Annotated in this window: 55 protein-coding genes, 1 tRNA gene and 1 riboswitch (2 of these 57 running past the window's edge); of the genes, 22 read left to right on the forward strand and 34 right to left on the reverse strand. The window is 34.4% G+C overall.

Translation table 11 applies throughout. The annotated features are described in order from the left end of the window. The 3 genes from CLV90_RS15590 to CLV90_RS15600 all read right to left on the reverse strand — a co-directional run. Window positions 1-161 carry the 5' end (the start) of an ATP-binding protein gene (locus tag CLV90_RS15590; protein WP_133688444.1) on the reverse strand. It extends 733 nt beyond the left edge of the window, so the window shows 161 of its 894 coding nt (coding positions 1-161); its start codon is at window positions 159-161; its stop codon lies off the left edge, out of view. A gap of 245 nt (window positions 162-406) precedes the next feature. Beyond that, window positions 407-480: transfer RNA gene (locus CLV90_RS15595), tRNA-Asn, on the reverse strand. Between the two features lie 94 nt (window positions 481-574). Then, a complete protein-coding gene (locus tag CLV90_RS15600; protein WP_133688445.1) occupies window positions 575-1,642 on the reverse strand; it encodes an exodeoxyribonuclease VII large subunit in 1,068 nt (355 codons plus the stop codon). Window positions 1,643-1,771: 129 nt separating this feature from the next. Here CLV90_RS15600 and CLV90_RS15605 point away from each other — a divergent pair, with 129 nt between their 5' ends. Beyond that, entirely contained in the window at window positions 1,772-2,050 is a 279-nt protein-coding gene (locus tag CLV90_RS15605; protein WP_133688446.1) for a hypothetical protein, read from the forward strand. Between the two features lie 62 nt (window positions 2,051-2,112). On the opposite strand, the gene CLV90_RS15610 is transcribed toward CLV90_RS15605, so the two are convergent. Then, window positions 2,113-2,499 carry a hypothetical protein gene (locus tag CLV90_RS15610; RefSeq protein WP_133688447.1) on the reverse strand — a complete coding sequence of 129 codons (387 nt, stop codon included), beginning with the start codon at window positions 2,497-2,499 and terminating at the stop codon, window positions 2,113-2,115. Window positions 2,500-3,126: 627 nt separating this feature from the next. Then, window positions 3,127-3,229, forward strand: a riboswitch (SAM-I-IV-variant riboswitch). On the opposite strand from CLV90_RS15610, the gene CLV90_RS15615 reads away from it, so the two are divergent. Together CLV90_RS15615 and CLV90_RS15620 are read left to right on the forward strand one after the other, a co-directional pair. Further along, window positions 3,222-4,415, forward strand: coding sequence for a BT4734/BF3469 family protein (locus CLV90_RS15615; RefSeq protein WP_133688448.1), 1,194 nt, complete (start codon window positions 3,222-3,224; stop codon window positions 4,413-4,415). (Overlaps the previous riboswitch by 8 nt.) Window positions 4,416-4,548: 133 nt before the next feature. Beyond that, entirely contained in the window at window positions 4,549-4,851 is a 303-nt protein-coding gene (locus tag CLV90_RS15620) for a hypothetical protein (RefSeq protein WP_133688449.1), read from the forward strand. 179 nt (window positions 4,852-5,030) lie between these two features. On the opposite strand, the gene CLV90_RS15625 is transcribed toward CLV90_RS15620, so the two are convergent. Both CLV90_RS15625 and CLV90_RS15630 read right to left on the reverse strand, forming a co-directional pair. Further along, window positions 5,031-5,312, reverse strand: a complete 282-nt coding sequence (locus CLV90_RS15625) for a hypothetical protein (protein WP_133688450.1) — start codon at window positions 5,310-5,312, stop codon at window positions 5,031-5,033. A 1-nt stretch (window position 5,313) separates the two neighbouring features. After that, window positions 5,314-5,538, reverse strand: coding sequence for a hypothetical protein (locus CLV90_RS15630; RefSeq protein WP_133688451.1), 225 nt, complete (start codon window positions 5,536-5,538; stop codon window positions 5,314-5,316). Window positions 5,539-5,812: 274 nt separating this feature from the next. Here CLV90_RS15630 and CLV90_RS15635 point away from each other — a divergent pair, with 274 nt between their 5' ends. Beyond that, a complete protein-coding gene (locus tag CLV90_RS15635) occupies window positions 5,813-6,604 on the forward strand; it encodes a short-chain dehydrogenase (RefSeq protein WP_133688452.1) in 792 nt (263 codons plus the stop codon). Between the two features lie 227 nt (window positions 6,605-6,831). On the opposite strand, the gene CLV90_RS15640 is transcribed toward CLV90_RS15635, so the two are convergent. Then, window positions 6,832-7,425 carry a recombinase family protein gene (locus tag CLV90_RS15640; protein ID WP_133688453.1) on the reverse strand — a complete coding sequence of 198 codons (594 nt, stop codon included), beginning with the start codon at window positions 7,423-7,425 and terminating at the stop codon, window positions 6,832-6,834. A 35-nt stretch (window positions 7,426-7,460) separates the two neighbouring features. Further along, complete coding sequence (locus tag CLV90_RS15645; protein ID WP_133688454.1) at window positions 7,461-7,985, reverse strand: antirestriction protein ArdA; 525 nt, start codon at window positions 7,983-7,985, stop codon at window positions 7,461-7,463. 369 nt (window positions 7,986-8,354) lie between these two features. Here CLV90_RS15645 and CLV90_RS15650 point away from each other — a divergent pair, with 369 nt between their 5' ends. The 3 genes from CLV90_RS15650 to CLV90_RS15660 all read left to right on the forward strand — a co-directional run bounded on the left by CLV90_RS15650 (window position 8,355) and on the right by CLV90_RS15660 (window position 11,868). Beyond that, window positions 8,355-9,641: a DUF4238 domain-containing protein gene (locus CLV90_RS15650; RefSeq protein WP_133688455.1), complete on the forward strand. Its 1,287-nt coding sequence runs from the start codon at window positions 8,355-8,357 to the stop codon at window positions 9,639-9,641. Window positions 9,642-10,591: 950 nt separating this feature from the next. Beyond that, window positions 10,592-11,128, forward strand: coding sequence for a hypothetical protein (locus tag CLV90_RS15655; protein WP_133688456.1), 537 nt, complete (start codon window positions 10,592-10,594; stop codon window positions 11,126-11,128). 17 nt (window positions 11,129-11,145) lie between these two features. After that, window positions 11,146-11,868 carry a hypothetical protein gene (locus CLV90_RS15660; RefSeq protein ID WP_133688457.1) on the forward strand — a complete coding sequence of 241 codons (723 nt, stop codon included), beginning with the start codon at window positions 11,146-11,148 and terminating at the stop codon, window positions 11,866-11,868. 426 nt (window positions 11,869-12,294) lie between these two features. Here CLV90_RS15660 and CLV90_RS15670 read toward each other — a convergent pair whose 3' ends face one another. Together CLV90_RS15670 and CLV90_RS15675 are read right to left on the reverse strand one after the other, a co-directional pair. Continuing rightward, window positions 12,295-14,007: a recombinase family protein gene (locus CLV90_RS15670; protein WP_133688458.1), complete on the reverse strand. Its 1,713-nt coding sequence runs from the start codon at window positions 14,005-14,007 to the stop codon at window positions 12,295-12,297. 36 nt (window positions 14,008-14,043) lie between these two features. Then, on the reverse strand, window positions 14,044-14,607 hold the full coding sequence (locus CLV90_RS15675; RefSeq protein ID WP_133688459.1) for a carboxypeptidase-like regulatory domain-containing protein: 564 nt from the start codon (window positions 14,605-14,607) through the stop codon (window positions 14,044-14,046). Between the two features lie 107 nt (window positions 14,608-14,714). On the opposite strand from CLV90_RS15675, the gene CLV90_RS15680 reads away from it, so the two are divergent. Beyond that, entirely contained in the window at window positions 14,715-15,755 is a 1,041-nt protein-coding gene (locus CLV90_RS15680) for an endonuclease/exonuclease/phosphatase family protein (protein ID WP_133688460.1), read from the forward strand. Window positions 15,756-15,812: 57 nt separating this feature from the next. Here the strand turns inward: CLV90_RS15680 and CLV90_RS15685 are convergent, their stop codons facing one another. From CLV90_RS15685 to uvrC, 8 genes are all read right to left on the reverse strand, one after another. Beyond that, window positions 15,813-16,253 (reverse strand): hypothetical protein, encoded by a 441-nt coding sequence (locus tag CLV90_RS15685; RefSeq protein WP_133688461.1) that lies wholly within the window; start codon window positions 16,251-16,253, stop codon window positions 15,813-15,815. Window positions 16,254-16,345: 92 nt separating this feature from the next. After that, window positions 16,346-19,027 (reverse strand): TonB-dependent receptor, encoded by a 2,682-nt coding sequence (locus tag CLV90_RS15690; RefSeq protein ID WP_133688462.1) that lies wholly within the window; start codon window positions 19,025-19,027, stop codon window positions 16,346-16,348. A gap of 172 nt (window positions 19,028-19,199) precedes the next feature. After that, on the reverse strand, window positions 19,200-20,837 hold the full coding sequence (gene pgi, locus CLV90_RS15695; protein ID WP_133688463.1) for a glucose-6-phosphate isomerase: 1,638 nt from the start codon (window positions 20,835-20,837) through the stop codon (window positions 19,200-19,202). 4 nt (window positions 20,838-20,841) lie between these two features. Then, window positions 20,842-22,119: a M23 family metallopeptidase gene (locus CLV90_RS15700; protein WP_133688464.1), complete on the reverse strand. Its 1,278-nt coding sequence runs from the start codon at window positions 22,117-22,119 to the stop codon at window positions 20,842-20,844. Further along, window positions 22,119-23,090, reverse strand: a complete 972-nt coding sequence (locus tag CLV90_RS15705; RefSeq protein ID WP_133688465.1) for a tryptophan 2,3-dioxygenase family protein — start codon at window positions 23,088-23,090, stop codon at window positions 22,119-22,121. The genes CLV90_RS15700 and CLV90_RS15705 overlap by 1 nt, the downstream gene beginning before the upstream one ends. Before the next feature lie 8 nt (window positions 23,091-23,098). After that, on the reverse strand, window positions 23,099-23,878 hold the full coding sequence (locus CLV90_RS15710) for a DUF3108 domain-containing protein (RefSeq protein WP_133688466.1): 780 nt from the start codon (window positions 23,876-23,878) through the stop codon (window positions 23,099-23,101). 360 nt (window positions 23,879-24,238) lie between these two features. After that, window positions 24,239-26,530, reverse strand: coding sequence for a patatin-like phospholipase family protein (locus CLV90_RS15715; RefSeq protein ID WP_133688467.1), 2,292 nt, complete (start codon window positions 26,528-26,530; stop codon window positions 24,239-24,241). Continuing rightward, on the reverse strand, window positions 26,508-28,301 hold the full coding sequence (uvrC, locus tag CLV90_RS15720; protein ID WP_133688468.1) for an excinuclease ABC subunit UvrC: 1,794 nt from the start codon (window positions 28,299-28,301) through the stop codon (window positions 26,508-26,510). Before uvrC ends, CLV90_RS15715 begins: the two co-directional genes overlap by 23 nt. Window positions 28,302-28,791: 490 nt before the next feature. Here uvrC and CLV90_RS15725 point away from each other — a divergent pair, with 490 nt between their 5' ends. Next, a complete protein-coding gene (locus CLV90_RS15725; protein ID WP_133688469.1) occupies window positions 28,792-29,361 on the forward strand; it encodes a 5-formyltetrahydrofolate cyclo-ligase in 570 nt (189 codons plus the stop codon). Here the strand turns inward: CLV90_RS15725 and CLV90_RS15730 are convergent. Genes CLV90_RS15730 through ileS form a run of 4 tightly spaced genes read right to left on the reverse strand, consistent with a single transcriptional unit; the run spans window position 29,340 to window position 34,490 of the window. Continuing rightward, the gene (locus tag CLV90_RS15730; RefSeq protein WP_133688470.1) at window positions 29,340-30,011 is read right to left on the reverse strand and encodes a lipoprotein signal peptidase; all 672 of its coding nucleotides are present in this window, start codon (window positions 30,009-30,011) and stop codon (window positions 29,340-29,342) included. The genes CLV90_RS15725 and CLV90_RS15730 overlap by 22 nt on opposite strands. 33 nt (window positions 30,012-30,044) lie before the next feature. Then, entirely contained in the window at window positions 30,045-30,665 is a 621-nt protein-coding gene (locus tag CLV90_RS15735) for a hypothetical protein (RefSeq protein WP_133688471.1), read from the reverse strand. A gap of 39 nt (window positions 30,666-30,704) precedes the next feature. Then, a complete protein-coding gene (locus tag CLV90_RS15740) occupies window positions 30,705-31,088 on the reverse strand; it encodes a TraR/DksA family transcriptional regulator (RefSeq protein WP_133688472.1) in 384 nt (127 codons plus the stop codon). 3 nt (window positions 31,089-31,091) lie between these two features. Then, on the reverse strand, window positions 31,092-34,490 hold the full coding sequence (ileS, locus tag CLV90_RS15745) for an isoleucine--tRNA ligase (RefSeq protein WP_133688473.1): 3,399 nt from the start codon (window positions 34,488-34,490) through the stop codon (window positions 31,092-31,094). 189 nt (window positions 34,491-34,679) lie between these two features. Between ileS and CLV90_RS15750 the strand changes: the two genes are divergently transcribed. Next, window positions 34,680-35,084 carry a hypothetical protein gene (locus CLV90_RS15750; protein WP_133688474.1) on the forward strand — a complete coding sequence of 135 codons (405 nt, stop codon included), beginning with the start codon at window positions 34,680-34,682 and terminating at the stop codon, window positions 35,082-35,084. Between the two features lie 55 nt (window positions 35,085-35,139). Here CLV90_RS15750 and CLV90_RS15755 read toward each other — a convergent pair whose 3' ends face one another. The 4 genes from CLV90_RS15755 to CLV90_RS15770 form a co-directional block, all read right to left on the reverse strand. Next, a complete protein-coding gene (locus CLV90_RS15755) occupies window positions 35,140-37,551 on the reverse strand; it encodes a TonB-dependent receptor plug domain-containing protein (protein ID WP_243835487.1) in 2,412 nt (803 codons plus the stop codon). Beyond that, window positions 37,544-38,272, reverse strand: coding sequence for a DNA repair protein RecO (recO, locus tag CLV90_RS15760; protein ID WP_133688476.1), 729 nt, complete (start codon window positions 38,270-38,272; stop codon window positions 37,544-37,546). The genes CLV90_RS15755 and recO overlap by 8 nt, the downstream gene beginning before the upstream one ends. A gap of 120 nt (window positions 38,273-38,392) precedes the next feature. After that, the gene (gene gdhA / locus CLV90_RS15765; RefSeq protein WP_133688477.1) at window positions 38,393-39,736 is read right to left on the reverse strand and encodes an NADP-specific glutamate dehydrogenase; all 1,344 of its coding nucleotides are present in this window, start codon (window positions 39,734-39,736) and stop codon (window positions 38,393-38,395) included. Window positions 39,737-39,896: 160 nt separating this feature from the next. After that, window positions 39,897-41,051, reverse strand: a complete 1,155-nt coding sequence (locus CLV90_RS15770; RefSeq protein ID WP_133688478.1) for a cystathionine gamma-synthase — start codon at window positions 41,049-41,051, stop codon at window positions 39,897-39,899. 83 nt (window positions 41,052-41,134) lie between these two features. Between CLV90_RS15770 and CLV90_RS15775 the strand changes: the two genes are divergently transcribed. Further along, a complete protein-coding gene (locus CLV90_RS15775; protein WP_166638604.1) occupies window positions 41,135-41,878 on the forward strand; it encodes a DUF3298 and DUF4163 domain-containing protein in 744 nt (247 codons plus the stop codon). Here CLV90_RS15775 and CLV90_RS15780 read toward each other — a convergent pair. Next, entirely contained in the window at window positions 41,875-42,336 is a 462-nt protein-coding gene (locus CLV90_RS15780; protein WP_133688480.1) for a DinB family protein, read from the reverse strand. The two genes, CLV90_RS15775 and CLV90_RS15780, sit on opposite strands and share 4 nt — an antisense overlap. A 136-nt stretch (window positions 42,337-42,472) precedes the next feature. On the opposite strand from CLV90_RS15780, the gene CLV90_RS15785 reads away from it, so the two are divergent. Both CLV90_RS15785 and CLV90_RS15790 read left to right on the forward strand, forming a co-directional pair. Next, window positions 42,473-42,826, forward strand: a complete 354-nt coding sequence (locus CLV90_RS15785; RefSeq protein WP_133688481.1) for an arsenate reductase family protein — start codon at window positions 42,473-42,475, stop codon at window positions 42,824-42,826. Continuing rightward, window positions 42,823-43,725, forward strand: coding sequence for a DMT family transporter (locus tag CLV90_RS15790; RefSeq protein WP_133688482.1), 903 nt, complete (start codon window positions 42,823-42,825; stop codon window positions 43,723-43,725). The genes CLV90_RS15785 and CLV90_RS15790 overlap by 4 nt, the downstream gene beginning before the upstream one ends. Here CLV90_RS15790 and CLV90_RS15795 read toward each other — a convergent pair. After that, a complete protein-coding gene (locus tag CLV90_RS15795; protein ID WP_133688483.1) occupies window positions 43,722-44,339 on the reverse strand; it encodes a GntR family transcriptional regulator in 618 nt (205 codons plus the stop codon). The genes CLV90_RS15790 and CLV90_RS15795 overlap by 4 nt on opposite strands. A 90-nt stretch (window positions 44,340-44,429) precedes the next feature. After that, window positions 44,430-44,903, reverse strand: a complete 474-nt coding sequence (locus tag CLV90_RS15800) for an acyl-CoA thioesterase (protein ID WP_133688484.1) — start codon at window positions 44,901-44,903, stop codon at window positions 44,430-44,432. A 121-nt stretch (window positions 44,904-45,024) separates the two neighbouring features. Between CLV90_RS15800 and CLV90_RS15805 the strand changes: the two genes are divergently transcribed. The 5 genes from CLV90_RS15805 (at window position 45,025) to trxA (ending at window position 48,793) form a co-directional block, all read left to right on the forward strand. Next, window positions 45,025-45,999 carry an NAD(P)H-dependent flavin oxidoreductase gene (locus CLV90_RS15805; RefSeq protein ID WP_133688485.1) on the forward strand — a complete coding sequence of 325 codons (975 nt, stop codon included), beginning with the start codon at window positions 45,025-45,027 and terminating at the stop codon, window positions 45,997-45,999. A 24-nt stretch (window positions 46,000-46,023) separates the two neighbouring features. Beyond that, window positions 46,024-46,986, forward strand: a complete 963-nt coding sequence (locus CLV90_RS15810; protein WP_133688486.1) for a YheT family hydrolase — start codon at window positions 46,024-46,026, stop codon at window positions 46,984-46,986. Window positions 46,987-47,143: 157 nt separating this feature from the next. Then, window positions 47,144-47,623: a c-type cytochrome gene (locus CLV90_RS15815; protein ID WP_133688487.1), complete on the forward strand. Its 480-nt coding sequence runs from the start codon at window positions 47,144-47,146 to the stop codon at window positions 47,621-47,623. 138 nt (window positions 47,624-47,761) lie between these two features. Further along, entirely contained in the window at window positions 47,762-48,451 is a 690-nt protein-coding gene (locus CLV90_RS15820; RefSeq protein ID WP_133688488.1) for a DsbA family oxidoreductase, read from the forward strand. 45 nt (window positions 48,452-48,496) lie between these two features. Continuing rightward, complete coding sequence (gene trxA / locus CLV90_RS15825) at window positions 48,497-48,793, forward strand: thioredoxin (RefSeq protein ID WP_133688489.1); 297 nt, start codon at window positions 48,497-48,499, stop codon at window positions 48,791-48,793. On the opposite strand, the gene CLV90_RS15830 is transcribed toward trxA, so the two are convergent. Beyond that, on the reverse strand, window positions 48,790-49,830 hold the full coding sequence (locus CLV90_RS15830) for a lactonase family protein (protein ID WP_243835488.1): 1,041 nt from the start codon (window positions 49,828-49,830) through the stop codon (window positions 48,790-48,792). The two genes, trxA and CLV90_RS15830, sit on opposite strands and share 4 nt — an antisense overlap. Before the next feature lie 217 nt (window positions 49,831-50,047). Here CLV90_RS15830 and CLV90_RS15835 point away from each other — a divergent pair, with 217 nt between their 5' ends. Then, complete coding sequence (locus CLV90_RS15835; RefSeq protein WP_133688491.1) at window positions 50,048-50,332, forward strand: hypothetical protein; 285 nt, start codon at window positions 50,048-50,050, stop codon at window positions 50,330-50,332. 22 nt (window positions 50,333-50,354) lie between these two features. Here CLV90_RS15835 and CLV90_RS15840 read toward each other — a convergent pair whose 3' ends face one another. Together CLV90_RS15840 and CLV90_RS15845 are read right to left on the reverse strand one after the other, a co-directional pair. Further along, window positions 50,355-51,986 (reverse strand): SulP family inorganic anion transporter, encoded by a 1,632-nt coding sequence (locus tag CLV90_RS15840; protein ID WP_243835489.1) that lies wholly within the window; start codon window positions 51,984-51,986, stop codon window positions 50,355-50,357. A gap of 82 nt (window positions 51,987-52,068) precedes the next feature. Then, the gene (locus CLV90_RS15845; protein WP_407943386.1) at window positions 52,069-53,046 is read right to left on the reverse strand and encodes a phytanoyl-CoA dioxygenase family protein; all 978 of its coding nucleotides are present in this window, start codon (window positions 53,044-53,046) and stop codon (window positions 52,069-52,071) included. A 144-nt stretch (window positions 53,047-53,190) separates the two neighbouring features. On the opposite strand from CLV90_RS15845, the gene CLV90_RS15850 reads away from it, so the two are divergent. Together CLV90_RS15850 and CLV90_RS15855 are read left to right on the forward strand one after the other, a co-directional pair. Further along, on the forward strand, window positions 53,191-54,039 hold the full coding sequence (locus CLV90_RS15850) for a helix-turn-helix domain-containing protein (protein ID WP_133688492.1): 849 nt from the start codon (window positions 53,191-53,193) through the stop codon (window positions 54,037-54,039). 125 nt (window positions 54,040-54,164) lie between these two features. Continuing rightward, complete coding sequence (locus CLV90_RS15855; protein ID WP_133688493.1) at window positions 54,165-54,692, forward strand: DUF421 domain-containing protein; 528 nt, start codon at window positions 54,165-54,167, stop codon at window positions 54,690-54,692. A 53-nt stretch (window positions 54,693-54,745) separates the two neighbouring features. Here the strand turns inward: CLV90_RS15855 and CLV90_RS15860 are convergent, their stop codons facing one another. Then, window positions 54,746-55,660 (reverse strand): nicotinic acid mononucleotide adenyltransferase, encoded by a 915-nt coding sequence (locus CLV90_RS15860; RefSeq protein ID WP_133688494.1) that lies wholly within the window; start codon window positions 55,658-55,660, stop codon window positions 54,746-54,748. Window positions 55,661-55,770: 110 nt separating this feature from the next. Here CLV90_RS15860 and CLV90_RS15865 point away from each other — a divergent pair, with 110 nt between their 5' ends. Then, the gene (locus tag CLV90_RS15865) at window positions 55,771-56,772 is read left to right on the forward strand and encodes an NAD(P)H-dependent glycerol-3-phosphate dehydrogenase (protein ID WP_133688495.1); all 1,002 of its coding nucleotides are present in this window, start codon (window positions 55,771-55,773) and stop codon (window positions 56,770-56,772) included. Here the strand turns inward: CLV90_RS15865 and CLV90_RS15870 are convergent. Beyond that, window positions 56,769-57,671, reverse strand: partial view of a glycerol-3-phosphate dehydrogenase/oxidase gene (locus CLV90_RS15870; RefSeq protein WP_133688496.1) — the 3' portion only. Its footprint extends 765 nt past the window's final position; only the last 903 of its 1,668 coding nucleotides appear in the window; its start codon lies off the right edge, out of view; its stop codon occupies window positions 56,769-56,771. The genes CLV90_RS15865 and CLV90_RS15870 overlap by 4 nt on opposite strands.

A 57,671-nucleotide genomic window follows, 5' to 3' on the forward strand; every position in this document is an offset into this window, starting at 1 on the left:
GCGAGAAGAACAATTTGATATGTATCAAGAAAAGTAATCTTCTTAAAATCAATAATAATCTTTTCATAACTACTGAAATCGTAGTTTAAAACCTTATTGGCAAAATCAAACCATTTAACTTTTGTATTGTTTACAGGTACATTAATCCTTAACGTTTTCATCCAAACTCTAATAAAGTTTATAATTCATTTCCAAATACATAAATAATATAAACAACTAAGTATTCATTAAGTCATTTAACTATTCTTAAGGGGGGAAAGTTCACAATGATAAACTAACTAAAACTTGTATCCAAAAAACCAACCTGAACTTGAATCACTTTGTCATATAATGGATAAAATCTTGGATAAAAAACAATCTTAAAAACAAAAAACCCAGTAAGTATAGTCTTACTGAGCTTTATCTGCTCCCCCTCTTGGACTCGAACCAAGGACCCTCTGATTAACAGTCAGATGCTCTAACCAACTGAGCTAAGGAGGAATACAAAAAATAAATTATCTATTCTAAAAGCTTTAAAGCTATAAGGTATCCGAATTGTATGCCTTATATATTAATTTTTATGATTTTTAATATTCTACACGAAGATAATTAAGAGACAAACAATTAGTAGAAAAAGAAGAGCCAAAGAAGCATAGAGGTATTGCTTCTCTCTATTCTTAAATATCTGCTCCACTTTATCCTTATCCTTTTGCCCCCTCAGAATCTCTTCCTTAATGGAATTCTCAGCTTTTAGAAGTCTTTCATCCCTATCTTTGGATACTAAAGCTAAGTCCTTCTCTAGAACTGTTATCCTTTCGTTTAGAGTTGTACGGTCCTTTATTTGATTTCTATATCTATCCACTATGTTCTGTAGAAATGAGCCGAATGCTGTTGGAGTACCAAATCCTTTGTCCGCACATTTTTCAAGCAGTGTTACATCTTCCTGGTGCCCAATAGCAGTTACAAATGGCATGGCGCATTCCAATGAAGCTTTACATAAAGCTACGTCATTGAAGATCTCCAGCCCACTTCCGCCACCTCTCATTACGATAAGCATATCGGATTCTACTTTTGATAAGAGTTGTATCTTTTTACCTATCTCTTGACTGTTAGATAGGTTAACCTGGTGCTCGTTTATAGTGTAAAATTCCGAATCAATCAGCTGACCCCTATAATCTTCTCCTACTATAGATGTAGTACCCGTAATTATGTTTATAACAGGCTTCTGATCGCTCAAAATCTTATCTAACAGTAGTTGGTCCAAAAATGGAATTGGGCGTTTAAATCGCTCCTGGACAACACTAAATTCAGCCTTGGTTATAAATGTAAATTCATCTTTTCTACCCTTTAGCTTTGTAGCCTTAAACTGCAGCTTGATAGTGCCATCATTGAAGTTGTTCGTAGTTTTATTGAGATGACCTTCAAAAACATAGTATTGTTTAGAGACTAAATCCTCCCTTAACTTTGCAGGTACGACCAGAGTAAATTTACTAAGCTTATTCTCATCATGTAGAATATCATAATAGACACCACCGTACTTCTTATTGGTTCCTGGCGAGTAGAAACCTTCTAATTTTATGATTCTCTCCTCTATCGGAGATGTAAATGTATTCTTGCAAATTTCTGTTAATGAATCGACAGTAAAATTTAGGTGGTCCTGCATTGATTTAATTTAAATACCTTGATAAAACGCCATTAAATTATGATTATTTCTTAAGCCAGCAAGAACTAGTATTAAGACCATAGAATATTTTTAATCATCCGACGTTTTTAAAAAACAAAAAAATCAGTAATGAAAAAATTATATTTCCTTATATTACTATTGATAAGTCTTGATGGTAATTCTCAACATAAAAATAATGATAGCATACCCGCCAAGAAGTATGTACAAGAATTAACTGAGCTTACATTTAATTTAGATGGAAAGATTTATCCCGTATATAGAAGTAGAAGGAAAAATAAAGTCTATAAAAATGGTAAAGAAATTCTTAATCATGTAAGCTACTATATTATGAGAGTAGATGATGTTACTGGCGAAGAGTATATGCAGCTGTTAGAAATGGAGGATTAAAATAAATGCCTATTTACAATTAAATAAACCAATACGTGACGAGACAGTAAAAAGAGATTAATTCATTTCTTAAACCATCCTGAACTAGCATTGCAATTGAAAATATCCTTTACCTCACCATCTTTTTGGTTAATCAGGTAAGCGAATCTAATTTTCCCATCAGCTCCAAAGAATTCATGGGTTCTGCAGCCGACCTGGCAAGCACCGCAACTCCCGTAACCAACGATCGTTTTATCCAGACCTATTTTCTTTGCGTGATCGAATTGGGCCTTTAAAAAGCTTAAAAATTCATATTTGTCCTTATTCTCGAAATACTGATCTTCATCTATCAAGCTTTCGAATATCGAAGCATCTAGCTTCGTACATGATTCGATAAACTTATCCGTAATTAACGTAGCGTTGGAACCTTTCGAATTATGTTCTCTTACCTTCAATTTTATTAGTTCCATTCCATTAAATATTAGTTAATAACAGCTGCAATATTGAAGTTTTAAAGCTATAATCAAAGCAGAGTATAAAATATTAGATCATATGCTGTTAAATTAGATTAACAGATATTTAATGGTGGACCAAAATATGATTTTGTCTCTCATACACTTTCTCAAGCTTACCTTTAAAGCGTATTTTTAAAGCTTTAAATCACTCTTAAACAAGGTGTTGAAATGACCCCATGCGCGCGTATTGTAAAATTGTAATAAAACCAATAATCTAGAGTCATTGGCACAAATTGGTATGCAATCCTAATACGATAATACTCTGCAAACCCCTAAAAATATTTTAAGTAATCATTAATTAGATTGTGAAGTTTAAGTTTCTGATTTAAAAGACCAATGAAGATTATAATAACTCCATATAAATGTTAAAATTGATGTGAAGAAAATGTTAAAAACATAGACTTAATTTAACTAGTTTAGGACTGAATAATCTAATTTACTCTAGTTCAATAATTTATATTTTTTTACTAATTTAGTTAAATTAACGACTGTTAATCAATTAGTTACATTTATTTTCTAATCCTATCTTTGCTGTGCGACGCCAAATAAATAGGCCTAGCAAACTAAAACCAAAAATCTGTAAACCTGTATCTACAGAGTCACTCAAAGTGAGTGTACCAACCTAGCGATAAACACGCAAAAGGTGGTCCAACGATACGCCTAATAAGGAAAATAAAATGTTTAATCGCTACAAATGTATTACCAGTTCCAATAATGTACTAGGGTCCTTAACACCCGATCAATTTCTCTCTAAAATTAAAAGCGGTGATGAGCACCTGGAAAAAATTCTTAAAGCTCGTCAAGTGTATCGGACCGATAGCTCGGAATACAATAACATAAAGGTTACCCAGCTGCCCTGTTATACGTTAAACTTCACTTTTGAAGGAGTAAGAAACAACTGTTCCATAATTGCTAGTACAGGTCATATCTATATAGATTTAGATAATCAAAGGGAGATAGACTTACAACACCCATTAATCTATGCTTCATGGATGTCCTTATCAGATAATGGAAGAGGTATCCTGGTGAAAGTTGATAATGTCAATCCAGAGAACTTTAAGGATGTCTATTCAGATATCTCCAAGCAATTAGGCATTAAAGCTGATAAGAGAGCTTGTAAGCCCACCCAACCTAATGTATTATCCTACGACCCACAAGTATATACCAATCAAAACTCACTCACATACAAAGCTATTGATAAAGAAGAAATACCCCATTACAATACTATTAATAAAGAGATAGATACTATAGGGACTGTAGTGGGTACTAATTTTGGAAATATACGATTTGATAACCTCGATGAGTTAATCGAAAATATAGAATTTAACGGTGATGTACTCTACGATTACAGAACTAAAGTGAAGTATGCCTCAGTGTTTATAAAAACTAGCAGGATAAATAGAGGTGAACGTAATGACACAATATGTGGTTATGCATATCAATTAAGAGCTTTGAACCTTGGAATAAAATATCAAGATTTATATAACGTACTAAAGGATATTAACTCCAAATATTGCCATCCCCCGCTACCATTGTATAAAATCCATAGCATAACAAAAGGAGTTATGAATGTGGTAGATATCAAACCTAAATTAAATAAAGAAAGAAGGTTTGTTTATAATCCCGACTATGATTTAACCCCAACTGAAAAGCGACAATTAAATATAAAGGTGTTAAGTAAAGACAGAGAAAAAGATTCAAAACGGAAAATTGAAAAAACTATAGATGATTGGGATTTTGAGAAGGAAGGGAAGATCACCCAAAAAGGTTTAGCGAAGATTAGCGGAAAGAATATAAAGACAATCCAGAAATATTATCATTTGTTCAAGTCACATATTCAAATATTGAATCTAGAGTTTAAGAATGGCTAAACTAATTGACCAATAGAAGTAAAATGTTAGTAAATATAAATCACGATAAATATTTATAACCTGAATCGTTACTAACTTTACTGAGGACCTTCTTTAAGCTTAAATTATGACCCACAACAACCTCAATGTCTCAATGATGCTCATGCATGCCATACACGGTAACGGCAAGTTAATAATAAGAGCAAATGGGAACATAGCGGAAGTAAGTTCTGGGGTATATACCGTGAACGGTCAGGAGAGAATCAGAAAGTCCAGTAACACCTACAAGAACCAGAATAGGATACATAAGCTTATGATCGGTCTAATGCATAAGTACGGCTCGTTCGAGTACGAGGGCAAACAATATCTATTGAAGGGAATGGACCATTGGCAAAGTGATGGAACTTATAAGCTAGTAGCTAATGAAGAGTTAAAGCGGTCAATTAAGTGGGGCTAAACACCAAAACTCAATTTAAGCCGATCTAATGAATGATCTAATTGTGCAAATATAGATTTACTGCCGCAGCAGTGATCATCCATCTTACGTAGCCTAAAACACCTGCAACTACCCAAAACTACTTCTGACTTGATATAACATGACTACATAAGCTTATGTAATCCTAATAGAGGAAAATACTAATCTTCTGCCAGACCTTCTTCAATAGCGGTAAATCCTCCATTCTCTAAAAAGGTAGCTGTCAATTCTGTTCGGTCAAAAAATATATCGCCATTAAAAGAATGAATGTTTAATATATAAGGTTCATACCTATAGATTTCCAATCCAAGGTTTAAAAAATCATCAACATATAAGGTAGGCTTACCCAACGCTATATAAAAACGAATATGTTCACAATTTCTATTCCTAAGAAGAAACCTTAAAACCTTATCCTTTAATTTTGCTCTTTCCAGTCTATCCATTTTAAAGCTTATTAATATTAATATTGCCTGCGTACCTATCCAATGTCTCACCAGTTTTAAAGTGCCCCTTAGCAATGATCTTATTAGTCTTGATATCTATTTCAACTTCGACAAAGAAATCATACAGAGCGTATAGGGAGAACTTTTCTTTAGGACCAATGTGATGAGTCAAGAAAGTACCGTTCTGCCAAAGGTCGTTCCACTGCTCTTCCTCTGTTAACATCATATATTCGTATAGACCCATCCTATAAAAATACGGTTTAATGCAAGAACGTAATTATTAATTTTGGAGATGAAGACAAACTAAAAATTTGGCAGACCATACTGTAAATGTTTAGTATCCAGCTAATATTTTACCAATGCCCAAACTTACTATATATACTAGGATTGATTGACTCAGCTTAAATAAAAAATCTCTTATCTTAGTTCCATATAAAAAAGAAATAAACGTACCTAGGTACAATTAGCCAATTGTTGCCAGTAATTTTGAAACTTACCATATGGAATTAACACTAACAGATTTTTTTTTCAATATTCCTATTTACTCACCTATCATAATAAATGAGGATAGTAAACTGACGTTCAAACAAATTATTGACAAAACTGTATCTGTTGACTTTCACGGATATAATCCATTTGCAAAAATAGAATCTACATTTAGAGTAGTTACCGATTTGGTTCCTAATTCTTCTAGTTCTTTTGACTTAAGTGGAGGTTTTGGAACAGTACAAATAATGTGTAAACGTACTGATATGATTTTTTGGTATTATATTTTATGGGATCCACAAACTAAAGAGATAACTAAAGTTGGACAATATCCATCAGTTGCCGACTTTCATATTTCTGAGGTCAAACAATACAATAAATTACTCTCAAATGAAAAAATGAGAGAATTCACTAAAGCAATTGGTCTTGCTGCTAATGGTGTTGGAATAGGTTCTTTTGTATACTTGAGACGAATTTTTGAAAACTTGATTCAAGAGGCTTATGAGATTGCTTTGTCAGAGTCGAAAATTGACAGTAGTATATTTCAATCTGCTAGAATGGATGATAAAATCAAGCTATTAAAAGAATACCTGCCTAACTTTTTGGTTGAAAACAAATCAATGTATTCAATCTTAAGTTTGGGAATTCACGAATTAGATGAAAAAACTTGTCTTGCAAATTTTGATACCTTACGAGTAGGAATTGAGATAATTTTAGATGAGAAATTAGATGAGTATCGAAAGAAAGAAAAAATAGAGAACGCAAAAAAAAAGCTAGCTAGTCTAAAAAATACTGTGAAAAAATAACTACTGGCAACAAAGAACTGAGGTAAAAAACAAACAAATTCTTCTTTAATCTGAGACAATATTATTCTAGGCTCATAGATACAAAAGTCTATTCTTATACCCCCCCTGAACCGTCCCTCAACAACCCTGGGGGCGATAATCTAATTTTCACCTACCCCCCCCCTTTAAAATCTGGGGAGGAAAATATCAAGAACGGATTAGAATAAAAGATATCAAAAAAAGAAGGTTTATATAGAAACCTTTTGAAGGCAATCTTTTACTTTCTGGACCGTTCCCAAGGATACATCACAAAGCTTAGCTGTATTTCTTAAGCTTTGCCCTTCCTTAAGACGCCTAATGACATTTGGATACTTTGCCAGGACTTCTTCTTTGGATTCTACAGAACCTCTAACACGTCCCTTGTAAAGCCCCTTTGCCTTAGCTATCTCTATACCTTCCCGTTGACGTTCAAGCATGGTATTACGTTCCATCTCCGCTATGTTTGCCAGGACCGAAATGATAAGCTTAAATGCTGGGTTCGGTTTGCCATCAACAAGAGATTCTATCCCAAGGTTTTCTACCTTAAGCTTTATACCGTTATCATCGAAGTGCTGCAATGTCGTTAGTATATCTATTAGGTTTCTCCCCAGGCGATCTATTGCATGTACTGTAATGTATTTTACTTCCTTATCATTAAGTAGCTTAATACCTTCTGGGCGTTCCTTGAAGGGCACAGAGCCACTAATAATATCAATGAAAAGCTTTTCATCTGGATGCTGTTTTATAAGCTGTCGTTCAAGCTTCTGATCTGGTGTACTTATTCTTATATATCTTGCTTTCATAGGAGATGGTAAAGCCCTCCGTAGAGGGCGTAGCTTTATAGGTTTCTGAAATAGTGGTTGTTACTGGCTGAATAATCATACATGATATCCCTGGCGGTCCTTTCCCAATCAATATGGATGCAACCAGGAAGATTCTTTGGTAAATCACCACAGCCTTCTAGAAGCTCCTGTACAAAGTCTTCATCACTGGAGTACTCACCAGAATAAGCTTCTTCCACTTTAGCGATAATATCTTCTATAGCTTCATCATTATAACCATAGCCAACCAGGTAAGCTTCCAAAACTTCCTCATCGTAATTAGAATCCTCAATAGCTTGAAGTATCTCAAATATGTCGTTTGAAATATACCCCTCAGAGATTAGGTCCAAAGACTTAATCAAATCTGATACCTCATAGTCCTGGAACATAAATTCTGGGTCCTCTTCATCTTTGTGAAGCTCCCTAATGTCTTTGTAGAATTCCTCCAGGTCGGAGTAGTTAGATAGATTGATCCATTTTCCAAATAGACTTCCTTCGTTGTACTTTTGGTAAGTACCAACATAAACACTTAAATTCGTCATGTCAAGATTTTTAATTTGCGTTAAACGTTTTGATTTTTAAGCCTTGTGGAGTTCCATTCCGCAGGGCTTTTTTATTGTCTCAATTAAAGATCCGACAATTAGTAATGTGATCCTAATTTAGGGTGGGTGTATTTAGTACATTTCGATCAACTACAAAATGCAACGATCAACTACTTAAAAGTGTATCACGATAAGGGCTTGGTCTATTTTTGGTAAATGTCTGCAAACGGATATTTCACGAAAAACATTAGACCTCTGTTTCTAAACGGAAGGTATTTAAGAGGATTCGTTAATTCAGCTTATCTAAATAATCTTTTATCTTAGTTCCATATATAATAAATATATATTCTTACGTTGGCAACAAGTTAAATGGACTATAATCTATACCAAAGGAAGGACACCAATATTTCTCAAGCAGAAGTAGAATGGATAGATAAAAATCTTGAAGCTATTTCTCAAAAAGAAAACGTCTTATTCATATTCCAAGGCGAAGACGAAGCTCTCGTAATAACAAACAAAAGTATTTACTTTCCTATTAGAAAAGAATTACAAAACCTTCGATACAATCAGATAAATAAAATAAAACTTGGAGGAGATTATGATATTGAACTAACAAATCATAAACTCAAATCAATAACAATAAAATTCGTTACCCCAATAGACAAAGTCAAAATGAATTTAGCTTTAAATCTAATAAAGAAAAATAACGCACAAAAAATCACAACGACTGTTGAAGATATCCAAAAATTATTTGATGATTTTACGGTTATCAAACATCCTCCAAATCAAAACCAACATAAACTTCCACAGGTTTACTTAAAAGAATTTGGGTATTTATATAAGGAACAATGGATGGTATCCATAATAAAAAAAGGTGAAAAATTCACAAGGCAAAAAAGCATTGGAAGTTTTACCGCAGAAACCAATGTATTTGATATTGTAAGTGAAGATGATAGATTTCCTAGAATGTTTGAATCTATAAATTGTGATTTAGAAAACCTATATCACGAGATGTTGAAGGATTTAGACGATAATGATAAAGTCATAGATAAATGTTGGGAAATCATAGTTCAATTCACCCCAAATATGATGGTCAGGTCTGATTATTGGAGAAACTTTGTTAGAAAAATTTTAGAAAGTGAACATAAGAGTACATTTCTAGAAATCACTATTAGCGTATTATCTAAGTCATATGAAGATTTACAAAAATTAAAAGAAAAAAGCTTTTATAAGCACATTAGTGAAGGTAAAATAACAAATAGTAAACTCAATAAAGTATTGATACTTTTTCTTAATTATATTTTATATCATTTAAATAGACTTGAACTTATAATTCTTGAAGCACCTGCTAATAAAGAGTTTTTTACTTCCGACACACCAGTTAATTTTATACCAAATCAAATAGAAGGAAAATATGGATTATTTAATAAGGATACAGAAGTCTATTTCCCGTTATCTCCAAAATACTTAGCATATTTTCGTTTTAAAGGTTCCGAAAATTCAAATATAATTTTGAATAAATTGAAAAACCGAGGTATTTATAAAATTATTGATGTTATGTCAGAAGAAGAATATAATAATTTAATTCGAAATGAAATTATTGAAACTTCTAATGAATTAATAATTGCACCTATAGAATTGAAATTCAAACTTTAAATGAATAAAACCAGTTGCCAAAACAACCTATAAACAAAACGGGCTTAGGCTTTAAACGCTAAGGTTTGCTCCAGTACTGTTCATAGTCAGACCATTGTACACAAGCTCTAAAAAAGCCAACCACACAGTCAAGTACATTTCATTTTGCTCGTGCCTCACACATTAAAAAAAGCTTTCACGCCAACCCTAACAAGTTTGCGGAAGAAAAGCCAGTGTACAATCGATTATTCGGCCGTAAGCGGTAAAGCCCACGGTGCGCCTCTCACACCACCGTACATACGGATCTCATATACGGCGGTTCGTAAATCTTCAAACCAAAGCTCTTTTCACTCTTGTCACTATCTTCTAATTTAGGCATAGGCTACCACTAGTGCTCCAATGCAAATTTTGAAGAGAATTACGCTCAGTCCTTCCTTACTTGTGAGACCTCTAGGCGTGCTACCCTAGCTCATTTCTTTTAAGTCTATGACTTCTGCTGACTTCCCCATTTAGCTACTCGTAACTTTGGAGACCTTCCCTGCTTAGAAATCTTCTTTCCCTCAATAAACGCCGTATCTACACACTTGACTTTTTGTAATTTTAGAACGTTACAAAAATGTGCTTGCTTACCCAAATAAATATGCTTTTGTATACGGTTCCTGTTCGTCGGCATCGAATTTTGTAGTTTCTCTTTCTTCTGATATAACCTCACGGTTACCACCATTACGACATACTAATGCTTCCAGACGTTACTCCTGCTCATAAGGGACTAAATCCTCTTAATAAATCCTTATATTGTTAAAGTTATAGATGACCAGACTGGATACAAAAAATGTATAAACATAATTGAGGTTTAGTCTGTTATAAAAGTAAGTAAATATAAAAAAGGTCTTCGTGTAACCGAAAAGCTAGTGCATTTTAATCCGCTACTATTCCCATACGAGACCGTTTTGTGGTATTTGAGTTAAATTATGGAAAAAATCAATTTAATTTTAGAGCAGATAGATTGGATAAATGTCTTAGCTGGATTTTTTATAGCATTATCACCAGTGTTCTTTCGTTATTTAGTGAAAGTAATAAAACTATATATAACTAATCCTGCTTTAAATGGACATTTTTTTTTCTATCATTCAAGTGTACTTGACGTAAAATCAATTAGAGAAAAAGAAATAATTTTCACCAAATCTATAAGAGGTATAATTAAGGTAAAAATGCCTAGAGATTCAACAACTGGACTTTCTTATAGTGGTCGAATCTTGAAAAGTTCAGGAGCACTAGCTTATATTCAACTAACGGAAAATAGTAAAAAAATCGAAAAAATATATCTAGTACTAAATATACCACTACAATCTGATTTTAAAATTACTTCAGGCGTATTTTCTACAATCAATGTTAAACATATTCCTGTATGTGGTGAATTTATTTTAAATAGGGATAAACTACATCCGAATAAAGCAAGAAGGTACTTCAGTAATAATTCAACATTAATTGCAAATAAGGTATTATAATAACTAAATTATATAACATGAATAGACAAAATGAAATTAAAGTAAAACATCGAATTCAATTACTAATAAATGGCCACAGTGCTGAATTATCTGGTGAAAGTATTGGTTGCTTTGGAGTTGGAGATATCAAAGCAAAAGTAAGTGCTTTAAACTCAGTTCCAGAAGGCTTTGACCTTGGTTTATTAGTGTATGTCCTATTAACTGGACAGCCGTCCATGAGTTATTGTTTAAAAGGAGCATTTAATCCATTTCATAAATCTTATGGAACATATGAAGCTTGTAGAACTTTAGATTTAGGCGAGTTTGGAAATCTCAAAACTGATTATAAAATTTCAAAATCAGGAAAAAATTTATTTGCTAATTTTAAAATAACGGGAACTACTTCTATACCTTCGAAACTCATTGGTGTAGCACCGTCGTATGAATCTTGGATGCCTATAATTGGTTCCAATGAAATACTTGGACATTTCACGATGATTTGGAATACCAAAAATGGACAATACATTAAAGGAGAAGCTGATACTCGATATCTACTTCCTCATGCTCATGAACTAGATTCAGTTCAACATAGAGAAATAAAAATTGATTTTCAATCAGATAATCAAACCCTTATTCAAAACGAAAGAATTGTTCTTTTTAAAAATGGATTTGTGAACTTAAAGGAATCTGAAATTATTGAAAGTTATGAAAAAACACCACATAATAACTTAACCGTTGCACAAGCTCATGAGCGCCCATAGAACGGATTGATATGAGTCCTTTTACGGGGCTTTTTACTTGTCGGCTCAGAATATGTTAGTTAACTTTTGATGGCCCATTAAAACGAGTCCAGTAATTCTTCCATGATAATAAGCTTTGTACTAAAAGCTTTGTGGATTCGTTATTTACAAATGAATAGTGTAATCGGACATAGCTTATCCAAATATTCCAGAGTATTGGGCATTTTGCTTCTATTACTCTTGTTCTCATCACATACACCATCAGAAGTATCCAGTGTTTATATCTGTAAGGGAAAGTATAGCAAGAAATACCATTATAGTAAGTCCTGCAGGGGTTTATCCAACTGCTCCACCCAAGTTTACCAGTTAGAGCTAAATGAAGCTAAAAGAGTCGGTAGGACGTTATGCGGATGGGAGGATTAGATAATTTATAAAATCAGTAATTGATTAATTATTATTTAAAAATCCGAATGGTTTTTTTATTAAATCAATATCAAAAGTTTCTACATCTGAAAACTTGCTAAATTCAGTTTTCATCCTATGATATATTTTCAATGGTTGTTTCCCAAAGTCCTTTAAAATATATTCCTTTTTTGTTTCTAAATCTAGTGCACCATAGTATCTGGATTCCACAATTATTTCCATCGGGTCCAAAGGAATATTAAACTCCACTTTAATTTTAAGAGGTATTTCTGGATAATTCACTGTTATCTTTTTAATATACTTTTTGACCATTGAAACCTTTTCTTCAAAACTTACGAATTTGATAATGGATTGTTTATTCTCATTAAATATCCTTTCATTAACAAGGTCCTTCATACTCTTATCAAAATACTCCTTTTTATATGGGTCAGACAAATCCACATACCGTTCGAACAAATTAAATTTAAAGTCATCTTTAAGCTCAAGAAGTACCCTATTGCTATTTTCAACCTTTTCTAATTCAAGAGCAATTTCCTTTAGGATTTCATCAGTCTTATAAGCATCTTTATCTATTCTTTTTTTCTCCTGGTTATACAATTCCATATCTCCCCCAGTAACAAATAATTGATAGTTTCGCCTGGTTTCCTTCGTAAACTGCTCTTGCCTGTTTAAATGGTATGTCTGTTTCGTTTTAAGTGCATTTTTTTGATTTTCGTTTCCCCCTGCTTCATATGTTTTTTTGGCTAGTTCATAAAGCTCTTGTCCAAGTAATATTTCCTCAAAAACAAGCTTATCTATTGCCCAAGCTCTAACGGCCTTGCTTCCGCATTTTGGCACCCCTCTATTAACTTCGCTTAAACATCTATAATACGAATGCCTATGCCTTTGTGAAACAGTATACCTTGATCCACATTTAGCGCAAAATAAAACTTCATTAAGAATAAACTTTTTCGATTTACTACCTGGTTTTTTATATCTCTTCCCTATATCATCAATCAACTTATCATGGATATCCTTATCAATAATGGCTGGTACTTTTAATTCTAATTCATTGTGCTTTGCTCTACCAGAATAGGTCTTGTTATAAATCATATAACGTATGGTGGCTGGAGTCCAGATTATTTCATACCGTGTAGCTATACCTAATTCATTAAGATGATTAGCTATTCGTATATAGCCATATCCTTGTTGATATAATTCAAATATTAGTAATACCGTTTTAGCTTTTTCTTCGTGAATTTTCCATTTCCCATTTTCATCTTTGGTATAACCGAAAGGTGCGATACCATGTGGGATACCCTCTATTGCATTACGTCTTAGTACAGTTTTGATTTTCTTCGCTGTTAACCTAGCAAAGTGTGCATCCATTCCTGCTTTAATAGTATAGAATAAATAAGTGTTTTCATCTTTAAAATCTGTTTCTACTCCATTATCGTACAATAAAGTACCAGTATTCTTGAGAAGGTCTGCAAATGTATGCCACGCTATTTCATTTCGAGCTAATCGTGAACTATCCCATATATAAACCCCATTTATCTTTTTGCTACGAATATCTTTAAGTAATTCGGAAAATTTGGGTCTATCTTCCTCGGATTTTTGTCCACTAATTATTCCCTCATCATAAAATTTATATTCCATTTGGTTCTCAACGGCAAACTCTTGCCCAAGCAATCGTTGTTCTTTGATACTTTTTTCTTTTGCCCTTTCCCTGCTCTTTCTGATGTATATTGCTAACATAAAATAAGTGTGAAATATAAAGTTACATAATTCATGCTAATAACTCCAATTATTCCACTGTGGTCTGCCGTCATACATTTTATTCATCGGCAATCCGTTTAGGTGCACTTCACCATATTGAGAATCATAACCTCTTACCCTAAAAAATGCCTGACCAAAATCAAAAGCCGCCCTATTTAGAAAAATATCTCTCGTTGATTGTAGTAAAGCGAGTGCATTAGAATTTATCTCATCATCCAACAACTCATCATCGGAAATATTAATGAGATTTATAGATTTTTCTACAGTCACATCTCTTTCCAGAAAAATGACACCTAAGTCAATAGTATTGTCATCAAGAAATACGGGAATTCTTTTTATATCGTAATCAGGAGTAGAAATTTGAAGTATAAATTCTCCTTTATTTGAAGTAATTAATTTGAATTCTCCTAATTCATTAGTAGTTATCGGTGTAGATTCTCCTTCTAAGACTACTTGTGCATTGGTAATTACCTCACTTTTAACCCTTTCTTTTATTATCCCAGAAATGGTCGTTGCATTTTGAGCATTTATGAAACATATTTTAAAAAATAGTACTAAAAATAGGGTATGCTTAATCATTCTATATCTTAAGGCTTTACTAATGGGCCAATAAGATACTATTTAAGAAATAATTAACGTGAAATTTCCGTATACTCGCTTATAATTAAGACAAAATACCCTCGATAATGCGATTACTACTTCTTATTTGCTTCTTTTCCCCATTACTCATATGTGCCCAAAAATCTGATACTTACCAAATTAGAACCGTTGCTTTTTATAATCTTGAGAACCTATTTGATACTAAAAACGATACATTAATTTTTGATGATGATAGAACTCCCGAAGGAAAAGACAAATGGACAGAAGAACGCTACCTGAACAAACTGGAAAATATGTCAAAGGTCATTTCTGAAATTGGATCTACCGATAATAAAACAGCACCAGATATTGTAGGAGTTTGCGAAGTAGAAAACTTAGGTGTACTTGAAGATTTAGTACATCATAAGAACTTAGCGAAGTTCAATTACGGAATTGTACATTTCGAATCTCCTGATGAACGTGGCATTGACGTTGCGCTACTTTATAAGAAAAGCGCCTTTGTACCTGTTAATTTCAATAGTCATAGATTACTACTTTTTAACCTTGATGGAAAACGAGATTATACCAGAGATCAACTCATAGTAGAGGGCTTATTAGATAACGAAAAGATATACTTTGTGGTCAACCATTGGCCTTCTAGAAGTGGTGGCGAAGCAAGAAGCCGACCATTTAGATTAGAAGCTGCCAAACTAAATAAACGTATTATAGATTCTGTTCAAAGACAAGACGCCAATGCCAAGATTATAAGTATGGGCGATTTTAATGATGACCCTATAGACCCGAGTTTTAAAAAAATATTGAAGGTTGAAAAAAACTCTAAGAATTTGGACTCCTTAAGCCTCTACGGACCAATGGAAAAGCTTTACAAAAAAGGAAGAGGTTCTTTAGCTTACCGAGATAAGTGGAATTTGTTCGACCAACTATATATGACATCTTCCCTTATAGATACCGAGCGAGAAGGTTATCGTTATTGGAAAGTGGGCATATTTACTCCTGAATACTTAATGGACCCAAAAGGAAAATATAAAGGATATCCATTACGGACTTACGCAGGCGGAAGTTATATTGGTGGTTACAGCGACCACTTTCCTGTATATCTGCACCTCATTAAAAAAGTTCAGCCATAAAAAAAGAACCTAATACTAATGCATTAGGTTCTTTATAATTTTCTAGATTCTACAATCTTAATTAAACCATTGTCCCCAAGGAATTCTACTTAGAATAAGAAGTAAACCTATAGTGTAGAAAATAGCAATGCTTTTGAATTTTTTAGCTCCGTCAACAAACTTCTTATGTCTTGACCAACCAATGGTTATTGATACAATTGCCAGTATGTTAATGAAAGGATGCTCTACTGCCAATAAACGTGCGGCAGATGTTAAACCACCCATACCGAACTCTTGTATTGCGCTTAATCCATTTGGAGAAACAAAGTATAAAATTAACCCTACCAATAATTGAATATGGCATAAAATAAGCGCAAAAAGGCTTAATCTAAGATCTTTACCCATATTAAAGATTCGGTTGCCTACAAGTCCTGAAATAGCATTAATAACCGCTAAGATTAATACAGCCAATGCTATATAAGCCAAGTATGAATGTAGCATGTGAATAGTTTCGTACATAGTTCTAATTTTAAGTTTTAAATGTACTGAATTTTAAGCATAAAAAAACCCTGACTTTACAGTCAGGGTTTTTATTTATTTAAATTCTTGTACTAGAATTCGTAACGCAAAGTAACGTTCCAAGTTCTACCCCAACCAAAATAACCTTGGTTAGACACAGCGATACCATCATAAGTTTCATCACCAGCTTCTGCAAAATTAGCAGTAGTTAATGTTGAAAGATACTCAGTATCAAGTACGTTATTAATATTACCCCTTATTTTCAATTGCTTTAATTTATCGGCACCTAATGGAACTCTAAAAGTAATACCAGCATCTAATAAGTTGTAAGAAGGTAATTTTAAATTTTCTTTAACTGCACCTACATCAGAATATAAGTTGTCATAATATCTCCAGTCTGAATCAAATGAAAAGTTTTGGTTGATTTTATAAACAAGACCTAAACCACCTGATAATTGTGCAGCACCACCAACTTTACCGCCATCGAAATCTTCATTTTCAAAGCTAATAACATTTCTATTTTCATCTGTTATTTGTTGTACGGCCTCACCTTTATATTGCCAATCACCTACAGATAGAAAACCATTAAATGAAAGGTCAGTTGCTGGCTTTAATTTAAAATCCAATTCAACACCAGAGTGCAATTGCTCTGTACCAAAGTTAGTAGTAAATTGAAGTACATCGTCAACTATATTAGAGCTAGAAACTACTCTATCTTTCCAAGAAGTTCTATATAAGTTTAAGTTTGCTGAGAAAATTGAGCTTTTAAAACCATAACCTGCCTCTAAACCAAATATCTTTTCGTTTTCAGTTAAAGGATTCACTTGATTTGTAAAATTCAAGTAAATATTATCATGATAAGGTTGGCGGTTATAGTAACCCGTGTTAACATAAAAAGCATGAGCGTCAGAGGCTTTATAGCTAAAACCAGCTTTTGCATTATAACCTAAGTTATCTACTTTTTCAGAATCGGTACCAGGAGTTATACCTGCAGGCAGATCAACACCAGTTGATTGGCTAGAAGTACCGTCAATCAATGACTGATCTGCATATTGGTAATAGTCAAATCTTTGATGATATTGATTAGATACAGAACCCTGGAAAAAGGCAGACAAATTATCAGTTGCATATTCTAACTGAGTAAATAAACCACCATAAGAAATACGCTCTTCATTATTGTAACCAATTTTTTGATCTAATGGGTACGAATCAAATGCAGCTTCCCAGCCAGAAGGTCTAAATGTTTCTGTTGCAGTAGCAAACTTATATGTACCAAAACTACCGTAAGTTTGGTGATCATTGTTTTGGTCTCTTAAACGGATATTATCGGTGAACGAATTTAAACCGTGTAAATTAGAAGCAACTCTAAAGTGCTTACCATAGTATGTTCTTAAATCAAAACCAACGTTCCAAGAAAGTTCGTCTGTAATTTTAGTTTCATAATTGGTAATTAAACCATACCAGCTATGCAAGTTCATAGATGATCTTGTAATGTAAGCTGGTTCAGAACCAAAATTAACCCCTGCACCATCAGTTACTGCAGCATTTTGAGCATAAATAGCATCATAATCTATACGACCATCAGCGGTTCTGATACGGTTACCTAAGTTACCTGTACCACCACCATTACCCCAAGAGGCATATAATACTGTAGAAAGATTAGACTTATCACTTATAGTCCAATCCCAGTTTAAGTTAGCAACTGGTTTATGATAAAAATTTCTTCTTTCAGTTAAGTACTGACCGTTATATGTACCCCAGTTATTATTATACCTTAAACCATTTTCTAAATAACTAGAAATAGATTTTGTAAAGTTTTGATCATGAAATTGTGGAGCACCGGTAATTAAAAAGTTAAATCCGTGCTTTTCGTTTGGTCTATAACCTGCAGAAATGAAATATGTTTGACCTTCACCGAAGTTTCCTTCATTGTAGCCATCTCCTTGCCAGTGAGAAAGCATGACACTTAAACCCCAACCTTTTTCAGAAACACCAGTATTATAACCTGCAGTTGTTTTAATGTAGTTATCATTAGCAACTGTTGCGTAAGCAAAACCACCTGCATTCATTTCTGTTGCTTTGGTTACAAAGTTAACTGTACCACCAACAGATGAAATTGCCAATTTAGAAGAACCCAAACCACGTTGAATTTGAACTCCACTAGAAATATCATTCAAACCAGACCAGTTAGACCAGTACATTTTACCATCTTCCATACCGTTAATCGGCTGACCGTTTAAAAGGAATGCCGTGTTGTCTTGCTCAAAACCACGAACTCTAATGTCAGAATCTCCAAAACCTCCTGCTTGACCAGATACATAAACAGATGGAGTGTTTACCATTGTCATTGTAATATCTTGAGTACCAATTTTCTCTTGAATGATTTCAACAGGAATAGAAGATACTGCTATCGGTGTTTGTCTATCGCTAGCAAGGTCAATAAGACCTCTACCAACTACAACAACACCTTCTAATTCTTCAGCATTTGGCTCTAAAACAATAGAACCAATATTTCCTGAAGAAGTAAAAGCAATTTGTTTTGAATTAAAACCGATGTAAGAAACTACTAAAGTTCCAGATGCAGAACTTGTGTTAATTGTAAAATTTCCATCAAAATCAGATGAAGTACCATTTGAAGTACCTTTTACCATTACTGTAGCACCTGGCAAAGGAGAATTTGTATCTCCATCTAGTACAGTACCAGTAATTGGTCCTTGTGAAAAAGCAGTTACGGTCATTAAAAATGCCGCTAATGCAAAATACATTTTTTTCATTTTCTTCGAGTATTTGTTAGTTTTTTTAACTTGCTGCAAAAGTCATTTATTTTTATACCTCCAACGTTAAGAGAACGTTAAATCAGCAAAGTAAAAATACCTAAAAACCTAACACAATTAAAGTGAAAATGAAATAGTTATCCTTTTGTGATGAACTTTATCGTATTTATAATTATTTCTTAAAATATTGCAAAAGTCTCATCGTAGAGCTATCGTGATCGGAAATTTCTGAATTGTTAATATCATCAAGTATGGTACCAGCAAGCTGCTTACCTAACTCTACACCCCATTGATCATAGCTAAATATGTTCCAAATTACTCCTTGTACAAATATTTTATGCTCGTACAACGCGATTAGAGACCCCAAACTTTTCGGAGTGAGCTTATCTATTAAAATGGTATTAGTCGGCTTGTTGCCAGTAAATACCTTAAAAGGTGCAAGCTTATTAATTTCTGCTTCAGATAAATTTTTAGTCTTTAATTCGGCAACTACCTCTTCTTTAGTTTTACCATTCATTAAGGCTTCGGTCTGTGCAAAATAATTTGCCATCAATTTATTATGGTGACCCTTATCGCCATGTAAAGAATGCTTAAAACCTATGAAATCTGTGGGTATTAATTTTGTACCCTGATGTATCAATTGAAAAAATGCATGTTGCGAATTTGTACCTGGCTCTCCCCAAATAATAGTTCCTGTTTCATAACCAACTTTATTGCCAGCTCTATCTACACTTTTACCATTACTTTCCATTATACCTTGTTGTAAGTAGGCAGAAAATCTACTTAAATATTGTGCATAAGGAATGATGGCCTCTGTCTCTGCACCATAAAAGTTATTATACCATACACTTATCAGTGCCATAACAACTGGAATGTTCTCTGAAAATTCAGTTCCCTTAAAATGTATATCGGCTTCGTTGGCACCCTGTAACATGGCATCAAAGTTATCATAACCAACTGCCAAGGCAATTGTTAAACCTACTGCACTCCATAATGAGAATCTACCACCTACCCAGTCCCACATCGGGAATACATTTGCGGCGTCAATACCGAATTCAGCAATTTTTTCGCTATTAGTTGATACCGCAGCAAAGTGCTTTGCAATATCTTCTTGCGTACCATGCTTTAAAAACCATTTTTTAATTGTGGTCGCATTACTTAATGTTTCTTGAGTTGTAAAAGTTTTAGATACTACAACGAACAAGGTTGTCTCTGGATTTAATGTTTTTAAGATTTCATGAACATGATCACCATCTACATTACTTACAAAATGAATAGATAATTGATTCTTATAAAATTTTAAAGCTTCGGTCACCATTGCCGGACCTAGATCTGAACCACCAATACCTATATTTACTACATCGGTAAATGCCTTACCGGTATATCCTTTTAGCTCGCCATTAATTACTGAGCTGGTATATTCTTTAATATGCTCTTTTACCTCATATATCTCTGGCATTACATTTTCACCATCAACTAAAACAACATCGTCTTTTTTAGCACGAAGCGCTGTATGTAAAACAGCTCTACCTTCTGTTTCGTTGATTAGATCGCCACCAAAATAATCTTTTATAGCTCCCTTTAAATTTACCTCATCAGCCAATTCAAGCAACATCTGCATTGTATCTTCTGATATTCTATTTTTTGAATAATCGAACAAAAAATCATTCCACTTTAAGGTGAATTTTTCAGCTCTTTTTGCATCCGAAGAAAACAAACTTCTTAGGTGCGTACCTTTTGTTTCTTCGTAATGAGCCGTTAATTTCTTCCAAATATTAGTTTGCTGTGGGTTTATTTTATTTAGTGCCATTTTCTTAATTAAGTGTTAGTAAATCTTCGTCTTCCTCTAATAAGACCTCAGGATATATAATGCAATCTAACTGTTCTTTATATGTGGAGATATATGCGAAATATGCTTCTTTAAGTGAATCTGCCAAAGGTTCTGCCTGCGGAAGCTCTTCTCGTAATGGATCAACTTGCTTTCCATTTTTCCAAAAGCGATAGCATACATGAGGCCCCCCTGTATTACCTGTCATTCCAATCCATCCTATTACATCACCCTGCCTTACAAATTGACCTTTTTTTACATTCTGCGCCTTCATATGTAAATATTGGGTAGAATACGTGCCATTATGTCTAATCTTAACATATTTACCATTACCACCTCTTCTTGTAGATTCTTCTACCGTACCATCGGCAGTAGCCATAATTGGCGTTCCAATAGGTGCTGCATAATCAGTACCTTTATGTGGGCGTAATTTATAACCGTAGTATTTTATTCTTCTTTTCAGATTGTACCTAGAAGATAACCTACCATATTCTACTGGCATTCTTAAAAATGTCCTTCTTAGATTATTGGCATCTTCATCAAAATAATCTACCAAACTCCTTAAAGAATCATTTTCGTAAGCGAAGGCATAAATAGGTTTTCCGTTATGTTTAAAATAGGCTGCTTCTATTGGTTCTGCCCCTGCATAAACCGTATCGTTTATATATTTTTCATTGTAGATAATCTTAAACTTATCGTTTTTTTGTAATCTAGAAAAATCGATAGTCCATGCATAAACGTTTGCTAGATTATGCGTAACATTATAATCTACGCCCTGTTCTAATATCGCTTCTGACAGACTAGATTTTATAACACCAGAAACTTCTCGTTGAACAAATTTAACCTTGTTCTTATCTCTATAGACATTTACACCATCGCGCAAATCTACAACTGTGTAGTTAATTGGATCGTTCTCATAAATAAATACCTGAGCTTGTGCCGTAGTATCTTTAGATTGTAAAATGGTGTACGGCTTACCCACGCGAATTTTACGAACGTCAAAACTATCTTTGAAGTTCTCTGAAATAGCCAGAACCTTCGGATAGTCTACTTTATTCTTCTGCATTAATTCGCCAAAACTATCGCCATATTTAATAGTATCTAACTTAACATTGAATTCGTCTAAATTAAAACCAAATCTCTCATTGACTTCTGGCACTTCAACAACCTCAACATTTTGAGCTACATCTTTCTTCTTATTATCGGCGTCATTGCATGATGCAATGACTGTTAATGCCAATAATATTCCCCAATACTTCTGCATTATTCTACTCTTGATTTATCTGGATTCAACATATGGTCTACCCATTGCTTACCCCAATTATTTAATTCTTGCTCTGTATACAATTCTGGAAAAAATACAATTTTCTGAAAGCTTGGCGGTAAATACTCTTTCCAATTTGTACCTCCTGTAGCTTCTATATCACCAGTGTCTCTTCTTAAATACCTATGGGCAGAACCCATGTGCATTAATTGCCAATTAATGTTGGCATTTATATCCAAAGTTTTCAATGATTCAACCAAAGTTTTATCTTGTCTCTGCTCTTTGGGTAAACTTAAGTATTTATGATATATTGTGGCGTTCTCTACCTGTTTTGCTATTCTTATGAGCCTTGGTGTATACCGATACTCGAACTGCTTTAAGGTCAAGGTTTTTTCGCCTGTATCTTTATCTGTAGCACCTCTTTTCCAATAGATATGTTCGTATAATTCTTCGATTGTAGATTCTGATGAAAACTGAGCCCTTTCTGTAATATGTACCAAGTTTTCTAAAGGCGTAGCATATAACTCGATCATTCTAAATTGTGCCGACTGAAAACCGCTTGCAGGTAACAAAGCCATTCGATATTGCAAAAATTGCTCGCGCTCCATACCTTTTATCATCACACTAAATGAAGATATTAGAACGGTATAATAGCTATTTATTCTTCTAACTTTTTCAATAAAAAAGGCTAGGTTGTCACTTTTATCATCTACCAGTTGTTTTTGCTCGTGCAAAATAAGCTTAAAATACAACTCTGTAATTTGATGGTACATGATGAAAATCTCTTCATCAGGAAAATGTGTTCTTGGAACTTGGAGACTTAATAAGGTATCTAGATGAATATAGTCCCAATAGGTCAGATAACGTTGGTGCAATAAGCCATCTAAATATGAGCTTAGATCTTGCCCTGAATCTTTATATTTTTCTTCTAGTTTAGAGATTTGGGATTTGATCTTCTCTTTATCTTCCATCTTCTGGTCTAATCCATTATAATTTTAAACTGATGCTTAAGACCATTATACCCATCAATATCTGCTTTTATAGCACCCACCGCTAAATCTGCTTTAATTCTTATAGGAATTCGATTGTCGTCGTTCGAAACCCATAAAGATAAACTTTCTTGCTCTTTAAATACACGCCCTGATTGTACCAAGGGCCTAAATTTTAAGCATTCCACTTTACCATACTTTGTATTCAAAACTTCTATACCTAAATATTTAAGTTTAAAGTCAAAAATACCATCATCGTCATAAAGCATTTTCAGGTTAATCGCTTTCCCAATTTCAAGGTCTTCCATTTTATAGTTGTTCCTCAAAAAATAAAAAGCGGATATTAAATCCTGTATATTGTTCTCTAATGTAAAATTAAGCTTTTTCTTGTTTTTCTTATCATTAAGTTCTGCTTTAGAAGTTTTATGATCAAAGTTTATTTCAACATCTTTGGTATAACCGCCTTCATCAATTTTACGCACGAACCTATAAGGTTTACCATCTTGCTTATCAAAATAGCTTTCATATGTATCATCTACCTTAAAAAACCAACTAGCTACACCAGTTGTTTCGCCATGACCTACTACATGATAAACAGCCTTGTCACCTATAGTTGCAGAATTAACTTGTAGTGTGGCATAACTCGCATTTAAAAAACCATAATGCATTCTAAACTTCAACCATTCTCCTGTCTTAAAGGCAGACTGAGAACTTTGACCTTGGACACCAAAATATGTTAAGATAAGGGCGAATAAAAATAGTTTTTTCATAGTCCGTATTTTAATGTAAAAATAGTCATAGATAATTCTCTATCACTTTCATTACAATATCTTAAACAAAATTTATTCCAAAGTATTGTTGTATAAAAAAAGCCCAGTTTAAAAACTGGGCTTTTCCTAAATAACCAACCAAACTTTAAATTATGAAAAACCACTACTTAAAGTTGTAAGGGAACCACCCCTTAGCTGATGTAAATTTAAGGCACATTATTCTACCAACAGTACTGTTTAACTTACTTTAATGATAACCTTAACAGTTATTCACACTTCTTATTAATAATTGGGAATCTATTAAGAATTATCGATTCACCTAAAGCATTATTTATTACTAATAATGATAACCTTTAGGTATTAAAACCAGTAACCTACACTTACAAAGAATTGTGATTTCTCTATTTCAGGGGTCCAAGAATACATTAAGTTAATCGGACCTAAAAATGACTCTAAACCATACCCAATACCGTAACCTGAATATGTTGGCGCCTTAAACCAATCGCCGGTTCTAAAAAGATCATCATCAACATTTGCAAAATTTGCCGTGAATAAAGCATGGTTCTTTTTGGCAAATTCAAAATCTAACCTGGCATAAGCTTTTACGAAACTGTTGCCTGGTAAACTAATAAAGTCATACCCAACAAATGGAACAAAATTATTTATAAAATCAGTACCATAACCGCCAAGAAGAAAATCGAACGAAGTTACATTTGAGGTGCCCAATTTAAAACCACCTTCTGTTTCTATATTTATAGATAGCTTATCCATTAAAGGCATTGCCATACCCAAACGAGCTTTAGAGACAGAAAAATCTTTAAAATTGTTGTTAAAATCAGATGACAACACGTAATAATGCATATCGCCATTAAAATATAGACCCCTTGAAGGAAAATACTTGTCATCGTATGTATCTAATTTAAGCGCGCCATAAGCGCTAATAAAATTACTTCTATCAAAATATGTTCTACCATTACTAGCTGTAGTACCTGGAGTTGTACTATTAGGCGTATCTGCAAATGTTCTAGTACTATATTGTAAATGTTTAAACTCTGCACCAAGTGTAAATGCAAACTCTTCTTTTACTACGGTTTGTATATATAACTGATTTGTAAAGTCAGATACATTTAAATTAATTCTATTAAGTGTCGTTCCTGTACCAACTTCAAAATTATCTTGAATTAAATCAAAATTTATTTCTTGCTCAAAATCATTGAATCTAGAATTTATCCCAAAACTCCAATAGCTACCTTTATCTATGTAATATTCAAAATTATATCTAATATTATCGCCTAAAATAAAATCAAAAGAAGCGACATCATCTTTTGAGAGTATTCTTCTTTTTGTGAGGTTTATAAGTGCCGCGCTTTTATATAAATCATCGAAATGGGCTCCCAATCTTAGAAAAGAGGTGTTTTTAATTTCATCTAACGGTAATATTAAATCTTCCCCTCCATTTATATTATCTAGCAGCTTATACTTGATGGTTCTAAAATTGCCTGTAGCAGATAAATTACTGATTCCTTGTTGAAGCTTTTTAAAATTCGTTGGCTCATCTAAATTAAAACGTAGCTTACCTTTTACATAACCTCTAGTATGCACCGTATTACCATCAATCAACAATCTATTTACTATTAATTGTTTTTCACCCTCAACAACTGAAATTGCATTTTTGCCTTTCTTATAATCGGTCGATAGCTGCCTTAACTCGTCTATCTTCAAATTTGCGGCATCTTCACCCGTTTTAACAATCTCGCCCAACCTATTAAAATCTATTACCGAATACTGCTCAATTTTTGGCTTAATGTAGATGTCGGTCTTTTTAGATTTTATCTGCATGTCTGCTACCGTGCGATAATTATTTATTTGTAATAAAATTTCTGTCGCCGATAATAAGGCTTCCCTATCAGATAGATCATGCTGTACATCTACACCAATTATAATATCTGCACCCATTTCCCTAACTTCATCTATCGGGTAATTATTGACCACGCCACCATCTATCAACACTTTATCGTTGATGATTGTAGGTTCAAAAAGAGAAGGCAAGGTTCCGCTGGCTAAAATTGCCTCTGGCAAATATCCAGAATTTAAAATGACCTGTTTGCCTGTTTCTATATCGGTAGCTATACAAACAAATGGGGTAGGTAGTTTATTAAAATCATCAATATCTTTTACGTGGTACAGCAATCGAACAAACTCATTATATATATTCTGCCCACCAGAAAATGCAGGCGGCACTGTTACCTTAAAATTCTTAAACGGCAATGTTAACGCATACCGTTCAGAATCTTCTTTTTCATAAAAAGTTTTAGCACTTCTTGGTAAATTATCTTGAATTAAAGACCCAATATTGGTTGCCTTGAATATAGAGTCTAACTCATTAGCTGTATAACCCGCAGCATATAACGCCCCAACAATGGCACCCATGCTAGAACCACCGATATAATCGATCTCAACACCCGCTTCTTCTATAATTTTTAACGCACCTATATGCGCCATGCCTTTTGCCCCGCCACCACTTAACACTAGACCTATTTTTGGTTTCTTATTTTCTTCATTGTTTTGAGCAATCAAAGAACTGGCGCTTAATAAAAGTACCGCTAAGACCATTGGTATTCTACGGATATTATTCTTTACGAAAAGAGTCATATATCTTTTTTGCTTTTGACGCACCCACCTCTTGACTTAGACTATCTACAGAAGCTTCTTTTATACGCTTTACCGATTTAAATTTCTTAAGCAATTGTTGGGCTGTCTTTTCACCAACACCATCTATACCTTCCAATTCAGAATTAATGGCCCCTTTGCTTCTTTTATTTCTATGAAATGTAATACCGAATCTATGGGCCTCATTTCTTAAATATTGAATTATTTTAAGGCTCTCAGACTTTTTATCTAAATATAAAGGTATTGGGTCTTCTGGAAAATATATTTCCTCTAAACGTTTTGCAATACCTATAATAGCGATTTTACCTCTTAAACCCAATAAATCTAAACTTTTTAACGCCGATGACAATTGACCCTTACCACCATCAATGACAATTAACTGCGGCAATGGCTGCATTTCTTCTTGCAATCTTTTATATCTACGATATACCACCTCTTCCATTGAAGCAAAGTCATCTGGTCCGGTAACCGTTTTTATATTATAATGTCGGTATTCTTTCTTTGATGGCTTACCATCTTTAAACACCACACAAGCAGCTACAGGGTTGCTGCCTTGTATATTACTGTTATCAAAACACTCAATATGTTTAGGTTCGGCAGATAATCTGATATCTTTTTTCATCTGTGCCATAATTCTATTTGTATGGCGATCAGGATCAATGATTTTAATTTGATTAAAACGTTCTTGCCTAAAGAATTTGGCATTACGCTCAGATAAGTCTAATATTCGTTTTTTATCCCCTAACTTAGGTATGGTCACTTTTATACCTGGTGATACCGCAATATTAAAAGGTACATATAATTCTTTTGAGTCTGATTTAAATCGCTCTCTTATTTCTACTATAGCCAACTCAAGCAAATCTTCATCTTGCTCTTCTAGCTTCTTTTTAATCTCCATAGTGTGAGACCTAATAATTGAGCCATGTGCCAATTGCAGAAAGTTTACATAAGCAAAGGCATTATCAGAAATTATACTGAATACATCTACATTACTAATTTTAGGATTGACAATTGTTGTCTTCACCTGGTAGTTCTCTAAAACGTCTATTTTATCTTTAATCTTTTGTGCTTCTTCAAACCTCATTTCATCTGCCAGAGCTTTCATCTGACCTTTAAAATAGGTGATCGATGATTTAAAATTGCCTTTTACAATTTGTCTAATATCATCTATTTGACGATCATATTCTGTAAGCGACTGAAACCCCTCGCACGGACCTTTACAATTGCCCAAATGATATTCTAAACACACTTTGTACTTACCTGCATTTATTTTTTCTGCGGATAAGTCATAGTTGCACGTTCGTAACGGATAAACACTTTTAATTAAATCTAAAAGCACTCGCACCGTTTTCATACTGGTATACGGACCAAAATATTCTGACCCATCTTTAATAACTCTTCTCGTCGGAAAAAACCTTGGAAACCGTTCATTTTTCAAACACAACCAAGGATAAGATTTGTCATCTTTCAGTAATACATTGTAGCGAGGTCTTAATTCCTTGATTAGGTTATTCTCCAACAGCAGGGCATCTGACTCTGTTGGCACCACAATATGTTTTATAGACCTAATTTTTTTAACCAAAACACGGGTTTTACCGTACTCATGATTCTTATTAAAGTAGGATGATACTCTTTTCTTTAAATTTTTTGCTTTACCTACATATAGTATACTTTCATTACTGTCATAAAACTGATATACCCCCGGACCGGTAGGTAATGCACTAAGCTGTATATTTAATGGTATTTCTGTCATAATTCAACACTACTAATTTAGTCTATAAATGCCATTTCGTCTTACACCACGAGCGTTAATGTTATTGACCATAATTTTGGACTAATTATGAATATTATATTTTAATGGATAATAATTTATCATCTAGATAATATTTTGTTATTCATATTATTTGATTACTAATTATAAATAATAATCATATATTTAAATCTTTGATTTTCAGGTAATTAATTATTTGTATGTTTCGTTATATGAATGAAATTGTTAATTTTTTAATAAAAAAGTGCATTTCACCGAGAAAAAAGTGCATTTCAAAGATGTTATATTAATTATTTTACCTATTTTTAACTCAACAACAACAATTATTGGCTCATTTACAAAAAAGAATATTATGGATAGTTATATCATCACTTTAGGAACCTACCTTATTTTAATGTTATTTTTTAAGGTATTTTTTGCTGTTGCAGGTAAAGAATAATTCGAAATATCATTGCGATAAAATGACTTCACTATGTTGAAGAAAGATTTACGCATAAAATATTCTAGACTACGTAGTTCCCTAACACCCTCTCAATTATCTTCTCAAAGTATTGCAATTGCAAATTCAGTTTTGCAGTTATCAATATGGAATAATTCATATTTCCACATTTTTTTACCTATAGAACAAAAAGCCGAGATCGATACGGAAGGTATCATATCAATTCTTCTTGGTCTAGATAAAAATGTAATCGTTCCGAAAATTAAGTCTTCTACAGAATTAGAGCATTTTCTACTTACCGACAACACAAAATTTATTACAAATAGCCTCAATATTCCAGAGCCTGTAGATGGTATAAACATTGAACCCAATAAGTTAGATGTGGTTTTTATTCCGTTATTAGCTTTTGACAAGGCAGGAAATAGAATAGGATATGGAAAAGGGTATTACGACCGCTTTTTAAATGAATGTAGGCAGGATGTCGTTAAAATAGGACTATCATTTTTCGAAGCTGAAAATTCTATAGATGATATAGATACTACAGATATACCTTTAAATTTCTGCGTTACACCTACTAAAACCTATTCTTTTAAAACGTCTTGATCTTGAATACTCTTAGGTTCTTGAATTGGCTCCTCTTCTTCTTTATTAAATGCTCTTTTATTAAATACTAAAAGTATACCTACGCCAGTGCTTATAGCGGTGTCGGCAATATTAAAAACAGGTTCAAAAAATCTAAAATTCTGCCCACCTACCATAGGCATCCAAGTGGGCCAAGTAGAATCTACCATCGGGAAGTATAACATGTCTACTACCTTACCATAAAACAACTTACCGTAAGGTTCATCAGAAAATAGGGTCGCTACCTCATTATAGCTTTCATTAAATATGGCACCGTAAAAAACCGAGTCTAAAATATTACCTAAAGCCCCTGCAAATATTAATGAAACCGCCCATATTAATGTGCTAGATGCTTTTTTCTTAATAACATCAAAAAGCCAATAACCGATACCGAATATGGCAAATAACCGAAAGATAGTCAGTACTAATTTTCCGATATTATCTGAGATAGGCAATACATCACTAAGTTTTGCACCCCATGCAGCACCTTCATTTTCAATAAATAGAATTTTGAACCAGTTAAATACCTCAACCGACTCACCTAGTACAAAATGGGTCTTTATATAAATTTTACTCCATTGATCAATAATTAATATCAATAGAATAAATAGTATAGATTTTTTAATGTTCATGGGCTTTCATCAATGAGCGCAAAAATATAAATATTATTCGGTTTTACTAAGATCTATATTACCGGTAACCGTTTGTAATTTAAAAATTGAATTGCCATAGGGTATTGTATTAGAAGAAACCATACCATATTTACTTTCAGCCGAAATTTGAGCTCCGCCAGAAATTACTTCAATATGACCACTTTGAGATTTTACTTTAGCATTTGCTTCTACTTTATTTAACAAACAACTACCATCTGATAAAGAGATATTCAATTCTTTAAAAATACCTTCAACTACCACTCTAGAATTGGTGCCGAAAATTTCTAGTTGCTTGTGCTGTGGAATATTTAATTTCAATAAAATTGAAACTACTTTATGCGCACTTAGTTTATCATTCGGGTTTTCGAAACTCGGAGAAAAGCCAGTTTCAATAATTAGGTTAGTGCCATTAGTTGAGACTTCTAAACCTAAATCTTGACTATACTCACCTTCCATCTCTGCTTCAATCGTAATTTCATTACCCTTATTAGTCTGCACCTCTACTATAAAACAATTGGAAGCATCTACTTGAATAAGACCAATATGTGCTGCTAAAATCTTATTATATACTTTCTTCTGAGCACTAAGCCCTAAAGAGAGTAACAATAAATAGCAGAGTAAAAATCTTTTCAAAATAGTAGCTATTAAAAAACGCCCCTAAGGGCGTTTTAATTATGATTGCATATTTTTAGCTTCAATGCTAAGCGTAGCATGCGGTACTAGTTTTAATCGCTCTTTATTGATTAATTTACCAGTTACTCTACATATGCCGAATGTTTTGTTCTCAATACGTAACATCGCATTCTTTAGGTCGCGAATAAACTTCTCTTGCCTAATAGCTAATTGGGTATTAGCTTCTTTACTCATTGTTTCAGAACCTTCTTCAAAAGCTTTAAAGGTAGGCGATGTATCATCGGTACCATTATTACCATCATTCATATAAGCACTTTTTAAAAGCTCTAAATGATTTTTTGCCTTTTCTATTTTATCCTCTATCAATATTTTGAATTCTGCCAAATCTTTGTCAGGATATCTTACTTTTAAATCTTCTGCCATCTTTTAATGTTTTTCAATAAACAATTTAGTGTTCACCTCGTCAAAAGCAATTTCTATGCCTTTATCCAATTTTTCAACAAAATTTAATTCTGCCGTTAAGGTCTCTGCTTTAATATACTCAATATTATTTTTAACAGCTACTTCAACAAAACCATCTTTCAATATTTCAATTGCAATTTTATCTGTCACTTCAAATCCTGAATCTTTTCTAATATTCTGAATTCTATTAACTAATTCTCTTGCAACACCTTCATTTCTCAACTCCTCATTAATCGTTACGTCTAAAGCAACAGTTAATTTACCAGAAGTTGCGACCATCCAACCTTCAATATCTTGAGAAGAAATCTCTACATCTTGTAACTGTAAAGTAATACTTTTATTTTCTAATTGTATTGTTAATTCGCCATCCTGCTCAATTTTTTGGATATCATTCTGGTCAAAACCATTAACAACCTGAGCAATCTGTTTCATTTCTTTACCAAACTTCGGACCTAATGTCTTGAAATTAGGCTTAATACGTTTTACCAAGATACCAGAGGCATCATCTAACAGCTGAATTTCCTTAACGTTAACTTCAGATTTAATTAATTCTGATACCGCTTCAATTTCTTCTCTGTCTTTATCATCTAAAACGGGAATCATTATTTTCTGTAATGGCTGACGCACCTTTATTTTCTCTTTTTGACGAATTGATAATACTAAAGAAGAAATAATCTGCGCTTTCTGCATCTTAACTTCTAAACTTTGATCGATCAGCGACTCATCTGCCACCGGAAAATCAGCTAAATGCACACTTTCAAAACCATCTTTTACCGTTGCCCTGTTCAAATCTAAATACAATTGATCCATGAAAAAAGGAGCAATTGGTGCCGATAATTTTGCGACAATATCTAAACATGTATATAAGGTTTGGTATGCTGCGATTTTATCTGTTGCATATTCTCCTTTCCAAAAACGCCTTCTACATAAACGAACATACCAGTTACTCAGATTTTCTTGAACGAAGTCAGATATTGCTCTTGCAGCACGTGTAGGTTCATACTCATCATAAGCCGTGTCTACCGTTTTAATTAATGTATTTAATTCTGATATAATCCAACGATCTATCTCTGTACGTTCTGCCATAGGTACATTTTTCTCGGCATATGTAAACTTGTCTAAGTTTGCATAGAGGCCAAAAAATGAATATGTATTATATAAGGTCCCAAAGAACTTACGCTTAACCTCGGCAATACCTTCGGTATCAAACTTCAGGTTATCCCAAGGGTTGGCATTACTTATCATATACCATCTTGTAGCATCTGCACCATGCTCGTTCATCGTTTCAAATGGATCAACGGCATTGCCTAAACGCTTAGACATTTTCTTACCGTCTTTGTCTAAAACAAGTCCGTTAGAAACTACATTTTTATAAGCGACAGCATCAAAAACCATAGTTGCAATTGCATGTAAGGTATAGAACCAACCACGTGTTTGATCAACACCTTCTGCTATGAAATCTGCAGGAAATGTTTTCCCTTCATCTATCAACTCCTTGTTTTCAAACGGGTAGTGCCATTGTGCATAAGGCATAGAACCACTATCGAACCAAACATCGATTAAATCGCTCTCACGTTTCATTGGTTTTCCTGATGCGGATACTAATGTAATCTGATCAACTATGTTCTTATGTAAATCTATTTTATCATAGTTCTCTTCAGACATATCATCTACTACGAAGTCTGCATAGATATCTTTTTCCAGAACTCCCGCTTCAACAGCCTTAGCCATTTCTGACTTTAGTTCAGCCACAGAACCAATGATAATTTCTTCTTTACCGTCTTCTGTTCTCCAGATCGGCAATGGAATACCCCAATAACGAGATCTAGAGAGATTCCAGTCATTTGCGTTCGCCAACCAATTACCAAACCTACCTTCGCCAGTTGCTTTTGGTTTCCAGTTTATGGTCTGGTTCAACTCAAACATTTTATCTTTTACATCGGTTACTTTAATAAACCAAGAATCTAGCGGATAATACAAAATAGGCTTATCTGTACGCCAGCAGTTTGGGTAACTGTGCACATACTTTTCTACCTTAAAGGCTTTATTTTCTTCTTTTAATTTAATGGCAATTTCTACATCTACAGAACGCTCAGGCACTTCACCATCTTCGTAATACTCGTTCTTTACATATTTACCACCTAACTCTTTTAACTCTGGTCTAAACTTACCTTGCAAATCGACTAGTGGAACCAAGTTCGCATTTTCGTCTAACACCAACATTGGCGGTATTTCTGGTACTGCTTGTTTGGCTACAAAAGCATCATCTGCACCAAAAGTAGGTGCGGTGTGTACAATACCTGTACCATCTTCGGTGGTAACAAAATCACCAGCAATTATTCTAAATGCGTTTTCTGCATTTTCATAAGGCAACACATAATCTAATAACTGCTCGTACCTAATACCCAATAAATCTTTTCCTTTAAATTCTTTTACGACGTAGAAAGGAATTTTCTTATCACCAGACTTATATTCTAATAACTCAGCCTTTTCTGATACTTCTTTAAATTTACCCGAGAATTGCTTGCCTACCAAATTCTTGGCAAGTATAACATTCATAGGTTCAAACGTGTATTGGTTATATGATTCTACCAACACATAGTCTATTCTTGAACCTACAGTCAATGCCGTATTCGAAGGCAATGTCCAAGGGGTGGTCGTCCAAGCTAAAAAGTAAACGGTGCCTTCGTTCTGTAAAAAATCTGGCAATGTTTCTTCAACAGCTTTAAATTGTGCAGTAACCGTAGTATCTGTAACATCTTGGTAGGTGCCTGGTTGATTTAGCTCATGAGAGCTTAACCCTGTACCCGCTTTTGGCGAATATGGCTGTATGGTATACCCTTTGTAAATTAAGTTTTTCGAATAAATCTGTTTTAGCAGCCACCAAACAGTTTCCATGTATTTGGACTTATAGGTAATATACGGATCTTCCATATCTACCCAATAGCCAACTTGTTTGGTCATAGCGTTCCAAACATCGGTATATCGCATTACCGCCTTTTTACAAGCTGCATTATATTCTTCTACCGAAATTTTAACTCCGATATCCTCTTTTGTAATACCCAATTCTTTTTCGACACCTAACTCAATAGGAAGACCATGAGTATCCCAACCAGCTTTACGCTTTACTTGAAAACCCTTCATGGTTTTATACCTAGGGAAGATATCTTTAATGGTCCTTGCCATTACATGATGTATACCGGGCATACCGTTCGCTGAAGGCGGACCTTCATAGAACACATAACTCTCTTTACCCTCTCGGGTAGATATACTTTTTTCAAAAATGGCATTCTTTGACCAGTAGTCAAGTATTTCTTCTGCGACCTTTGGTAAATTCAATCCTTGATATTCTGTGAACTTCATACAAAATGCTTATAGTACTGGATTTTAAAGGCTGCAAAATTATAAAATTTTACGCAAAGAGGAGTGTATTGACAGTACTGAAATGCTTATAAACCACGTATTAAAGGATTAATTAACTCCTTAAACATCCAAAAGTTAAATTTCTGCGTATATTAACATAGAACAATTAACCATTAAACGTTTATAAAAATGAAAAAAGTTATTTTAGGATCATTAGCAATTTTAGCACTTAGTATGTCAGTTTCTTGTAGAGATGCTGCCGATAAAGCAAAATCTGCAACTGAAGAAGCTGGTGCAGCTTTAGAAAATGCAGGTGAAGAGTTAAAAGAAGCTGGTAAAGATTTAGAAGAAGCTGGCGAAGGTGCAATGGACGCTGCTAAAGAAGCAAGTGAAAATGCAATGGATGCTGCTGAAGATGCTGCTGAATCAGTAAAAGAAGCTGGTCAAGATGGTATGGATGCTGCTAAGAAAGCTGGTGAAGAGACTATGGATGCCGCTAAAGATGCAGGTAATGACGTAAAAAAAGCTGCGAATGATGCAGCTGACAAAGCAGCTCAAACAGCTGAAGATGTAAAAAAGGCGGTTAAACACTAACAATATCCTTTTTTTTATAATTTTAAAAGACTCGTTACCAACGGGTCTTTTTTATTTAAAAATGATACCCTACACCAAGAATTACATTTATACCTGGCGCAACTAAACCAGAAGAATATGTTCTATATCGCTGATCATTTAAATTCTCTACACTAGCGGTTACCTTAAATTGATTTGTAACTTCATATTGAGAACGAAAATTTAAAGTATACCATGAAGGTGCGAACGGATTTCCATTTTCATCTGTAGCATACATATAGTCTTTAGACTTTTCTGATACCGCAAGATCATCGTACCCAATTTCACCATTATAATTCAAGAATAGATCTGTTCGTAATCGCTGATTTTTCCATATGATGTGAAAATCTCCAAAAGTTGGTGCCGCATGCCGCGCCGGTGTTTCCGAACCATCATCTTCCTCTTCTACACCTTCTGTAAAAGTCAAGTTCGACGATAGCGACCATTGCTCGGTCAAATAAGCTTCCAATCCAAATTCAAAACCATACACATAAGCTTTAGCTGCATTTTGAATCGCCTGCACATTACTTAACTCGCCGCCATATTCTATTTCTGAAACTCCGTTGTAGCTAAAGTCTCTACGTACCAAGGCATCTACCAAGTATGTATAATAAGCTGCTCCTTTTAAAATTATTTTATCGTTTATATTTCGCTGTATGCCTATCTCTGCATTGTATGCATATTCAGGTTCTAAATCTGGATTTGGCACTACCACAGACCCTGGTTCTGAATCAAAAATTTTACCGACATCATCTATATTTGGCGCTCTAAAACCTGTGGACCCATTCAATGTTACCTGAAGATTTGCTCTAGGAAACCAACTAAAACCAATACTACCTGTTAATGCCCCTGTACTTAAATCTGCCGTTTTAAAAGGAAAATCATAAAAAGTATCATCAAATTCAGCATCTACCCAAACATGGCTATATCGCAAACCCGACATGATCGTAAAATTAGGCTTTGCCTTGTACTCTCCATTTGCATACCCAGCTAAACTTTGCCAAGTAGAACCATCTGGATACCTTGATGCCGCATCAGTTTTTTCATCAGTATTGATATTCAAATCAAAACCATTTGACCTCACCTTATTATAGATATACTCGGCACCATAATACAGCCTAAAATCGCCAATCTTCTTATTCTCAAGGTCAATATTAAAGTTTACTGCATCTACTTTTTCTTTGGTTGTATTTCTTATCGCATCTTGAAAATCTCTACTGACCCTACTTTCTTTAAAATGTTGATATGCCAAACCTAGTTTTAAACCATCATATACTTTTCCGTTTCCTTTTTTCTGCACTTGCGCATTTGCCATAAACCACTTTTGTGGTCCATAATCCCATTCTGCCGAACGCAGGCCTAAACCATCGCTGGTTGGTCTAATTAAACGGTCGTATCTAGAGTAGTCTGATGTTTCACTATAATAGGTGCCCAAATTTAAATCCCACTTTGCATCGGGCTTATACAAAAACTTCTGCATGAAATTAATCTGATCGTAACCTGTTGGCACTTGCTTATTGGGCGAAGTGTTCTGTACCAATTCATCAATACCATCTACAGTTCTTACATATGTTTTTCTTTCATAAGACTCTGGTCCGTGAGAACCCATTCTTAAATCTTGAAAATTATTATATGTTAGACTCGTAAGTGATGACCATGTTTTATTACCAAGGTTAATATCGGCATGCACCGTATTCTCCATATTCGCCGTTCCAAATCTATAATCGGCATTACCATGCACTGAAAGACTATCGTTTTGAGATAACATCGGTTTTTTGGTGTAGAAGTTCATTACTCCACCAATAGCATCACTTCCATATATAACCGAACCCGGACCAAAAATTACTTCTGTGTTTTTAATTGTAAAGGGGTCAATGGATATTACATTTTGCACGTTACCACCCCTAAATATGGCATTGTTCATTCTTACACCATCTACAGATAACAACAATCTATTTGTGGCAAACCCACGGATCATAGGGCTACCACCACCCATTTGGCTTTTTTGGACGAATACTTTACCACTATTCTGAAGTAAATCTGCAGCTGTTTGGGGTGTAGAAAAAGCAATGGCTCTTGCATCTAATGAGATAATTCTATTGGGTATATCTCTTTTTTGCTGCTCCCATTTAGACACAGACATCACCACTTCATCTAACTGCTGGGCTTTGATAATCAAATAAGCTCTTTGACCTTGTCTTTGCAATTGCTGCTTCGTTGTTTTAAATTCTTGATAGCCAATATGCTTTAACGTAATGCGTTCTTTACCAGTAAATACCGAAGCATCGAAAACCCCATCGAAATTAGATAAGGCTATTTTCGATTTGTCTTTATTGAAAACGGCAACATTGGCAATCTCCTCCCCACTATCGGCATCTAAGACGGTAATTTGCTGAGCATTGCCAAAAAAACAACACAAAAAAAGAGCTACGAACAGGTGCTTATACATAGATATTGAAAACTTCATTTAAAACGGCAAGCGATTTTGGTTTTCTGAAACCTTGTAAATGCAATTCGAAATACATAATTAAGGATTTCAGCAATTCTTGACGACTACTTTTTTTCATCTTTACGGTATGCATTGCATCAAAATTTGTGCCCAATAAGGTCTTGAAATAATAAATATTTTCTCCCCTAAGTATCGGATTCAATGATTCGGCACCTACAAATTCACCTTCTAATAGATCAAAATAAGGCTTATCTATCTGGTATACATCTGGATAAAACCCTAAAAAACGTGTTAGCGACAACATAAAATACAAGTGAAAATTAGCGACATCTTTATTCATATCTAACCATTGCAAAGAAGCTTCAAGAAAGTCGAACATATCTTCATTACGCTCTTCTTCTCGAATGCTATTGCCTAAAAGCTCTGCTAAAAATAAAGTCATGGCATTTTTAGCCATGTCGGCATATAAAGTTTGATAGTGATAAAATACTTTTGCTTCTTTAAGGGTCTCTAATGTGCCCTTGTTTTTATGGTTGGCAACAATTTCTAATTGGGTTAAAGGTTGAAAGTAGGCGGACTTCAATTTTCCCTTTTTTGAAGCTAAGACTCCCCTTAATAAATATGATTTAATTCCGTCGGATGCAGTATAGGCTTTAACGATAAGACTTGTATCGCCGTATTTTAGTGCAGAAAATACTATAGCCTTTGTGGTTACCTGCATATTAGAACATCTATTTCAACAAAGATAGTTGATTGTAGTTTGGCGAAGACGTTCTATAAAAAAATGCGAGACCCTAAAATAGAGTCCCGCATTATATATTTACTACTATAAATCTAATTTCTAGATAACACCTTGTGCTAACATTGCATCGGCAACTTTTACGAAACCAGCAATATTTGCTCCTTTTACGTAGTTACAGAAACCATCTTCTTCTTTACCGTACTCGATACAAGAAGCATGAATATCTTCCATAATTACTTTTAGGCGCTCATCAACCTCTTCACGTGTCCAGCTAATCCTCAATGAATTCTGAGACATTTCTAAACCTGATGTTGCAACACCACCTGCATTTGAAGCTTTACCTGGCGCAAATAATATTTTTGCATTATTGAAAACATGAACAGCATCTGCATTACAAGGCATGTTAGCACCTTCGGCAACACATATACATCCGTTTTTCAATAGCTTTTTAGCATCATCTTCATCTAACTCATTTTGGGTAGCACATGGTAATGCAATATCACATTTTACTTCCCAAGGTGTTTTCCCTTTATGGAATTCGGCTGAAGCATATTTATCTACATACTCAGAAATACGGCCTCTTCTATTATTCTTAAGATCCATTACAAAAGCTAGCTTCTCATCATTGATGCCATCTTTGTCATAAATATATCCGCTAGAATCTGAAAGTGTTACCACTTTAGCTCCTAATAAAATTGCTTTTTCAGCTGCATACTGAGCAACATTTCCTGATCCAGAAATTACTACTGTTTTGCCTTCAAAAGATTCATTTCTGGTCTTCAACATACTTTGTGCAAAATACACAGTACCGTACCCTGTAGCTTCTGGTCTAATTTTAGAACCACCCCAAGAAAGACCTTTGCCTGTTAATACACCGGTAAACTCATTACGGATCTTTTTGTACATACCAAAAAGGAAACCTATTTCACGAGCACCTACACCAATATCGCCGGCAGGAACATCTGTATTAGGACCAATATGTCTGTTTAATTCTAACATGAAGGCATGGCAAAAACGCATTACCTCATCATCAGATTTACCTTTTGGGTCAAAATCAGAACCACCTTTACCACCACCCATAGGTAATGTTGTAAGACTGTTCTTGAATACTTGCTCAAAAGCTAAGAATTTAAGGATACTCGCATTTACGGTTGGGTGAAAACGCAAACCGCCTTTGTATGGACCTATTGCCGAGTTCATTTGTATTCTATACCCACGATTTACATGAATTTCGCCATCATCATCAACCCATGCCACTCTAAAAGAAATTAAACGCTCGGGCTCAACCATTCTTAAAAGAATGTTCTTACCGTTATATATTTCCTGATTTGCAATATATGGTATAACCGTTTCTGCAACTTCTTGCACCGCTTGTATGAATTCTGGTTCGTGACCATTTCTGGCAATAACCTCATCCATAAATGCTTTTATTTTATTCTCCATAAAGCTATTTAAACTTATTTAAATTATTGATTTCAAAATATAACGTCAAAATTATGCTATTTATGTAATTTGATAGGTAATTTTTTTAAAAATCGATAAAAATTGTTGTTTTGACAACAAACTGCCTCTTCTTACTACATTTAATTTAACAATTGTTCAATTATTCTATCGCTTGTTCTAAATCTGCTATTAAATCATCAACATCTTCAATACCAATACTTAAACGTATTAACGCATCTACTACCCCGTTTTTAAGTCTTTCTTCTTTCGGAATACTTGCATGGGTCATACTTGCAGGGTGACCGGCTAAACTTTCTACACCACCTAAAGACTCTGCCAATGTAAATACCTGTAGCTTTTCTACAATCTTTATGGCATCGTAATAACTACCTCCTTTAGGTACAAAAGAAATCATACCACCAAAATCTTTCATCTGTTCTTTTGCAATATGGTGATTTGGGTGGTCTTCAAAACCTGGCCAGTACACCTTTTCGATTTTAGGATTATTTTTAAGGTATTCGGCAATCGCCCTACCATTTTCACAATGGCGTTGCATGCGAACATGTAGGGTCTTTATTCCTCTTAAGACCAAAAAACTATCCATAGGTCCACAAACCGCACCGCTTGCATTTTGAATAAAATAAAGTTTATCGGCTAATTCTTTGTCTTTCACTACTAGCGCCCCTACAACAGTATCGCTATGGCCACCAAGATATTTGGTAGCTGAATGCATTACTATATCTGCACCCAGTTCTAACGGCAATTGCAAATAAGGGGTTGCAAAGGTATTATCTACCGCTAGCAAAATATTTGTACCTTTAGTTAAGATAGCTATTGCTTTTATATCTATAATGTTCATCATTGGGTTGGTTGGTGTTTCTACCCAAATCAACTTTGTTTTCTTATTTATTTTATCACGTACAGCATCAACACCTTGCATCCCTACAAAATGAAAAACAATACCAAACTTTTCAAATATCTTTTTAAATATTCTATATGTCCCTCCATAAAGGTCATCTGTTGAAATTACTTCATCGCCTGGGGCTAACAATTTAATGACTGCATCTATTGCTGCAATACCACTACCAAAGGCTAAACCAAATTCACCACCCTCTATACTTGCCAATGAATTTTCTAGCGCTGTTCTTGTTGGGTTAGCACTTCTAGAATATTGATATCCCTTATGACCACCCGGTGTAGTTTGAGCATATGTCGATGTTTGATATATAGGTGGCATAACCGCACCATACGCTTTATCTGGTTGTTGACCACCATGTATGGTTTTCGTATTGAACTTTAAGTTTTTAGAGCCCATATCAAGAATTTATTTCACAAATGTATTGTTATCTTTCGGGGAATACAATGAAGCTGTATTTTTACACTAAATCTATTTTCTCCATGAAATCTAAGCTTACCTACCTACTTATTTGTTTCATCCTTATCTCTTGTAATAATAAGGACTCTCTTTCTTTTGAACCGTTGACCATTGCTACCGAATCTTGCGATAACTGTACCTCGGTACGTATCGAAATACCAGAGGCAACCGGCAAAACAAAATTAAGCAAGACTATAAATTCTGCCTTAGAAGGTGAGATTATTGCTTTGCTGAATTTCGATGAAGAAAGCAATGCGCGAAGCTTAGAAGAAGCGAAGGAAGCTTTTGTATATGATTATAAAGAACTAACCGGAAAATTCCCTGAAGAATCTATGCCTTGGGAAGCTACAATAGAAGGCACCATAACTTTCGAAAACAAAGATATAATTACTATTAAGCTAGAATCTTACATTTATACCGGTGGAGCACACGGTTACGGTACCAACCGGTTTTTGAATTTCGACAAACTTAATGGCGTAGAATTGTACCAAGAAGATTTATTCAAAAACCTAGATGACTTTAAAATATTTGCAGAAGCTCTTTTTAGAAAACAAGAAAACATACCTGCAGAAGGCTCTATAAATAATACTGGTTTTATGTTCGAATCAGAAAGTTTTTATCTACCTGACAATTTGGGATATACCGAAAATGGACTCCTACTTTTCTACGAACCTTACGAAATAGCATCTTTTGCAGATGGTCCTATTTTATTGACCATACCTTATAGTGATGCAAACACTTTTTTAAAGTATCCGCAGCAACCTTAAGCTAATTGCTTTAACAATAGTGAGATTTGCCCAATGTGAAGCCCTTCATGAAACAAATTAAAGGCTATTGCATCATCAACATTTTTAAGTGTTACACGTGCACTCGTTGTATACTCATTGTAATTTTGAAAAAGTGCTGTATTGTAGTCATCTATTAACCATTCTGCGGTAGAAATTAAAAAATCTGCTACCATCATCATTTCTTCATCGGTAGCTGTACCATCTGGCACTGTACCTTTTGCGAATTTGGCAACTAGTTCATTAGGTATGCGCATTTGTAGACCACTGAATTTATATATCAACACTTGCTGGGTCGCTATGGTATGCGCTATATTCCAGTACACATTATTATTGAATCCTGCTGGAAGTTTAAGAAGTTTTTCTTTAGGCGTCTTTGTTAATATCGCATGTAGATTTCTACGATTTTGCAACATAATCTCAAATATATTCTCAGTCATCATTTCACATTTTATGCTTTGTAAAAATAGCACAATTAATGATATTTAGGTTTCTTTGTATTTCTAAAGCCAACATCGAATACTGATGTTTTTTCTTTTGGAAAGATAAAAAGCATCATCCTAAGCACTCAAAGTCATGAAAAAAATATACCACTTAAGTACTTGTTCTACTTGCCAACGTATTATCAAAGAACTACAACCCCTTACAGATTTTGAACTTCAGGATATAAAAAATGAACCTATAACCCCTTCTCAGCTTGAAAAAATGCACAGTCTATCTCATAGCTACGAAGATTTGTTCAGCAAAAGAGCGATTTTATATCGGGAGCGAAATCTTAAAGAACAAAACCTTTCTGAAGAAAATTTTAAAGAGTTGATATTAGAACAATACACCTTCTTAAAACGACCGGTTATTATTGTTGATGATCAAATTTTTATTGGGAATAGTAAAAAAGTGGTAGCGGCCGCTAAAACGGCAATCCACTCTTGAACAAAAGATTACTAGCCATACTCGCTGCTATTGGGGCAACTACCATTTATGGAGTTAACCATACTATTGCCAAAGGTATTATGCCACATTATGTGCAACCTTTCGGATTTATAATTTTAAGGGTTCTTGGTGCAGCTATTCTATTTTGGTTGATCTCACCATTCGGACCAAAAGAACGTATCGACCCTAAAGATTACCAACGTATGTTTATTTGTGCCTTATTAGGTATGGCTCTTAACATGTTGGTGTTTTTTAAAGGTCTTTCACTCTCTACACCAATAAATAGTGCAGTACTAATTACAACTACGCCCATTGTCGTTTTAATTCTATCGGCAGTAATTTTAAAAGAAAAAATATCGGGAAGAAAAATAATAGGAATTACTATCGGCCTACTTGGTGCCCTAGGCCTAATTTTGTTCGGCACCGAAGTAAGACAAGATGCCCCAAATATACCTTTCGGTAATTTCTTGATTTTTTTGAACTCTATGTTCTACGGGTCCTACTTAGTATTGGTGAAAATACTAATCAGCAAATACCATCCATTTACCTTCATGAAATGGCTATTCTCTTTAGGTGTACTTATTTGCCTACCTTTTGGATACCAAGAATTCACAGAAATTTCATGGAACACTTTACCTTTTGAAGCTTATTTCGGTATTTGTTTTGTAATTCTAGGTACAACTTTCTGTACCTATTTGTTCAATATTTTTGCGCTTACTCAATTAAAAGCTTCAACTCTAAGTGCTTTTGTATATGTACAACCTTTAGTTGGTATTACCTATGCTGTATTTACAGGTCAAGACTCTATAACTACCATAAAAATTATTGCTGGTTGTTTTGTATTGGTAGGGGTATATCTTTCAAGTAAACGACCCAAAAGGCAACTTCAAGAAGACTAAATATGTGATTTTTTTGCGTTTTCTAAATGAACCCTCATAATCTCACTTGCCTTACTTTCTTCGCGATGGTGCATTGAAGACACCAGATTAAGATGCTCTTGCATGATCACATGCAACGGTCTATTCAGACCTACAAGGTCCATAAAAGGTAATATTTTTGCAGATTTGTAAAGTTGGTATAATGCTCTATTTCCACAATTCTTTACTATGAATTCGTGAAAATAGCGGTCTATTTTATAGAAAACATATCCATTTTTCGGCCCGTTTTCAAAAGGCACCAATAGATTTCTTAGGTCATCAATTTTAGATTGTGGTGCATTGATTGTAAAAAGTTTAACCGCCATTGTTTCAATTGCTATTCTACAATCGAACATTTCTGTAATTTCTTGTGCACATAATTCTCTAACCGCAAGACCACTATCTAAATTACCAACCAAAAGGCTTTCTTGTCTTAACTGTAACAACACCACCGGTATCGTGTCATCTTTAATATTCAATGTATGGGATAACCTATGTTCTGTAATAAGTTGACCAGGTACCAATTTTTTGGTGACAATCAACTTTTTCACTTTACCATATGTATCCTGAAATATTTCTTCTGGCAGGCTAACCATTAAGTAAATCTGTTATTTGGTTATTTATGAACTAATTAGTTTTTTGGTTTTTTCAACAAACTAAAAATAAAGTATTTAACACTACAATTCCTATAAATTTTTAGGAATTTTTAAGAATTTTCTTGTGTCTTCTTTAGTGAGTACTTTAAAACTCGCAGATTTCTCTATATCACTAAATTTACTTCTTAATTCAATAGCTAGACTTGTTAGCTTTCTAGTCTCTAAACTGATCCAAGCACCCATCATTTCGCAACGTGCTATATTTTCTCCTTTGTCATTGTAAAAATTATGGTGAAATTCAAAAAATTTTCCGTCTTCACTTAACCCCATAATCTCTAGAGAAACTTTGACCTGATTACCAAGAAAGGCTTCTTTAAAATAATACATGTGCTCATAAAATGCTACAGGTCCTATTTTATATGTAACCATAGTTTTTTGATCAAAGCCCTGATCTATTAAAAAAGCCATTCGTGTATGGCTCATAAGATTAACATATGCCGAATTCGCCAAATGACGATTCGCATCTATATCACTCCACCGTACTTCAAAATCCTTAGTATACATTTTAATATTTTTTGTTATGCATGCATAATACCTTATAAAAATAACATAGTTTTGAAATGTAAGAACTACTGAACACCGTTTTTTATGGTTATTTTTAAATCACGTTCAAATTATCATCCTTATGTCAAATAAACCCGCTTTCATAAAAGAATTATCACTGCCTGCAGTTGCAGCCCCAATGTTTTTAATTTCTGGACCTCAATTGGTTATTGAATGTTGTAAAAATGGCATCGTTGGTACTTTTCCTGCTTTGAACCAACGCACTAGTGAAGGTTTTGAAGAATGGCTTATTGAAATAAAATCTGCCCTTAAGACCTTTGAAGAAGAGACAGGTAAAAAACCTGCCCCGTTTGGCGTAAATTTAATTGTACACGCAACTAATCCAAGATTAGAAGCAGATATAAAATTATGTGTGAAGCATAAAGTACCCTTGATCATCACTTCTTTAGGTGCTGTTTCTCAGGTGGTAGACGCTATTCATAGTTATGGCGGATTGGTTTTTCACGATATCATTAAGAAACGTCATGCCGAGAAAGCTGCTGAAGCTGGTGTAGACGGATTAATTCTTGTTGCCGCCGGCGCAGGTGGTCATGCCGGTACTATTAATCCAATGCCATTAGTTGCTGAAATAAAGAAATTCTACCATAAAACTATTCTTCTCAGCGGATGCATAAGTACGGGTAGAGACATTGCTTCTGCCCTTCAAATGGGTGCCGATTTAGCGTATATGGGTACGCGTTTTATCAATACCAACGAAAGTAAAGCTTCACCTGAATATCGACAAATGATTATAGATGCAGGTGCTAGCGATGTGGTATATACCGCTTCAATTTCTGGTGTTCACGCCAATTTTCTAGGCGCTAGTTTAAAAGCTGCAGGTATTACAGAAGAAGACCTTAAAAAAGATGTAAAAATAGATTTTGGCAAAGAATTGGATACCGAAGCTAAAGCTTGGAAAACCATTTGGTCTGCTGGGCAAGGTTCTGCACTTATTGAAGACTCTATACCGGTTGCCGAGTTAGTATCACATTTAAAAACAGAATTTAAAGAGGCTATCGATGAACAGATTAAAGTTCTAGAAACATATCCGAAGTAAATAAAAATTTTACCTTTCAAACAAATGCCTTTAGTTAACTCTACATATAATCCGCCTCTATTTTTTAAGAGCGGACACCTTTCTACCATATATTCTGGGTTAGTTAGAAAAGTAGATGACTTAGATCAAATACGAGTTCGTATCACTTTACCTGATTCTGATTTTTTAGATACGGACTGGAGCTACGCTTCATCTGTATCCAAAAAATTGGTCATCATAATTCATGGTCTCGAAGGAAGCTCAAAACGTGCATACATTCAAGGTAGCGCTAAAGCTTTAATGCAATCTGGATATGATATTTGCGCCTTAAACCTCAGGGGATGCAGTGGTACTGCCAACAAATTATTTCGCTCTTACCACTCTGGAGCCACCGAAGATCTTCATGTTGTTATTGAACATGTTTTACAATTAGATAAATACCAAAATATTTACCTACACGGCTTTAGTCTTGGCGGTAATCTGCTTCTAAAATACTTAGGTGAAAAACGAGAGAGAGCTAATGAAATTAAAGGAGCAGTTGCCATTTCGGTGCCTTGCCAATTAGCAGATTCACTACACCAGCTACTTCAGTTTAAAAACGCACTATATGCCAAGAGATTTAAAGGGAACCTCATCGAAAAATTAAAACAGAAACAACAATTGTTTCCTGATTTGATTTCAGATAATGAAATAGAAAACATTAAAACTCTTAAAGATTTTGATGACCTGTATACCAGTAGAGCGCACGGTTTTAAAGATGCGATGGACTATTACGCAAAAAGCAGCAGTCTTCAATTCTTAGACCATATCAAAGTACCCACGTTGATAATAAACGCACTGAACGATTCTTTTTTAGGATCTGAATGTTACCCTATAGAAATTGCGAAACATCATAGCAACCTTTTTCTAGAGATGCCTAAGTATGGTGGTCATGTGGGCTTCTACGGTAGCGATAATTTTACCTATACCGAAAGGCGTACATTAGAGTTTTTAGAAAATATTACCTAGGGCTTTTGAACAAATATAAAATCGTTCATACAAATTGTTACCTCCATAAAATTATTAGTTAAAAACTGAAATCGATCTTTATTAAAACATACTTCGACCCGCAAAAATTCATATCTTAGTCGCTCAATTTACAGACAACACTTAAAAGATGTAACGTATGCGCAAATTATTCACTTTATTAGCTCTGAGCACAATGATTATAAGTTGTGGCGAGAAGAAAGAAGAGAAAAAGGAAGGTTTTGAAATGAACAGAACCAAAAAAGAAGTTAAAAAAGAAACGGCAAGTGAAGGCGTGCCAGTAGATTTAGATAATAAAGGCGTAGGTCCTATAACCAGTGTTACTTTTGATGAAGCAGTAAATGAAGAAATGGCTGCTGCAGGTAAAGAAAAATTTCAGGCAATTTGTACCGCTTGCCATATGGCAGAGCAACGTATGATCGGGCCGGCATTAAAAGGTGTTTACGAACGTAGAAGCCCAGAATGGGTAATGAACATGATTATCAATCCTGATAAAATGTTGAAAGAAGATCCTATTGCAAAAGCATTACTGAAAGAATACAACAACGCAATTATGCTTAATCAGAATTTAAATGAAGAGGAAGCTCGTAACTTAGCAGAATACTTACGTACGCTATAAAGTTAAACGCCAACCTAATACCGAAAACCCTTTCATGTTCATGAAAGGGTTTTCTTTTTTAGTTCATTTTTGATGGTCGCTTTTAAAAGTATGTTTTCACTACTTTTTACGACCAATTAGATATTAAATGATTGATATATGCAAAACGATAAAATAAAAATAGATATAGTTTCTGATGTTGCTTGCCCATGGTGTTATGTTGGTAAGAAAAGATTAGAAAAAGCGATAAAAGAATGGGATGGCGCCGAAATAGAAATTGAATGGCACCCATTTCAATTAGACCCGAACATACCAAAGGAGGGTTTGGATAGAGATACTTATTTAACCAATAAATTCGGTAGTGTTGACGGACCTCTTGAAATGACCAAACGTTTAGAGGAGAGTGGTAAAGAAGAGGGTATTAACTTCAACTTCGGTAACGAATGGTTAGCAGTAAATACGCTACCATTGCACCAACTGTTACACGTTGCTGGGGAAGAAGGATTTAAAGATGCTCTTAAAGAACGCTTAATGAAAGCGTATTTTGATGAGAATCTACATTTGAACGAGGTTGATGTTTTGCATACTATTATGGCTGAATATGATTGGTCATCAGAAAAAACAGAAAACATTTTAAATGACGATGCTATTGCGTATGCTGTAAAACAAGAAATTGCCCATTATCAGCAACGCGGTGTTAACAGTGTACCTTTCTTTATTATCAATGACAAGTTCGGTATAAGTGGTGCACAACCACCTGCAGCATTTTTAGAGGCTTTTCAACAATTAGCTCCTTTAAAAATTATTGCCACAGGTGATAGTTGTGATCCATCAACAGGAATTTGCTAACTTAACATTAGCCAAAAATTAGTATTAATTTATAAAACAAAAGATATGAAATCATCATTTTCTGATATCATAAAAGGGAACACTCCGGTTTTAGTAGACTTTTTTGCTGACTGGTGTGGACCATGTAAAACGCTAGCTCCTATTTTAAAAGATGTAAAAGGAGATTTAGGCGACGCTATTAAAGTCGTAAAAATAGACGTAGATAAAAATCAAACATTGGCATCTCAATACCAAGTTAGAGGTGTACCTACTATGATTCTTTTTAAAAACGGAAAGCAGGTTTGGAGGCAATCTGGCGTAGTACCTAAAAATGACTTGCTACAGATTATCAAATCTAATTAATAGAATTTTAAACATACTGGACTAGGCAAATCAACCTGGCTTACAAAGCTTAGAGTGCCATTTTCCACATCTCTATTAAAAATAACAATATTGTTGCTACGTTGATTTGCTACCAGTATATATTTACCTGTAGAGTCCATGGTGAAGTTTCTAGGCCAATCGCCCTTTACAGACTCCCTACCTACCAATTCTAATTTTCCGGTAGTTTGGTCTATTTTAAATATGACTACAGTATTCTCCCCTCTATTTGTACCATAAAGAAATTTACCGTCTGGTGATAAGTGAAGATCTGCACAATAGCTTTCTCCTTCAAAATCTGATGCTACTGTATCATAGGTTTTCTTACCATAATACTTACCATCTTCTTTCTGAAACATGGCTATAGTAGAGTTTAATTCATTGATTACGTAAAGAAATTCTTCATTCTCTGATGTTACAAAATGTCTAGGACCAGCACCCTCGGCAACTACCAATTCTTTTTGTACGCTTGGAACATAATTGCCATTAGTCGCGGTGTATATTTTTATTCGGTCCAGACCTAAATCAGATACAATTAATTCTCCATTTAAGAAAGAAGACATATGCGCATGGGCTTTTTTGGTAGAATCGATCACCTTATGATCAATAACTTGTGGAGATGGCTTAAGATTTCCATTTTCCAAAGCATTATAAACCGCTACATTACCTCCCGTATAATTTGCTACTGCAACTAATTTTCCATCATCACTAACACCTACAAAACATGGGTTGGCACCATAAGTGGATTGCTCATTTATCTTGACCAAAACAGTGTCCTTTATGCTAAAAGTGGTAATTGAACCATCGTTCTCTTTATAATCATCAACCTCACTAACTGCATATAACGAATTTTTATCCGGAGAAAATGCTATATAAGAAGGATTCTTAATTTTCGCTGCTAATGATTTATTTGTCAATTCGCCTCTATCAAGATTTAAATTGAATCTATATATACCCTCGCTACCATTATCTGTATATGTTCCTACAAACAAAACCACTTCATTTTTTGACTCTTCCACCTTACAACTATTTAAAAAAACTATTCCAAAAATTGCGATAAGCAAACTAACCTTATTCTTCATATTTCTAATGCTCTAATCTAAAAAAATCTCTTCTAAAAAGAGAAAAATAAAACTTGTATTAAAATCACTAAATGTATAAAAGAATTGTTCAAAAACTAAGAATAATTGAATTTCATGTAACAAAACGGTCATTTTTATTACATATAAGAAAGAAATGACGATGGGAGGATACGGCGGACAACCAATGAAAGTAATAAAGGCTAATAGGGCATTACTAAGAAAAAGTAGAAGCTTTAGAGAGCTAAGTAAAGACTATTTAGATTATTCGCAAGAAACCAAATTACACTTTAAAAAACTCACCGATGTCGAGTATAAAATTATCCGCGATAAAATTAAAGCACAAGCAAAAAAAGACAGCCTACAGGAAATAGGTATTTATATTATTTCTATAGCTATCGTTTTAGGAGCCTTTTATGCTATCTATAAGTATGCGTCATGATTATCACTAAAAATACAGTCTCTTATAAACCCCACAACTTAAAAGGATTCTTAGTTTCTGGATCATCACCCTTTGACTTAGAAAGAGGCTTATCTACCATGACCTTGTATGTAGGATCTTCCATAACATTGACATCTATAATGTCATCTGCAGCTGCCAATAAACGTATACAGTCATTACTTAAATGACGTAAATGAACCTTTTTACCAACCTGGGCGTAGCGTTCTGTAATCTTGTTCAAGGCTTCTATACCGCTCATATCAGAAACACGACTTTCCTTAAAGTCGATAATTACTTCGCTTGGATCGCCTTGCACATCAAATTTTTCATTGAAAAGCGTTGTAGAACCAAAGAATAAAGGTCCGTAGATTTCGTAGTGCTTTACTCCGTACTCATCCACATGTTTTCTAGCTCTAATTCTCTTGGCACTTTCCCAAGCAAAAACCAAGGCTGAAATTATTACGCCAATTAATACTGCTAATGCTAAATTGTGTAAGACTACTGTAATTAAAGTAACCAATATCATTACAAAAATATCTGATCTCGGCATTCTTCTCAAAGCCTTAAAACTTGCCCACTCAAACGTACCAACAGCAACCATGACCATAACCCCTACCAAGGCGGCTATAGGCACCAATTCTATTACCGGTGCTCCAAACAATATAATTACCAATATAGTTAACGCTGCAATTATACCCGATAGCCGAGCTCTTGAACCAGCCGATAGGTTAACTAAAGTTTGTGCAATCATTGGACAACCACCCATACCACCAAAGAAACCGTTTAATATGTTTGCACCCCCTTGCGCCAAACATTCTCTATTACTATTACCTTTTGTATTGGTAATTTCATCTACCAAGTTCAAGGTAAGCAAGCCTTCTGTAAGACCTACCGCAGCCATTATTAAACCGTAAGGCAAAATAATTTTAAAGGCTTCTAACGTAAAGGGAATAGTTGGTATATGAAAAGAAGGTAATGACCCACTAAGCGACTTCAACGCTTCACCTGGCAACGTATCTTGATTAATGATATCTACTACTTGTTTTGTTTCTATTTTTAAAAAATAAACTACCAAAAACACTACAATGATCCCTATTAATGAAGCTGGTACAGCTTTCGTAAGTTTAGGAACAAAAACAATTATTGCAATGGTGAACAGCACCAAACCTACCATGGTGTATAATGTGTGACCTGTTAGCCAAACTGCAGCATCACCTACACCTACTTTAAACTGATCCATTTGCGCCATAAAAATGATAATAGCCAAACCGTTTACAAACCCGAACATTACGGGCTGAGGCACCAAACGAATAAATTTACCAAGCTTTAAAAGACCAACTATCAATTGAAAAACACCTGCCAAGGCAACTGCCGCAAAAACATATTCTAAACCGTGAGAATTCATTAATGCCATTAATACAACTACAGTAGCTCCTGCTCCACCAGAAATTAACCCAGGTCTTCCCCCGAAAATTGCTGTAACCAATCCCATGATAAAGGCACCATACAAACCTACTAATGGTGAAAACCCTGCAAGAATAGCAAACATCAATGATTCTGGAATCATTGTCATTGCAACCGTTAATCCCGCTAAAATTTCATTTTTATAATCTACTTTCTGATTGAAATCGAATATATTGAGGTACTTCTGCATGCTCGATGATTTTAAGGGCGCAAAAATAAGTCTTATTTACCGGCCTCGCCACTAACCAGCAGAATAATACCAAATTATCTGTTTACCAGGCTTTTAATCCCAATAATTTCTCTCCTAACGGTGATAATTTAGCAGTATCATATTTGGTTTGTTCCCATTTACGCGGATCCCCCGGAAATGCATACCCTTCAGGCGCGATTTTGTTCTTCCAAGAATTAACTCTCCAATTACGCATTTCTTCATTTTCTGGGTCGGCAGGCATCATTGAAATGTACTGGGCTATTCGAACTTTATCTTTTGATTTATTTGGTCGAATACCGTGTGGCTCTGTACTATTAAAAATCAATAAATCGCCTGCCTTCATTTTCACTTTTACAATTTTATCTTCTAAACCATCTAATGAAGGTTGAAAATGGTCTCTGTCTTCTGGCTGTGTCAATTTCCAAGAATCATAATTACGGTACAACCATGGTATACATTGAAAGCCGCCCATATTCTCATCATCTTGGTCAGCCAATGCCAATACTCCTTGTACATTTTGGGGTTTTGTTTCCGGATCATAATCCCAATGTATAAATCCTTTCTTTTCTACTCCAGCAGGTAATGGAAAATTTAAATTTGCACGATCAATAGTTACCCATAGTTTTTCTGTTCCCCACACATCTACAAAAGCATCATATACTCTTTGCGTTTGTCTATTGTTCCATAAATGTTGATGGTTATATACCTCAACCATTCCCGTTCCCGTTAATTCTTTCATTTGCATTTCTGCTCTTGGTGGTGCATACCATGTTGAAGAATCTGTGGGACTCTTTTCATCAAACTCCCATAAAAAATCTGCTGTTGTCTTTGCTTGCTCTAGCGGTACTGCGTTTTTAATTATTATGTACCCATTTTCTAACCAGAATTCCCAATCTTCTTCACTGAGAACACGAAGTGGTTTACCATTGGATCGATCGTTTAATTTTTGTTTACTGCTTGTTGCCGTTGACGGATTACCTGGCATATCTTTATGCGCTTTGTTACCCTGCTCAACTTTGTTGTTTGTCTGTTGCATCATATAAAAATTGAAGGTAGAAATGTTTTATAAAACTACTGAGCGTTAGCAACTTGAACTACCGTAATATTAACCAAAATTTGAACTATATTGATTTTTTAGATACGAATGGTTTAAATTCCCCGCAATTTTGTTACATTTATTATTATGAAGGTAGAACTAGAAACTATTGACCCCGCTTCTAAAAGTCCGTTTAGACTTTTACATGACCCTAAATTGAGCCACCTCTTTTATTGGCATTTTCACCCTGAATATGAAATCGTTTATATTGAAGGTGCTAATGGAACAAGACATGTTGGCGACCATATTTCTGAATATAAAGAAACCGACCTTGTACTAATTGGTTCTAACATACCGCATTTAAACTTTGACTACGGTGTAAAAACAACGTACAGAGAAGAAGTGTTACATATAAAGCCTTCTTTCAAGAGTGATTTTGTAGACCCTATTCCAGAATTGAAAAACTTAAATAGATTATTGGATTTATCAAGATACGGAATCGCTTTTCACGGGGAAACTAAAAAGGTAGTGGGCGAGTTATTAAAAGAACTCCACACCCTTAAACCTTTTGAATATTTTATGGCAATCATGAATATTCTTAAAAGACTTTCTCAAAGCAATGAGTTCGAATTGTTACACAAAAAGCCCTATAAAAATAGATATAGTAAAAAGGAACAAACTAGAATTCGTGATATTTATGCCTTGATCGATGAACGTTACCAGGGTAAAATTTCGGTTGATGAAGTTGCTACATTCTGCAACTTAACTAAGCCAGCTTTTTGTCGCTATTTTAAAAAAGCAACAGGTAGCACTTTCATAGAGTTTTTAAATCAATATCGCATCAGTCAATCTAAACGTTTATTACTTGCCGGAAAAAATGTTAGCGAAACCTGTTTTGAATGTGGATTTGAAAGTCTGTCATATTTCAACAGGACTTTTAAGAAAGTGACGGGAGAAAATCCGTCAGCATTTAAAAAGAGACTTCTGCGCAATTAAATGAACTATGATTATTTGCAAAAGAGGAAACATGTAACCTGAGACCTTTTTATTTTTAGAGGGACACAATGTTTTTACTCATCTACCTTTTAGATGGGTAACGTATAACTTCTAAACACATACTCATGGAAATTTTTGATCCACTTTCACTAAAAACGGTTTTACAAATAGTTGTTGCTGCAATTTTCATCTATTTATATATGATGTTCATTACCCGTGTAACTGGTAAAAGAACATTCGCTAAAATGACAAGTTTTGATTTTGCGGTGACCATTGCCATGGGTTCCATTCTTGCCGATGCTGTCAATAAACCTGTTTCAAGTTTAATGCCCGCCATGGTGTCTATAGCATTGCTTGCAGGTTTACAAGCATTATTCGCCAAACTATTATCATCATCTGATGCCGCACAAAAGGTTATAACCAACACGCCTATTCTTCTAATGAAAAACGGTACAATTCTAAAAGAGAACTTAAAAAAGGCATTGGTAAGTCAGGCAGATTTAATGGGCAAACTTCGTGAAGCAAATGTTTTACAGCTGTCGCAAGTAAGAGCTGTTATTTTTGAAACCACAGGCGATATTTCGGTTCTACACACAGACAAACCTATCGATATTGATGCTGTTATTATGGAAGACGTAAAATCTGAAGCATAAAAAATGCCCTAATCTTATCGAATAAGGCATTCTTGAGACAATCAACTTAAAAACTACTTTGCCTTCTTCCTTTCTACATTCATAGTTGGGTTAGAAGATTTAACTCTTTTCTTACTTTCTGTACCTTTACTAGACTTCAAATACTCTTGGTATCCTCTGCCCTTAAATTCATATGTTGTTCCACTATCTGGGTGGTATAATTCTATAGTACTATCATTAATTACATATAACTCAAAGTAATCATCGCCCATAAAGTCATAGTCTAACGTCAGTGTTTTTAATGAATTGTCACCTTGTACATCATATACCTGGTAATCACCTTCAAAATCCCATTGTAAATTAGAAACACTCGTATTCGGCGCATCTAAAGAAGACCTGAAAAAGTTAGGTAAAAACTGTATGTAATTTTCATTATCAAAGTCATTTAACGCTCCAGCTTCACTGGTAAATATTTTCTCCCAAGCATCATATTCTTGTATGAAATAATTGATGTTATCATAGAACACTGTGTCGTAATCGAAATTATTAATTTGATATCCTTTCAAATAATAAGAGGTATCTGAATTTGCATCATACAACTCTATTGTATTGTTGTTTACAGCAAAAACTTCCAGAAACCAAGATCCGTCTATATCGTGAGCAATATCTACTGTACCTCTTAGCGTACCATAAGTACCCACATCAATACCGTAGCCTCCACCGGTTTTACCAATACCAACGATGTTATTATTTGCATATAACACTCCGCGATCAAAAGACACCGTAAACGCTCTTTGCAAAAAAGGCACTTCACCGTTACCACGGGTCGCATTAATATCTACATACCATAAATCATAGCTTTGTAAAACTTGATCGGTATTGAAAGCGGACTCCTCTATAAAATCATCTTCAATAATTACTTCTGTATAACAAGAAACCATCAATGTGGCTAAAAGGAAATATCCTGTAAGTAGTTTTATAGTTTTCATAAGATTTCATTTAATAGGTTGTTAACTATAAAACAATCTCTATGCCAAAATTTACACAAGGCTGATACTAATCATATGATGAGCATATAAATTATTGGTAAATTTGCCCTATGAACAAGGATGCGAAATTTGCGGTTTTAGGTGGTGGAAGTTGGGCTACGGCCATTGTTAAAATGTTGACCAATAACCAAGAAAAAGTTGGTTGGTATATGCGTAATACCGATGCTATTGAGCATATTAAAACTCAAAAACACAACCCTAATTACCTGACTTCGGTAGAATTTAAGACCGAACAATTAGATTTGTCCAACGATATTAACAAGGCCGTGAATAATGCCGATGTTTTAATTTTCGCGATACCTTCCGCTTTTTTAGTGGGAGAGTTGGAAAAACTGACCGTTTCATTAAAAGACAAAATAATATTTTCTGCAATTAAAGGCATTGTTCCCGAATCGGGATTAATAGTCGGTGAACATTTTCATAACGTTTACGAAATACCTTTTGATCATATTGGCGTTATAACCGGGCCTTGCCATGCAGAAGAAGTTGCAATGGAGCGACTTTCATATTTAACCATTGCTTGTGCAGATACCGAGAAGGCAAAATTGATTGCCAATAATCTCTCTAGTAATTATATTAAAACTAATATCAGTAAAGACATTATCGGTACAGAATATGCCGCCATGTTAAAAAATATTTATGCCATTGCCGCTGGTATTGCCCACGGATTAGGTTATGGCGATAATTTTCAGAGTGTATTAATGAGTAACGCAATTCGTGAGATGAAGCGTTACACAAAACGCATACATAACCTAGATAGAAACATTAATAAATCAGCTTATTTAGGTGACTTGTTAGTTACTGGGTATTCTATCTTTAGTCGTAATAGAATGTTCGGGAATATGATTGGCAAAGGCTACACCGTTAAAAGCGCCCAAATGGAAATGAGCATGATCGCGGAAGGTTATTATGCCGCAAAAAGTGCCTACAACATCAAAGAGAACTTTACAAAAAAGGTCAAAACTCCTATTATTGACGCTGTTTATAAAGTTCTCTATGAGAATAAAAATCCTAAAAAAGTGTTTTTAGACCTAACGGATAAACTGGATTAGCGCCTTTCTAAAGAAAAATCTGAATGCTCTTTTAATTCTGCATTTAAGGTTGTTCTCCATTCTTCGATTTTAGCATCATCTACCTTAAACCTAATTTGAAATTCTTTCATCAAAGGTTCCATTAAGGCTCTAATACTTTCTATGTCGAAATATAACCTACCAGTTCTTCGAATGAAGAAATCCATAGGGGTTTGCACCATTTCATAATCGATACCGAAAGCCAATTCTGCCTTGGCTAAACGTACATATTTATCATCTTCTACAATACCCTTATAATTTTCAAGAATAGTTTCTGTCTGTTTACCATAGTTGGTTACTAAAAACCAAGCATCGTGTTTTGTAAAACCTTCTTCTTTGATTTGGTCATATACCTCATCAATATATTTTTTTACATGTTTAAACTTCTTGAAATCGACATTACCGCACAAAAATATTTTCTCTGTATAACATTCTTTAAGTTCGGTATCATATTCCTCTTCCATTTTCTTAGCGATACGATCTACAACTCTTTCTGCCATTTTACGGTAACCTGTTAGCTTACCACCTGCAATACTTATTAAGCCAGTATCTGAAACAAATATTTCATCTTTTCTTGATAATTCTGACGCAGACTTACCTTCTTCATGTATTAAAGGTCTTAAACCTGCCCAAGAAGAAACAATATCTTCTAACTCTAGATTTATATCAGGAAACATATTATTAACTGCAGAAATCAAATAAATGGCATCTGCGAGATCTGTTCTTACATTGTCTTTATTATCATTAAAGTTGGTATCTGTTGTACCAACATAGGTGATTTTACCTCTTGGTATGGCAAACATCATTCTGCCATCTGGTATATCAAAATAACAAGATTGTTTCACTGGTAGTTTTTCATACGGAAAAACCAAATGAACCCC

Origin of the sequence: Maribacter spongiicola, assembly GCF_004364165.1 — a bacterium.
Lineage (GTDB): Bacteria > Bacteroidota > Bacteroidia > Flavobacteriales > Flavobacteriaceae > Maribacter > Maribacter spongiicola.

Bases quoted from the DNA above. Each gene is read 5' to 3' on its own strand.
- CLV90_RS15600 (WP_133688445.1), bottom strand. From the start codon at position 1,642: ATGCAGGACCACCTAAATTTTACTGTCGATTCATTAACAGAAATTTGC.
- CLV90_RS15605 (WP_133688446.1), top strand. From the start codon at position 1,772: ATGAAAAAATTATATTTCCTTATATTACTATTGATAAGTCTTGATGGT.
- CLV90_RS15610 (WP_133688447.1), bottom strand. From the start codon at position 2,499: ATGGAACTAATAAAATTGAAGGTAAGAGAACATAATTCGAAAGGTTCC.
- CLV90_RS15615 (WP_133688448.1), top strand. From the start codon at position 3,222: ATGTTTAATCGCTACAAATGTATTACCAGTTCCAATAATGTACTAGGG.
- CLV90_RS15620 (WP_133688449.1), top strand. From the start codon at position 4,549: ATGATGCTCATGCATGCCATACACGGTAACGGCAAGTTAATAATAAGA.
- CLV90_RS15625 (WP_133688450.1), bottom strand. From the start codon at position 5,312: ATGGATAGACTGGAAAGAGCAAAATTAAAGGATAAGGTTTTAAGGTTT.
- CLV90_RS15630 (WP_133688451.1), bottom strand. From the start codon at position 5,538: ATGATGTTAACAGAGGAAGAGCAGTGGAACGACCTTTGGCAGAACGGT.
- CLV90_RS15635 (WP_133688452.1), top strand. From the start codon at position 5,813: ATGGAATTAACACTAACAGATTTTTTTTTCAATATTCCTATTTACTCA.
- CLV90_RS15640 (WP_133688453.1), bottom strand. From the start codon at position 7,425: ATGAAAGCAAGATATATAAGAATAAGTACACCAGATCAGAAGCTTGAA.
- CLV90_RS15645 (WP_133688454.1), bottom strand. From the start codon at position 7,985: ATGACGAATTTAAGTGTTTATGTTGGTACTTACCAAAAGTACAACGAA.
- CLV90_RS15650 (WP_133688455.1), top strand. From the start codon at position 8,355: ATGGACTATAATCTATACCAAAGGAAGGACACCAATATTTCTCAAGCA.
- CLV90_RS15655 (WP_133688456.1), top strand. From the start codon at position 10,592: ATGGAAAAAATCAATTTAATTTTAGAGCAGATAGATTGGATAAATGTC.
- CLV90_RS15660 (WP_133688457.1), top strand. From the start codon at position 11,146: ATGAATAGACAAAATGAAATTAAAGTAAAACATCGAATTCAATTACTA.
- CLV90_RS15670 (WP_133688458.1), bottom strand. From the start codon at position 14,007: ATGTTAGCAATATACATCAGAAAGAGCAGGGAAAGGGCAAAAGAAAAA.
- CLV90_RS15675 (WP_133688459.1), bottom strand. From the start codon at position 14,607: ATGATTAAGCATACCCTATTTTTAGTACTATTTTTTAAAATATGTTTC.
- CLV90_RS15680 (WP_133688460.1), top strand. From the start codon at position 14,715: ATGCGATTACTACTTCTTATTTGCTTCTTTTCCCCATTACTCATATGT.
- CLV90_RS15685 (WP_133688461.1), bottom strand. From the start codon at position 16,253: ATGTACGAAACTATTCACATGCTACATTCATACTTGGCTTATATAGCA.
- CLV90_RS15690 (WP_133688462.1), bottom strand. From the start codon at position 19,027: ATGAAAAAAATGTATTTTGCATTAGCGGCATTTTTAATGACCGTAACT.
- pgi (WP_133688463.1), bottom strand. From the start codon at position 20,837: ATGGCACTAAATAAAATAAACCCACAGCAAACTAATATTTGGAAGAAA.
- CLV90_RS15700 (WP_133688464.1), bottom strand. From the start codon at position 22,119: ATGCAGAAGTATTGGGGAATATTATTGGCATTAACAGTCATTGCATCA.
- CLV90_RS15705 (WP_133688465.1), bottom strand. From the start codon at position 23,090: ATGGAAGATAAAGAGAAGATCAAATCCCAAATCTCTAAACTAGAAGAA.
- CLV90_RS15710 (WP_133688466.1), bottom strand. From the start codon at position 23,878: ATGAAAAAACTATTTTTATTCGCCCTTATCTTAACATATTTTGGTGTC.
- CLV90_RS15715 (WP_133688467.1), bottom strand. From the start codon at position 26,530: ATGACTCTTTTCGTAAAGAATAATATCCGTAGAATACCAATGGTCTTA.
- uvrC (WP_133688468.1), bottom strand. From the start codon at position 28,301: ATGACAGAAATACCATTAAATATACAGCTTAGTGCATTACCTACCGGT.
- CLV90_RS15725 (WP_133688469.1), top strand. From the start codon at position 28,792: ATGTTGAAGAAAGATTTACGCATAAAATATTCTAGACTACGTAGTTCC.
- CLV90_RS15730 (WP_133688470.1), bottom strand. From the start codon at position 30,011: ATGAACATTAAAAAATCTATACTATTTATTCTATTGATATTAATTATT.
- CLV90_RS15740 (WP_133688472.1), bottom strand. From the start codon at position 31,088: ATGGCAGAAGATTTAAAAGTAAGATATCCTGACAAAGATTTGGCAGAA.
- ileS (WP_133688473.1), bottom strand. From the start codon at position 34,490: ATGAAGTTCACAGAATATCAAGGATTGAATTTACCAAAGGTCGCAGAA.
- CLV90_RS15750 (WP_133688474.1), top strand. From the start codon at position 34,680: ATGAAAAAAGTTATTTTAGGATCATTAGCAATTTTAGCACTTAGTATG.
- CLV90_RS15755 (WP_243835487.1), bottom strand. From the start codon at position 37,551: ATGTATAAGCACCTGTTCGTAGCTCTTTTTTTGTGTTGTTTTTTTGGC.
- recO (WP_133688476.1), bottom strand. From the start codon at position 38,272: ATGCAGGTAACCACAAAGGCTATAGTATTTTCTGCACTAAAATACGGC.
- gdhA (WP_133688477.1), bottom strand. From the start codon at position 39,736: ATGGAGAATAAAATAAAAGCATTTATGGATGAGGTTATTGCCAGAAAT.
- CLV90_RS15770 (WP_133688478.1), bottom strand. From the start codon at position 41,051: ATGGGCTCTAAAAACTTAAAGTTCAATACGAAAACCATACATGGTGGT.
- CLV90_RS15775 (WP_166638604.1), top strand. From the start codon at position 41,135: ATGAAATCTAAGCTTACCTACCTACTTATTTGTTTCATCCTTATCTCT.
- CLV90_RS15780 (WP_133688480.1), bottom strand. From the start codon at position 42,336: ATGACTGAGAATATATTTGAGATTATGTTGCAAAATCGTAGAAATCTA.
- CLV90_RS15785 (WP_133688481.1), top strand. From the start codon at position 42,473: ATGAAAAAAATATACCACTTAAGTACTTGTTCTACTTGCCAACGTATT.
- CLV90_RS15795 (WP_133688483.1), bottom strand. From the start codon at position 44,339: ATGGTTAGCCTGCCAGAAGAAATATTTCAGGATACATATGGTAAAGTG.
- CLV90_RS15800 (WP_133688484.1), bottom strand. From the start codon at position 44,903: ATGTATACTAAGGATTTTGAAGTACGGTGGAGTGATATAGATGCGAAT.
- CLV90_RS15805 (WP_133688485.1), top strand. From the start codon at position 45,025: ATGTCAAATAAACCCGCTTTCATAAAAGAATTATCACTGCCTGCAGTT.
- CLV90_RS15810 (WP_133688486.1), top strand. From the start codon at position 46,024: ATGCCTTTAGTTAACTCTACATATAATCCGCCTCTATTTTTTAAGAGC.
- CLV90_RS15815 (WP_133688487.1), top strand. From the start codon at position 47,144: ATGCGCAAATTATTCACTTTATTAGCTCTGAGCACAATGATTATAAGT.
- CLV90_RS15820 (WP_133688488.1), top strand. From the start codon at position 47,762: ATGCAAAACGATAAAATAAAAATAGATATAGTTTCTGATGTTGCTTGC.
- trxA (WP_133688489.1), top strand. From the start codon at position 48,497: ATGAAATCATCATTTTCTGATATCATAAAAGGGAACACTCCGGTTTTA.
- CLV90_RS15835 (WP_133688491.1), top strand. From the start codon at position 50,048: ATGACGATGGGAGGATACGGCGGACAACCAATGAAAGTAATAAAGGCT.
- CLV90_RS15840 (WP_243835489.1), bottom strand. From the start codon at position 51,986: ATGCAGAAGTACCTCAATATATTCGATTTCAATCAGAAAGTAGATTAT.
- CLV90_RS15845 (WP_407943386.1), bottom strand. From the start codon at position 53,046: ATGATGCAACAGACAAACAACAAAGTTGAGCAGGGTAACAAAGCGCAT.
- CLV90_RS15850 (WP_133688492.1), top strand. From the start codon at position 53,191: ATGAAGGTAGAACTAGAAACTATTGACCCCGCTTCTAAAAGTCCGTTT.
- CLV90_RS15855 (WP_133688493.1), top strand. From the start codon at position 54,165: ATGGAAATTTTTGATCCACTTTCACTAAAAACGGTTTTACAAATAGTT.
- CLV90_RS15860 (WP_133688494.1), bottom strand. From the start codon at position 55,660: ATGAAAACTATAAAACTACTTACAGGATATTTCCTTTTAGCCACATTG.
- CLV90_RS15865 (WP_133688495.1), top strand. From the start codon at position 55,771: ATGAACAAGGATGCGAAATTTGCGGTTTTAGGTGGTGGAAGTTGGGCT.